Here is a 55,866-nt window from a genome sequence, read left to right on the forward strand (position 1 = left end):
AGTACCAGGGTGCGATCGGTGCCGTGTTCGGTGTCTCGACCGTCATCGGGCCGCTGCTCGGCGGACTGTTCACGGACCACCTGACGTGGCGCTGGGCGTTCTACGTCAACGTACCCATCGCGATCGTCGTCGTGATCGCGGCGGCCCGGACGATCCCGGTGGTGCGGTCGGCGGCGAAGCCGATCATCGACTATCTCGGCATCGCGCTCGTCGCGGTCGGGGCGAGCGCCCTGATCCTGGCGACCAGTTGGGGCGGCAACGAGTACGCGTGGGGCTCGGGCGTCATCATCGGGCTCTTCGTCGGCGGCATCGTCGCGCTCGGCCTTTTCTGCTGGGTGGAGACGCGGGCCAAGGAACCGATGCTGCCGATGCATCTGTTCCGGAACCCGGTGTTCACCGTCTGCTCGATCCTGAGCTTCATCGTCGGCTTCGCGATGCTCGGCGCGATGACTTTCCTGCCGACGTATCTGCAGTACGTGGACGGGGACTCGGCCACCATCTCGGGCGTACGCACCCTGCCGATGGTGATCGGTCTGTTGATCGCGTCCATCTTCTCCGGCAACGTGGTCAGCAAGACCGGCAAGTACCGGATCTTCCCCATCGTGGGCGCCCTGGTGATGGCGCTCGGCCTGTATCTGCTGTCCCTGATGGACAGTTCCACGAGTACGTGGCTCGAGTCCGTGTACATGTTTGTCCTTGGTCTCGGCATTGGTCTATGCATGCAGGTGTTGACGATCGCCGTCCAGAACACCGTCGAGTACGCGGAGTTGGGCACCGCGACCTCCGGTGTCACGTTCTTCCGCACCCTGGGCAGCTCGTTCGGCACCGCCGTGTTCGGCACGATCTACGCCAACAGCCTGGAGCCGAACCTGAAGGAGGGCGTGGCGGAGGCGGCGCGGGCCGGGACCGGGATCTCGCCGCAGGCCCTGGTGAAGGCCGCGCAGAGTCCGCAGGGCGTGCACAACCTGCCGGAGGCGGCGCGCGAGCCGATCGTCAACGGGTACGCGGACTCGCTGCACACGGTGTTCCTGTGCACGGTCCCGGTGGCGCTCATCGGCTTCCTGGTGGCGCTGTTCCTCAAGCAGGTGCAGTTGCGCGACACCGCGCGCGCGGGCTCCTCCGACATGGGTGAGGGATTCGCGCAGCCGTCGACCGGCGACTCGGCGCACGTTCTGGAGCGGGCGGTGGCGAACCTGGTGAAGGAGACGGACCTCAACACCGCGCGGCAGATCCTGGAACGGTCCGAGACCCGCCTCGACGTCGCGGGCGCATGGGCCGTGATGCAGGTGGACTTCTTCACGCGGATGGTCGGGCACGCGAGCCTCGGCATGATCGCGGCGCGCCGCAGGCTGCCCCCGGAGGTGCTGGTGCCGGTGTTCCAGCGGATGGTCGACGAGGGCTATCTGACGCGCACGGGCACGTACTTCTCGCACACCGAGGCGGGGCACCGGGAGTCGGAGGTCATCAACACCGCCTGGGGCAACTGGCTGAGCGAGAAGGTCGAGGCCGACGTCGGCCGCCCCGCGGACGCGGAGCTGCGGGTGGCGGTCGACTCGATCGCGAAGCGGTTGCTGGCCGAGGACATGGCGACCGGTTCGACGAGCGGGTCCGGCTCGGAGCGCACCCTCGTGCCCATGTAGTGGGTGGCTCCGGTCAGTTCAGCAGGAGTTGCAGGCCGCCGAGGACCGTCGCCGCGATGACGAGCTGTTCGAAGAGGCGCTGATTGATCCGGTTCACGCATGCCTTGCCGATCAGTGCCCCCGGCAGGACGAACACGACGAGCGCCGCGTCCAGGAGCAGCGAGCGGCCGTCGATGAGCCCGAGGCCCACGCTGAACGGCACCTTCGCCGAGTTCACGATGAGGAAGAACCACGCGGAGGTGCCCAGGAAGCCGAGCTTCTTGAAGCCCGCCGACAGCAGGTACATGGACATCACGGGGCCGCCCGCGTTGGCGACCATGGTGGTGAAGCCGCCGAGCACCCCGTACGAGCCCGCCTTGACGCGGGCCGTGCGGGTCGGCGTCGACTCGACCTCGGGTGCGGCGGCCTGTTTGCGGCGCCAGACGGTCACGCCCGCCATGACGAGCAGGATCAGGCCGATCGACACGCGTACGGCGCCGTCCCCCGCGAAGCCGAGGAAGACGGTGCCGACGACCACGCCCGCGCCCACGGCGGGGAACAGGCGCCACAGAGTGGGCCAGTGGGCGTGCCGCCGGTAGGTGAGCACGGCGAGGATGTCGCCGCAGATCAGGATGGGGAGCAGCACTCCGGTGGAGGCGCGCGCGGGCAGGATCGCGGCGAAGACCGCGAGGCTGACCGTATTGGCGCCGCTGACGGCGGTCTTGGAGAAGCCGACCACCATGGCCGCGGCGGCCAGAGCGGAGAACTCCCAGGCGGTGATCCCGAATATGTCGTGCATGGCGAGGACAGATGCTAGACGCAACTACCTGTCGGGCGTCAGGGGTGCCACATGGTGATACGCGGTGCACCGCACCGGACCGAGGCCCTCCGGGCGGCGCGAACTCGTCCTTGCGCACCGCCGGTTCGAGGACGAGCCTCCCCCCATGACCCCGCTGGCGGAAACGCTGCCCGAGTCGACCGTGCACGATCTGATCAATCTGCTGGTCAGGCTGGTCGAGACCGCGGGCGCGCTGATCATCTTCATCGGCGCCGTCTGGGCCTTCGCACGGTTCGTCCGGGCGGGTGTGCGCAGACACCGCGAGGTGGCGGAGTTCGGCCGGATCAGGCTCGGCATGGGGCGGTTCCTCGTCCTGGGCCTGGAGTTCCAGCTCGCCGGTGACGTGCTGCGCACGGCGGTCGCCCCGAGCTTCACCGAGATCGGCCAGCTGGCGGCCATCGCGGCCATCAGGACCGCGCTGAACTTCGTCCTCGTGCGCGAGATCCGCCAGGAGCGGGCCGAGATCGAACACGGCGGCACGGCACCTGAGCGCGGATCCGAGGGACTGCCGACGTGAGCGAGTGGACGCAGCGGGCGGCCGTGCTGGTCTCCGTGCTCGGCCTCGCCGCCGCTGTGGCGGCCTGGCGCCTGACGCGCACCGTGCGGCGGGCGCTGGCCGTGCTGCTCGACTTCCTGACCGCCGCAGGGCTGCTCCGGCTCGCCGACCGTCCGGCGTGGGACACCGTCACCGTGGTGGCGGTGGCGGTGGTGCTGCGTACGGTCGTCTGACCCCTGGCCGGGCGGCGGAGCCGGTCCCTCAGCCCGCGTACGTCTCCCGCAGCTCCCGCTTGAGGACCTTCATGCTCGGGCCGAGCGGCAGCTGGTCGGTGAACTCGACGCGGCGCGGGTACTTGTGCTTGCCGAGGTTCTCCTTGGACCACGCGGTGAGTTCGGCGGCGTCCAGCGAGGCGTCGTGCTTGGGGACGACGACCGCGCAGACCTCCTCGCCGTGCACGTCGTCGGGCAGGCCGATGACGGCGACGTGGTCGATGCCGGGGTGGCGCATCAGCACCTCCTCGACCTCGCGCGGGTAGACGTTGAAGCCGCCGCGGATGATGACGTCCTTCTTGCGGTCGACGATGCGCAGGTAGCCCTCCTCGTCCTTGGTGCCGAGGTCGCCGGTGCGGAACCAGCCGTCGACGAGGGCCTGCGCGGTCTGCTCGGGCCGGCCGAGGTAGCCGGAGAAGACGCAGTGGCCGCGCACGACGATCTCGCCGAGCTCACCGGTGGGCAGGAGCTCGATGCGGTCGTCGAGTTCGGGGCGGGCGACCTCGACGTCGACGCCCCAGATGGAGTGGCCGATGGTGCCGGGCCTGGCCCCGTACCAGGGCTGGTTGACGGCGGCGACGGGCGAGGTCTCGCTCAGTCCGTAGCCCTCGTGGACGGGGGCGCCGAAGAGTTCCTGGAAGCGTTCGAGGACCGCGACGGGCAGCGAGGCGCCGCCGGAGACGGCGACGCGCAGGCGCGGCAGTTCGGCGCCCTGCTCCAGGGCCTGCGCGGCCGCCGTGAGCAGGTGGACGTACATGGTGGGCACGCCTTGGAAGACGGTGACGTGCTCGCGGACCATCAGCTCGACGGCCTTGGCGGCGTCGAAGCGCGGCATGAGGACGAGCGTCTTGCCGGCCCGCCACACGGCGTTCATGGAGGCGGTCTGGCCGAAGGCGTGGAAGAGCGGCAGGGCGCCCAGGACGATGTCGCCGGGGCTGTACTCGTTGCAGTCGAAGGCGTCGACGGTCGCGTTCATGACGAGGTTGAGGTGGCTGAGCACGGCACCCTTGGGGACGCCGGTGGTGCCGCTCGTGTAGAAGACGACGGCCGCGTCGTCGGCGTCGCGGGTGGCGTACGTGGTGACGGGGTCTGCTGCGTTGGTGAGCTTCTCCAGCTCGCCGTCGGCGCCGAGGGCGACGGTGCGGATGCCGACGGCGTCCGCGGCGGCCTCGCCGGTCCGGGCCTGCGCCGGGTGGCACAGCAGGAGGCTGGCGCCGCTGTCCTTGAGGACGTGCTCGACCTCGGGCGCCGACAGGAGCAGGTGGACGGGGACGACGGCGGCGCCCGCGGCGACGGCCGCGTAGTAGGCGCGGGGGAACTCGGCGGTGTTGGGCGCCATGAGGGCGATCTTGTCGCCGGGGCGGACGCCGAGGTCGGTGAGGGCGGCGGCCTGCTTGCGGACCTGGAGCCACAACTCGGCGAAGGTGCTGCGCACGTCGCCCGCGACGAGGGCCGTCTTGTCGGGGTGCCGGCGGGCGTTGTCGGCGAGGATCGCGGCGAGCGAGAGGGTGGCCATCGGGTAGCGCTCCGTTCCGTGCTGACGTCTGGTTCGGCGTTGGACCAGGTCGGGAGGGCCCGGCGGCCATAAATTAGCGCCGCTAGTTTTGTCCTCCTGGTGGGACTCTACGCCCGCACCGCCCCGCAGTACATGTGCCCCGGGTCACTTCCGGATCTCAGGGCTCACCCTGATGTCCCGCGAGGTCGACCCGCCTACTGTGGAGGTCCGGCACCGCTCCGCGGACGACGTACGGGGGAGCACGGGGGCAACGGGGGACGCGCGTCGTCCGCCGGAGCGGGTAGCCGGAATCTCTTGACCCGCGCGTGGGGGCGCGCGGGTCCGGGGCGGATCTCAGCCGCGCAGGAAGCGCAGCACCGCCATGACCCTGCGGTGCTCGCCCGGGTCCGACTCCAGGCTCAGCTTGGCGAAGATGTTGCGGACGTGCGTCTCGACCGTCTTGCCGCCGATGACCAGCTTCCGCGCGATGGCCTCGTTGGAGCGCCCCTCGGCCATCAGCGCCAGCACGTCGCGCTCGCGTCCGGTGAGGTCGTCGAGCGGGCCCGGCGGGCGCGCGGCGTCCATGAGGCGGGCCACGACCAGTGGGTCGACCACGGTCTCCCCCGCGGCCACGCGCTTGAGCGCTCCGCTCAGCTCCTCGGCGTCGGCGACGCGCTCCTTGAGGAGGTAGCCGAAGCCCTCGGGCCGCTGGGCCAGCGCCCGTACGCTCTCGGTCGTCTCCACGTATTGGGACAGCAGCAGCACGCCGGTGCCGGGGTGCGCCGCGCGCACGGCCGCCGCCGCGACCACGCCCTCGTCGGTGTACGTGGGCGGCATCCGTATGTCGAGCAGCACGGCGTCCGGCTCGTGCTCGGCGACCAGGGCGAGCAGCGGCGCGGTGTCCGCGCACTCGGCCGCCACCTCGATGCCCTCGTCGGTGAGCAGCCGCACGATGCCCAGCCGAAGGAGTGCCGAGTCCTCGGCGACAATCACCCGCACGGCAGCTCCGCCCTGATTCTCGTTCCGCCCCCCGCGGGGCTGTGGATGTGCAGTACGCCGTCGACGGCGGCGAGCCGGTCGGCGAGGCCGCGCAGGCCGGTGCCGCGCGCCAGGTCGACGCCGCCGACGCCGTCGTCGACGGTCTCCACCACGAGCCGCCCCTCGTGGTGCCTGGCCGAGACGCTGATCGCCCGGGCCTCCGCGTGCTTGGCCGCGTTGCTGAGGGCCTCGCAGACGGTGAAGTACGCGGTGGACTCGACGAGCGGGTCGTAGCGGCGGGGCTCGGCGGCGACGACGACCGGGATGGCGGCCTCCTCGGCCAGCGCGCTCAACGCGGCGGCGAGGCCCTCGCGGGTGAGGACGGCGGGGTGGATGCCGTGGGCGATGCCGCGCAGTTCGTCGATGGCCAGGCGCAGGCTCGACTCGGCCTCGTCGGCGGCCTCGCGCAGCGTCGGGTCCGGGTGGTCGGCGAGGCCGCGCTGCACGCGGCGCACCGACATGAGGGCGAAGACGAGGCGGGTCTGCGCGCCGTCGTGCAGATCGCGCTCCAGGCGGCCGCGCTCGGCGTCGGCGGCCTGCACGATGCGGGTGGCGACGTCCTTCGCGCGCGTGCGCAGCCAGACGTTCTCCAGGGCCAGGCGCAGCGCGGCCGCCACGGAGGCGAGGAGTTCGGGGTCCTCGGAGAGAGCCGGGTCGTGGTGGAGCAGGGCGAGCGGGCGGCCGTCGGCGGCGGCGACCGGGGTGCGCCCGGCGCCCTCCGCGCCGACCTCGCCGCCGGAGCCGTCGACGTAGCGCCCGCGCGCCTCGTCCCACAGGCCGAGCCGCAGCGTCGGGTCGCCGAGGACACGCACCAGCGCCTCGCGCAGCCGCGTCGGGTCGGAGTCGGTGCCGATGTCGATCACGAGCCCGCTGACCTCGGCGCGCTGCAGGCGCATCCGCAGCAGTCCGGCGAGGAAGGCGAAGGGGACGGCGACCTGGGCGAGATCGGACATCAGGTAGACGGCCTGCTCGGCGAGCGAGCCGACGCCGCCGAACCACGGCACCACGTAGAACAGCATGTCCCACATGAGGAACACCGTGGCGATGCCGATGCCGATCCAGGCGGGCAGCAGGGCGCGCCTGCGGGCGGCCGACGCGTGCCGCCAGCGCTGCACGATCGCGACGGCGGCGACGATCGAGATCAACCAGCCCGCCGCGTGGTAGGCGGCGTCGAACGGGCCGAAGAGGCCGTCCCAGGCGGACACATGCAGCAGGTTGGGCCCGCATGCGCGGCAGTCCAGGTACGTCGCCCCGGTCTCGGTCGCCGGGTCGAACAGGAGCGTGCGCACGAACCCGCCGACGGCGACGAGCCCATAGGTGAGCTGGACGAGGCGGCGGGTGAGGACCGTGGTGAGGCGGCCTTCGGGGAACGACAGGATGAGGTGCAGGAGGACCGCCATGTTCAGCGCCTCCCACCAGGCGCCGAACGCGAACAGGGCGGGCACCGCGGTGCCCTGGAGGTTGCCGAGGAACCAGGTGATGCCCTCGAGCACCATGAGGCGGCCGGTGTTGTTGGCGGGCCTGCGCCGCCAGGCGAGGAGGCCGGCGACCGCGTACGCCCAGCCCACCGCGAGGTCCCGTACGAGGTCCCCCGCGGACGCGCCGCTGCGCGCGTACGCCCATGCTCCGACGCCGCCCGATACTGCGGCGAGGGCCGCGGCCCCGGTCAGGCGCAGCCGAACGGCCCGCTCATCCTGACTGTCCACGGCCACACGTTAAGGCATCCGGGGGCCGGCCGGGAAAATCTTCCGGGGCGTGCGGAGCCTCTCGGGGCCACCGGGGGCTCTTGGGGCTTCCGGGGCCGTCGACCACCACGTCCAGCGGCCCACCCGGACAGCTGAGTCGGCATGATGCGCAGCCACTTTTCGCGCACGTCCGGCGGGCGTGACGGGTTGCGTGAGGACCGGAGCGGGGCGACACCCCGTGTTGCGATGATGACTGATGAGACAGTCAGAGGCTCAACGGCAATGAATTCCAGGATATCGAGGGGAGTGGTGTTGAGTTCTTCTCAACACATGGTTAGGGTCTTGCCCCGTGGAATCCAGCAACGAGGCAACCCCAGCCGACACCGCCGCCCGCGTCCGTGAGGTCATCACGGCGGCCGGTGTCAGCCAGCGCGAGTTCGCGCGCCGCATCGTCATGGACCCGTCGAAGCTCTCCCGCTCCCTGAGCGGCACCCGCCGGTTCACGGTGGCCGAGCTGGCGCGGATCGCCGACGAGGGGCACGTCGACGCGGGCTGGCTGCTCGGCGCGCGGCCCCCCGCCGCCGAGGTCGAGACCGTGGCGCCCGCGCCCGTCGAGGGCGGGCGGCCGCTGCAGATCGTCCAGGAGACGGTCCGGCTGGTCGCCGAGCACGGGTTCCACGCGGTACGCGTCTCCGACATCGCCCGCGCCTGCACCACCAGCACGGCCGCGATCCACTACCACTTCCCTGGTCGCGCGGACCTCCTGGAGGCCTCGGTGCGCTGGTGCATGGACGAGGACACCGCGCGCCGCGCCGCCCACCTCGCGGAGGCGGACGACGCGGAGGCGGAGCTGCGCCAGCTCATCGAGCTGCAGACGCCGCGCACCGCACAGCAGCGGCGCCAGTGGAAGGTGTGGCTCGACCTGTGGGCCGAGGCGGCGCGCTCCACGACGGTGGGGCGCCTGTACACCGAGTACTACCGGCAGTGGCGGGAGACCGTCGCCGACGTGGTGCGTCGCGGGGTCGACCAGGGCGTGTTCCGGTCGTCCGTCGACCCGGGGGCCGCGGCGTTCGCGCTGACCGCGCTCATCGACGGGCTCGCCACACAGGTGCTTTCCGTCGGGCCGGAGTCGGTCGACTCGGCTGCCGATGCGATGCACTCCGCGCTGCTTTCCTACGTGGACACCGCCATTACGGCCCATTAGCCGCACCGTGGTTGACGCCGCGGGGCGCTGCCCCGGGCCCCGCTGCTCAAGCGCCGCAGGGGCTTGATCGGCGCACCCGCCCGATGGCCCATCCGCCTGTTCTGCCCACCCGTTTCAGATATTGGGAGGTCCCCCATGCCCAACGACAACGTGATCATCACTGCCGCTCTCACCGGTGCCGGCGACACCGTGCGCAAGAGCCCGCACGTGCCCGTCACCCCGGAGCAGATCGCCAAGAACGCCGTGGAGGCGGCCGACGCGGGTGCCGCCGTCGTGCACATCCACGTACGGGACCCCGAGACCGGTGCCCCCTCGCGCGACACGAAGCTGTACCGCGAGGTCGTCGAGCGGATCAAGGAGACCGGCGTCGACGTCGTCATCAACCTGACCGCCGGCATGGGCGGCGACCTGGTCATCGACCCGGACGACCCGACGACGCACCTGCCCGGCACCGACCTCGTCAGCGGCCTGGACCGCCTCCCGCACGTCGAGGACCTGCTGCCCGACATCTGCACGCTCGACTGCGGTTCGCTGAACTTCGGCGACGGCTCGAACCTGTACGTGTCGACGCCCGACATGCTGCGCCAGGGCGCCAAGCGGATCCAGGAGCTGGGCGTGCGGCCCGAGCTCGAGATCTTCGACACCGGCCAGCTGTGGTTCGCCAAGCAGCTCCTCGCCGAGGGCCTGCTCGACGACCCGACCGTGTTCCAGCTGTGCATGGGCATCCCGTGGGGCGCCCCGGCCGACCCGGGCGTGCTGCAGTCGATGGTCAACATGCTGCCGGAGGGCGCCCAGTTCGCCAGCTTCGCGCTCGGCCGCATGCAGATGCCGTGGGTCGCCCAGTCGATCCTGCTCGGCGGCCACGCCCGCGTCGGCCTGGAGGACAACCTCTACCTCGGCAAGGGCAACAAGGCGACCAACGCCCAGCTCGTCGAGCGCGCCGTGACCATCACCGAGTCCATCGGCTCGCGCGTCGCGACCCCGGACGAGGCCCGCGCCATGCTCGGCCTCAAGCCGCGCGGCTGAACCCCCACACACACGCAACCACCCCGCACCCGCATCACCGGAAGGCAACACCACCCTCATGACCTCCCCCCTCACCGCTCCCGAGGACGTCCGCCGGGTCGCCTGCGTCGGAGCCGGCGTCATCGGCGGCGGCTGGGTCGCCCACTTCCTGGCCCGCGGCTACGACGTGACGGCCTGGGACCCGGCCCCCGACGCCGAGCAGAAGCTGCGCCGCCTGGTCGACGCCGCCTGGCCCGCGCTCACCGAGATGGGCCTCGCCGACGGCGCCTCGCGCGACCGGCTCACCGTCGCCCCGACCCTCGAAGAGGCCGTCGCCGAAGCCGAGTTCGTGCAGGAGAGCGCCCCCGAGGACCTCGACCTCAAGCGCGACCTGCTGTCCCGCCTGGACGCGGCGGCCCCGGCCGGCGTCGTCATCGCCTCGTCCACGTCCGGCTACCCCATGACGGACATGCAGACCACCGCCGCCACCCCGGCGCGCCTGGTCGTCGGCCACCCGTTCAACCCGCCGTACCTGATCCCGCTCGTCGAGGTCGTCGGCGGTGAGAAGACCGACGCGGACGCCACCGACTGGGCCTCCCGCTTCTACAAGGTCGCCGGCAAGTCCGTCATCACCATGGACCGCGAGGTGCCCGGCTTCATCGCCAACCGTCTCCAGGAGGCCCTGTGGCGCGAGGCGCTGCACATGGTCGCCAACGGCGAGGCCACGGTGAAGGAGATCGACGACTCGATCACCGAGGGCCCCGGCCTGCGCTGGGCGTTCATGGGCCCGATGCTGACCTTCGCGCTCGCGGGCGGCGAGGGCGGCATGGCGCACATGCTCGACCACTTCGGCCCCTCCCTGAAGTCGCCGTGGACCCGCCTCGAAGCCCCGGAGCTGGACAAGCAGCTGTACGACTCCGTGGTCGCGGGCTGCGACGTCGCCGCGGACGGCCGTTCCATCGCCGACCTCGTCGCCGAGCGCGACCAGGGCGTCATCGATGTGCTGCGCGCCACAGGCAGGTTGAACAAGAACGGCAGCGGGAAGGCGGACCCGCGATGAGTACCGCAACCACCGCACTGCCCCTGCTGCACCGCACGGTGCGCCCCGAGTGGATCGACTACAACGGCCACATGAGCGAGGCGTTCTACGTCCTCGCCTTCGGTCACGCCACCGACGCCATGATGATCGAGACGGGCCTGGACTCGACGTATCGGGAGACCAGCCACTGCTCGCTCTACACGGTCGAGTCGCACATCCGCTACCTGCGTGACGTCCCCGACGGCGCCCACCTCGCCATCCGTACGCGGATATTGGGTGCGGCCTCCAAGAAGGCGCGCTTCACGCACGAGATGTACGTGGTCGACGACGAGGCGGGTGAGCCCGAACCGGACGCGGCGCCCGTGGCGACCACCGAACTGCTCGCGATCCACGTTGATCAAGAGGCGGGGAAGGCGGCCGAGTTCCCGGCCGCGGTCCGCGACCGCTTCACCGAACTGACGGAGCCCGCGCCCGAGTGGGCGGGCCGGTCGATCGCCGTCGTCTGACGGCCGGCCGCTTCCCGTGCAGGGGCCCCGGACCACACGTCCGGGGCCCCTGCACGTACGTCACTTGTAACGCGGCACCCACCGGACGGTTCGGCACATACACTCCGGCTTGTGGCGAGCACCGGCATACGCGATGCCCAGTTGAACCGGCTGTGGGGAGCCGTTTGCGCCTTCGTCGCGCTCTTCCTCCTCCTGTGGGCACTGTCCTGGCTCAATGCGAGCGTGCTCCATGAGGACCTGCAGAATCACTGCGCAGACCTGAGCACGGCCCGCTTCCCCTTCGAGAAGTCGTGCACACACGAGGACGGGACCGTCGAGGGAGCGAACAGCGTGCTCTTCGAAGGGCTCTTCTTCGGCACGACGGCTGGCGGAGCAGCGTCCCTGGGGGCTGCGTTGGTGATCGAAGCCGCGCGCAGGAAGGGCTCGTAACCCGCACTTCCCCGGACGGCTCTAGCGGTTGCCGCGTGCAGAACCCGCGGCGGTGCGACGCCTGTTGCCCTCTCTGCGGTCCTGCAGGCCCACGGCAACGGTGAGCGCCGCCCCGCCCACGATCGGCGCCAGCAGCCCGACGAAGAACCACCACGGAACCTCGGACGTGGTGCTCGTGCGCCACTGCACGAGGTTGCCGACGACGAAGGACAGGCCGATCCCGATGTTGGTCACGAGCAGCGCCACGGCCATCCGGCGGGCTCCGGTGCGGGTCGCGGGGCGCTGGCTTCCGGTGATCGCGAAACGGGGTTCGCCGTCGGGCAGTTCAGTGGTCGGCGTGGCGCGCAGCAGCAGCGCGGCGGTGACGGACAACAGCACGGTCGCACCCGCGTAGACGAACACAAGCACGAACGCGGCCCCTACGGACTTGTCCGTCCAGGCGTCCACACCACTGCCGCCGATGTGCTGCGGAATACGGTCGGGCAGGCGCGGATACGCGGCGACGCCCCAGGCCACCATCCCGGCCAGCAGCAGCACGCTGGGCGCGAGCCAGGCCCAGGGGAAGCGTGGCGGGGTGTACGAGGCTTCCGGCATGCGGCCATTGTGGCGGACCACGGACCGCATGATCCTTCCCGTCCCCGGCAACGATTTACGGCCGCCGACTGCCGGGAGCAGACCTGCGCCTACAGGTGTCCCGGCTCCCCGTCGACGATGAAGCGCGCCAGGGAACGGCGAGAAGGATTTCGGGCCGCCCGCACCGTTTTCCTAGAAGGGGCGGTCCCCCGCGATGGCGACGCGCTCGGCGACGCGGCGGGCGTCGCCGTAGTCGGCCACCGCGTAGTGCTGGGTGGCACGGTTGTCCCAGAACGCGATGTCGCCCGGCTGCCAGCGGAAGCGCACCTGGAACTCCGGCACGTGCGCCTGCTGGTACAGCAGGCGCAGCAGCCGGTCGCTCTCGGCCTGCTCCATGCCGAGGATCCGGGTGGTGAAGGAGGTGTTCACAAAGAGCATGCGGCGCCCGGTCTCGGGGTGGCGGCGCACGACCGGGTGGGTGACCGGCGGGAACAACTCCTGCCACTGGGCGAGCCGTTCGGGACCGTAGAAGCGGCGGAAGCCGGGCAGGAAGTCGTGCTCGGCCTCGGCGCCCTCGATGCGCGCCTTCACCTCGTCGGAGAGGTTGTCGTACGCGGCCGCCATGTCGGCCCACATGGTGTCGCCGCCGAACGGCGGGACCTCGCGCAGCTGCAGTACGGCGCCGAGGGCGGGGCGTTCGCGGAAGGTGACGTCGGTGTGCCAGACGTTCTCGTAGCTGGGGACGCCGCCCGCGCCCTTGTCGAAGCGGACGACGTCCTCGCTGTCGCCGCGCTCCAGCAGCGGGTTGGTCTCCAACTCGCCCCAGTTGCGGGCGAATTCGCGCTGCCGCTCGCTGCTGAGATTCTGGCCGCGGAAGAAGAGGACCTTCCATTCGAGCAGCGCCCGGTTCAGCTCCTCGCGCAGCTCCGGGGAGAGCGGCCTGCTCAGGTCGATGCCGCCGATCTCGGCGCCGATGGTGGCGCCCTGCGGGGTGAGGTCGAACAGCTCGTAGGGGCGGTCCTGCCAGCCTTCGGGGGTGCGGCGCAGGACGCGGCGCCCCTCGTAGAGGCCGTCGGCGGGGATGTGGGCGGGGCGCAGGGGCTGGGCAGGCGGGAATTCGGTCACAGTCATGAGGGCTCTCCACAGGCACACGGTGACAAGGGAACGCGAGGAATGCGCGGGTGATCCGTACGTGCGAAGCCGACGGCCCAAGCGTGTGAGGCGGGGCCTCTGCGGGGCTTCGGGACGAAAGGACTTACTGGACGTACGGGGAAAGGCGACGAGGGACTTCGAAAGGTCCGCTACAAGCCGCTGCGCGCGCATCCACATCGGTCCGGCGCGGCGGCCGATCCGAATGCGTGGGCGCGATAGGTGAACATGCCCCTCATCCTGGGCCCTGACGTATAGCCAGGTCAAGCCCGGTGCGCCGCCCTTTCCGTGACGGGAGGGCGGCGCATCGTGGGTGAGCGTGCGACGTCAGGCGGTGGGCGCCGGGAACGTCGGGTACTCGACGCCGGAGACGTGCTGGACGACACGGATCACCTGGCACGAGTAGCCGAACTCGTTGTCGTACCAGAGGTAGAGGATCGCGTTGTCGCCGTCGACCTTGGTCGCGCCCGCGTCGACGATCGAGGCGTGCCGGGAGCCGAGGAAGTCGCTGGAGACCGCGTCGGGCGAGTCCGTGAAGTCGATCTGGCGGCGCAGCGGCGAGTTCAGCGAGACGTCGCGCAGGTGGTCGAGGACCTCGTCGCGGTCGGTCTCGCGGCCGAGCCGCAGGCTCAGGATCGCGATCGAGACGTCCGGGACGGGGACGCGGATCGAGGAGCCGGTGATGGGCGCCTTGAGGTCCGGGAGGGCCTTCGCGACGGCGGAGGCGGCGCCGGTCTCGGTGATGACCATGTTGAGCGGCGCGGAGCGGCCTCGGCGGTCGGCCTTGTGGTAGTTGTCCAGCAGGTTCTGGTCGTTCGTGAACGAGTGGACGGTCTCCACGTGACCGCGCACCACGCCGTACTCGTCGGCCATCGCCTTGAGCGGCGGCACGATCGCGTTCGTGGTGCAGGAGGCGCAGGACAGGATCTGCTCGTCCGGCTTGATCGTGTCGTGGTTGACGCCGTGCACGATGTTCGGGACGTCGCCCTTGCCGGGCGCGGTGAGGACGACCTTGTCGATACCGGGACGCAGGTGCTCGGAGAGGCCCGCGCGGTCGCGCCACTTGCCGGTGTTGTCGATCAGGATGGCGTCCTTGATGCCGTACGCCGTGTAGTCGATCTCGGACGGGTCGTTGGCGTAGATCACCTTGATCGCGTTGCCGTTGGCGTTGATCGTGCTGTTCGCCTCGTCAACGGTGATCGTGCCCTGGAACTGGCCGTGGATCGAGTCGCGGCGCAGCAGCGAGGCGCGCTTGACGATGTCTTCGGCGGCCCGCTCACCGCCGCCGCGGACGACGATGGCGCGCAGCCGCAGCCCGTTGCCGGAGCCGGCCTTCTCGATGAGCAGGCGGGCGACGAGACGGCCGATGCGGCCGAAGCCGTACAGGACGACGTCCCGGCCCTCGCCGCGCTCCAGCTTCAGCGCGCCGGTGGCACCGGCGACGGCCTCGGCGGTGAACTCCTCGACGCTCAGACCCCGGTCGTCGGTCTTGTACGTCATGGCGAGGATGCCGAGGTCGATCTGGGAGGGCCCGAGGTCGAGTCCGGCGAGGGCCTTCAGGAAGGGCATCGTCTCGGTGACCGAGAGCTCCTCGCCGGCGATCTGGCGGGCGAATCGGTGGGCCTTGAGCAGGCTGACCACCGACTTGTTCACCAAGGAGCGGCTGTGCAGCAGGACGTTCACGTCCCGCTCGCGGTGCAGCTTCCCGATGATCGGGATCATTGCCTCCGCGGTTTCCTCGCGGTGCTTCCAGTTGGTGAACGAGTCGTCGTTGACAGTCACGTGCGTCTCTTTCGAGCTAGGCGGCGCTCATATGCTAACCCGCCCGTTCGGCTGATCGATCAGGGGGCCGATCCCGAGGTCCGCGAAGCGCTCGCCGATGCGGCGGTGGGCGGTGGCGTCGGGGTGCAGCGAGTCCGGCAGCGGGAGCTCCTCGTGGTCCGCCTCGCCGTACAGTTCGCGGCCGTCGAGGTAGTGCAGGTGCGGGTCGTCGGCCGCGCGCTCGGCGACGATGCGGGCCAGCTCGGCGCGGATGGATTCGAGGGTGAGCTTGCCCTGCGCCGCCTCCGCCGGGTCGCCCATGGCCACGAAGCGCAGCTGCCCGCTCGCGAGCGTGCTGAAGTCGGGGGCGCCGGGCCCCGGCGTCTTCTCGTGGATCGGGCACAGGATCGGCGAGACGACGAGGAGCGGGGTGGTCGGGTGGCCCTCGCGGATGGTGTCGAGGAAGCCGTGCACGGCGGGGGTGAAGGCCCGCATGCGCATCAGGTCGGCATTGACGAGGTTGATCCCCATCTTGACGCTGATCATGTCGGCCGGGGTGTCGCGCAGGGTGCGCGCGGTGAACGGGTCGAGCAGGGCGCCGCCGCCGAACCCCAGGTTGATCAGGTCGACGCCGGCGCGGGACGCGGCGAGCGCGGGCCAGGTCGTCGTGGGGCTCGCGGCGTCGGAGCCGTGACTGATGGAGCTGCCGTGGTGCAGCCACACCTTGCGGCCGGAGGCACCGAGGGGCGGCGCGGGCTCCACGGGGGCGTCGGCACGCAGGGCGACGAGCTCGGTGGTCTCGGTGTGCGGCAGCCAGATCTCGACGGTCTTGAGGCCCTCCGGGAGGCCGTCGAACCGGACCGTGCCGGGCTGCCCGGTCGCGTACTCGAAGGTGCCCTTGGTCATGTCGATGGTCAGGGTGTCGCCACCCGTCACGCTCCCCTGCGCGGTGAGCGCGCCGTCCACGAGCAGGTCGTAGAGGCCGTCGGGGCGCGCCGGCACGCCCACGTAGTCGCGCTTGGTCGGCACCGTGTCGAGTTCGACGACGGTGGCGGCGGTGCGGAAGGCGAGGCGGACGCCGGAGGGCTGCGACTCGGCCATGGACAGCTGGCCGTCCGTGTTCTGGGCGCGGGCCCGGGCCGGGAGGCGGTGCGGGAGGAGGCCGCGTTCGGTGCGCTCAATGTCGATCGCGCCGTGGACGAGCTCGTCCGTTATCGGTGTGGCGGTCAACTCTTGACCGGAGTCCGGGACATTCGGGGTGTTCGAGGTGTCGTTCGTGCTGTTCACTGTGGCGTCAATCTGTTGATTGGGGGGGGATGGACCACGGACGACCCGGCGGCTCACGCCTGCGCGGGCCAGTTCCGCAGCAGCGCGTCGAGCGCGTCCAGGCTCCGCGCCCAGCTCACGTCCGAGGCGGGGGCGCTGTGACTGAATCCGCCGGCCAGTTCGAGGCTGACGTAGCCGTGGAAGACGCTGCCCAGGAGCCGGACGGCGTGGGTCTGGTCGGGTTCGGTGAGGTCGTAGCCGCGCAGCACGGCCCGCGTCATCTGCGCGTGCCGCACGCCCGCGCTGGCCGCTGCCGCCTCGGGGTCGAGCCGGTACTGGCCGGCGGCGTAGCGGCCGGGATGCTCGCGGGCGTAGTCGCGGTAGACGTTGGCGAGGGCCGTGAGCGCGTCCTTGCCGGACCGCCCCGCGAGGGCGTCGGCGGCCCGGTCGGCCATCTCCTGGAGGGCGATCAGCGCGATCCGCGTCTTCAGGTCGTGCGAGTTCTTGACGTGCGAGTACAGGCTCGCGACCTTGACGTCGAACCGGCGGGCGAGGGCGGAGACGGTCACCTGCTCGAATCCGACCTCGTCCGCGAGCTCGGCTCCTGCCCTGGCCAGCCGCTCCGTGGTCAGTCCGGCACGCGCCACGACCTCACGCCCTCTCTCGACCCCCGCCGCCGTCATCGTTACCGAAAACCATTCTGCATCTGCCTAATAACTTTAGGCAAATACACGTCGGCCTTCGGTGACGCGTGTCATCCGCCGACGAGCGCCCGCAGCGTCACGTAGAACAGCGACGGGCCGAGGAGGCAGCCGACGCCCGTGTAGAAGGTCGCGGTCATCGCCCCGTACGGGACGAGCCGCTTGTCGGTGGCGGCCAGGCCTCCGGCCACACCGGACGTGGTGCCGAGCAGACCACCGAAGGCCATCGCCGACTTGGCGTTGTTCAGGCCGATCAGGCGGGCGGCCAGCGGCGTCCCCACCATCACCACCACGGACTTGACCAGGCCCGCGGCGACCGACAGCGCGATCACGTCCGAGCTCGCGCCCACCGCGGTGCCCGTGACGGGGCCCACGATGTACGTGGCCGCTCCCGCGCCGATGGTCGCGAGGGAGGCCGCGTCCGTGTAGCCGAACGCCGCGGCGACGAGTGCCCCCGCGACGAAGGAGACGACGACGCCCAGCAGGATCGACAGGGCGCCGGCGGGGCCAGCCCGCTTGATCTCCTTCAGGTCGACGCCGTACGCGGTCGCGACGATCGCGAGGTCGCGGAGCATGGCCCCGCCCATCAGGCTCATTCCGGACAGCGCGGTGATGTCGGCGAGCCCGGCCTCTCCCCCGGTCGCCGAGCCGCCCCAGTAGGCGAGCGCGAGGCCGAGCACGATGGCGATGGCGGAGCCCTGGAGGCGCCCGCGCGTGAGCTTCTTGGACAGCCACGCCGAGACCAGCATCAGGGTGCCGACGAGGGTGAAGGCGACTATGAGCCCGTTGTCCTTGCAGACGGAGACGAACGTATCCACGTCAGGCCCCCTGCTTCTCGGTGGCGGTCTCCGCCGCGGCGGGAGCGTCGTCCGGCTCGGGGAGCGGCTCCCCCGGCCCGCCGATCCGCGCGACCGCGGGCACCAGGGCGAAGCCCGCGAGCAGTGCGAGCAGTCCGGCCAGCAGGGCCATCGGGCCGCCGGTGACGGCCTTGTACACGTTCTGCGTCGACGCCATCGCGATGACGATCGGGATGTACATCGCGCTCCAGAAGAGCACGCCCTGTTCGCTCGCCTCGGGGAACTTCCCCTTCTGGCGCAGCCAGTGGGTCGCGAACACAAGCATGATCATGGCGAAGCCGACGCCGCCGACATTGGCGTCGACGCCGAGCGCCTCGCCCAGGTATTCACCGACGAGCGTGCCCGTGAGCATGCACACCGCCAGCGCTGCCACTCCATAAAGAACCATCGTCTACTCCACATTGAGAGACCGGGAATCAAGCAAGCAAGAACGTGCGGGGGGTGGTGGGAAAAACGGAGAGCGCCGAGAGGGGAGGTCGGGTCAGGCGGAGGCGAACAGGTCCACGTACGTCTTGCGGAGTTCGGCCTTCTGGACCTTGCCCATGACGTTGCGGGGCAGCGCCTCCACGACGCGTACGGCGCGCGGGTGCTTGAAGCGGGCCAGGTCGCCCGCGATGGAGTCGATGAGCTCCCGCTCCTGCGGCCGCTCGCCCGGCGCGGGGACGACGACGGCGACGACCGTCTCGCCGAAGTCCGGGTGCGGGACGCCGATCACGGCGGACTCCAGGACCGTGGGGTGGGCGTCGAGGAGCGTCTCGATCTCCTTGGGGTAGACGTTGTAGCCGCCGGAGATGATCAGATCCTTGCCGCGGCCGGAGATGCAGAGGTAGCCGTCCGTGTCGATGAGGCCGAGGTCGCCGGTGATGAAGAAGCCGTCCTCGCGGAACTCGGCGGCGGTCTTCTCGGGCATCTGCCAGTAGCCGGCGAAGACGTTCGGGCCGCGGACCTCGACGCTGCCGACCTCGCCGTCGGGCAGCGGCTTGCCGGTCTCGGCGTCCACCACGCGGATCTCGGTGCCGGGCAGCGCCTTGCCGACGGTGCCGGGCTTGCGGGGCCCGCCCTCGTACGGGTTGGTGGTGTTCATGCCGGTCTCGGTCATGCCGTAGCGCTCCAGGATGGCGTGGCCCGTGCGGGCCTCGAACGCCTCGTGGTCGCTGGCGAGCAGCGGCGCGGAGCCGGAGACGAACAGGCGCATGGCGGCGCAGCTCTCCGGGGTGACCTTCTCGTGCTTGAGCAGGCGCGTGTAGAAGGTGGGCACGCCCATGAGCACGGTGGCGCGCGGCAGCAGCTCCGCGATCGCGTCGGCGTCGAACTTCGGCAGGTAGAACATGGAGGCGCCCGAGACGAGCACCATGTTGGCGGCGACGAACAGGCCGTGGACGTGGAAGATCGGCAGGGCGTGGATCAGCCGGTCCTCGGACGTGAACTGCCAACTGTCCAGGAGAGCTTCACAGTTGGACGCGAGGTTCTCGTGCGTGAGGATCGCGCCCTTGGAGCGGCCGGTGGTGCCGGAGGTGTAGAGGATGGCCGCCGGGTCGCCCGCCGCGGCCTCGTGGACGTCGTCGTGGTGGGCGTCGCCCTCCAGGAGGCTGCCGTCGCCCGCGGTGCCGAGGGTCTCGACGACGAGGTCCGCGCCCTCGCGGTGGGCGTGGTCGGCGTGGCGCTGCGGCGGGCAGACCAGGACGCGCGGCTCGGCGTCGCCGATGAAGTAGTCGATCTCGGCGCCGGTGTACGCGGTGTTGAGTGGCAGGAACACGCCGCCAATCTGCAGCGTGGCCAGGTAGAGGGCGATGGCCTCGACCGACTTGTCGACCTGCATGGCGACGCGGTCGCCGGGCTTCACGCCGTCGGCGACGAGGCGTGCGGCGATGCGCCGCACGAGGTCTCCGGTCTCGCGGTAGGTCACGGACCGCCCGTCGGGCAGCTCGAAGAGCGCCTTGTCCGGCCGGAGTTCCGTCTGCTCGACGAAGGATCGGTGGATGGTGCGGAAGGGCGCCGCCGGGGTGCTCTCGCGCGCGCTCGTCGGGGTGGTCATCGGGATGCTTCCTTTCTTGGGGGTGGTGCCGCCCGCGAGCGGGCCGCCGACCGCGAGGGGTCCGCCGACCGCGACGGAGCCGCGGCGCACGAAGTCCTCGTGGCGGCGCTCCAGTTCGTCCGGTTCGTAGGCGTAGTTGATCATCGCGCCGTAGGACTGGCGCCAGGCCTCGGCCGAGCCGTTGGCGGGCCAGTCGAGCTGCCAGGCGGCGGCCCCGTTGCCGAGGTGGAAACGGGCGACGGGGTCGAGGGGGCGACCGTCGGGGCGTCGTTCGACGGTGATGTAGCGGGCGAGGGCGGGGAGCAGCCGGGGGCGGATCCGCTCGACGTCTGCGGCGGTGGGGAGCTCGGCCAGGCCGTTCAACTCCTCTGCCAGTGCGTGCAATTCGGGTTCCTCGCCGCTGGCCGCCCGCTTCTCCAGCCAGGCACGGAAGCCGGGGATGGGCGAGAGCGTCGCGAACCGGGTCAGGTGCGGGAGCTGTTCACCGACCTGCTCGATGACCTGCTTGATGAGGAAGCTGCCGAAGGAGACTCCGGCGAGGCCGTCGAGCGCGTTGTTGATGGAGTAGAGCGCCGCCGTGTCCGCGCGCGCGGGGCTGAGCGCGGGGCCGGGGTCGAGCAGCGGGGCGATGCTGTCGGGAAGGCCTTGAACGAGGGCGACCTCTACGAAGATCAGGGGTACGTCGCCGGTGGCGGGGTGGAAGAAGGCGTAGACGCGGCGGTCCTCGGGCTCGATGCGGCGGCGCAGTTCGGCCGCGGAGGCCATCGGGTGCACCCGTTCGCCGCGCAGCAGGTGGCGGTGCAGCTCGGGCGGCGAGTCCGCGGTGACCTCCTGCATGCGCAGGAAGCCGCGGTTGAACCAGGACGTCAGCAGGTGGTGGAAGTCGTGGTCGAGCGGCCGCAGTTCGGGGTGGGCGGGCAGCAGGCGGCGCAGGTCGGCGCGCATGTGGACGAGGGCGAGGGTGGCGTCGGGCGCGTGGTTCATGCGACGCAGGAGCTGCTGGCGGGCCGGTTCGACGACGTCGAAGAGGCCGACGAGCTCCGCCTCGCCCTGGGAGCCGGCGGCGCGGGCCTCCTCCCAGCGGCGGTACGCGGCGCGGACCTGCTCGGCGTCGGCGTCGTACGTCTTGGTGATGTGGGCGAAGAAGGCGAGCCTGCCGGCGTCGTCGAGGGCGTCGTAGGCGGCGAGGGCGCGGGCCGCGACGGCCCGCATGGAAGCCTCTCCGACGTCGCTCATCAGGACTTCGCAGGCGACGAGCAGCTGGTCGAGCGGGGTGTCGGCGGCGGGGCGGTCGGCGTCGCCCCCGGCGCGCTCGGCGAGCTTTCCGAGGGCCCGGTACAGGTCGGTCAGCAGCCAGCCGTCGTGGTGGTCGTGCGGTTCGGCACGGTCGTCGCGCGGTTCCATCTGCGCCCCTCCCACGTCCGGCCCCGACGCTGAATATGCATCGTGAGCCATGATGTATATAACAGTGGCACCGTAGATCAGGGAATCGACCGGCGCCACCCCCTGGAGGGGGCGGATAATCTGAGCTTTCGGAGGTGGAGATGGCCCGGATCCCGGAGGCCAGGCGCGTGCGTGACGCCCTGGAGAACGCGGTGGTGGACGGCCGGTACCGGCCGGGCGAGCGGCTCGACCCGGCGGAGCTGGAGCGCGAGTTCGGCTGCTCGCGCACGCCGGTGCGGGAGGCGCTTCAGGCGCTGGAGCGCTCGGGGCTCGTCCAGATCCGCCCCAAGCAGGGCACGTACGTGACCGAGCTGAGCGTGTCCGAGCTGGCCGAGCGGTTCGAGGTGATGGCGGAGCTGGAGGGGATGGCGGCGCGGCTCTCGGCGCGCCGCATCGAGCGGGAGGCGCTCGCGGAGCTGGAGGACGCGCTGCGCGAGTGCGAGCAGCATGCGCGCGCGGGCGACGCCGACCCCTACTACTACGCCAACGCCCGCTTCCACTCGATCGTCTACGACTCGTGCGGCAACGAGTACCTGCGCCAGCAGGCGCACGCCCTGAAGCGGGCCCTCCAACCGTACCGGCGGCTGCAATTGCGGGTGCCGGACCGGATGCGCCGCTCCCTCGCCGAGCACCGCGCGATCGCCGACGCCATCGCCGCGGGCGCGGCCGACACGGCGGAGGACGCGGCGCGCGAGCACGTCCTGGTACAGGTCAAGGAGTTCAGCCAGTTGGTGCGGACGTGGCGCCACCTGACGGAGCCGGCGGGGCAGGGCACGGGCTGAGCCGTCAGCGGTCGCGCTCCTCATGACGCCACAGGACATCGGCGACGCGGATCAGCCCGACTGCTCCGGCGATGACGCCCGCGACGGGGACAGGCAGCGCGGACAGAAGGACCGCGAACACGACGGCACCGAGAATGCCCGCGGTGAACAGGGCGTAGCCGGTCTCGACCGTGGTCTCGTCCCGCTCGGCCTGGCTCCGGCGTCTCGTTGTCATGTCCGGATATTGGCAGTCGGGGCGGCCCGGACGGGCGGCTTCCGTCGAGGCGGACCTCGGGGTGGGCCTCAGGGTGGGCCTCGGGGTGGGCAATCCCCAGCTCACAGCAGCGCGCGGGCCCGCTCCGCCAGGCCGTCCGCGCCGCAGGTTTCCGCCAGGGTGAGGGCGCGGCGGGCCTGGCCGGGGTCGGCTGTTGTTTCGGCCAGGTCGAGTCGGGCGGCCGCTTCCTCGTACGCCGCCGGGGAGCCGGCGAGTTCCCGTACCGCCTCCCGGAGCAGGGCGCCCGCCCGCTCCGGCGGGGCCGACGCCGCGGCGCGGCGCAGGGACTCCCCCACGGCGCTGCGGGTGCCGAGGACGGCGGCCCGGTGGCGCGCGTCGGCGATCAGGACGGCGGCGCGGGCCGGGTCCTCGTCGGCGATCAGGTCCGCGAGGTCGTACGGCCAGGGCGCCCACTGCACGTTGTGGCGCCCGCGCCGGGTCATCGACGCCGCCGTGCCCTCCAGCTCGGCCCTGGCCTCCTTGGTACGGCCGAGCGCGCGCAGCAGGCGGCCGCGCACCGAGCGGGCGTCGGGGAGGATCAGCGCGTCCGGGTAGGGGGCGCAGAAGCCGTGGTCCTCGGCGAGCTGGTGGGCACGGTCGACGTGGCCGCGGGCGAGCAGCGTGTCGATCAGCAGGCAGAGCGCGTCCCACCGGACGGTGGCCCGTTCGCCGACGCGTTCGGCCAGCCGCAGCCCTTCGCGCAGATACGCCTCGGCCTCCACCAGACTGCCGCGCCTGCGCTCGACCGCTCCGCACAGGATGTGTGCGAACGCCAGGTGGGCGCCGCTCCAGCCGCCGAGTTCGAAGGTGCGCAGCGCGTCGGTGAAGAGGACTTCCGCGTCGTGCAGCCGGTCGACGTAGGCGAGGCTGATGCCGAGCAGGGCGGGTATCTCGAAGCCCCACTCGGTGTCGGTCCAGCCGAGGCCCGGCGCGAGGCGGCCGTCCACGAGGGCGCGGTCGCACAGGTCGGCGATGCGCTCGGCGCTCTCGCCGCGCAGCATCGCGTCGAAGGCACGCAGGGTCAGCAGGGAGCGTTCGGCGTTGTCGGCGCCGGGCAACGCGTCGGCGAGCGACGCGAGTTGTTCGGAGCGCGCGGGCCCGCCGTCCTCCTCGGCGAGGAAGGACTCGTACATGAACCGGGCCGCGAGCAGCCGTACTTGCTGGGTGCCGGGCGGGGTGCGGGCGGCGCTGTCGGCGACGCAGCGCGCGGCGTCCCGCATCCGGTTGCCGTGGGCGAGCGCCTGGGCCAGGCGCAGGGTGGCGTCGATGCGCAACTGCTCGGTGAGACCGGGCAGTCGGAGCGCGGCGCGCAGGTGCTGGACGGTGGTGGCGGGCGAGGAGAGCAGGCAGGCGCAGCCGAGTTCGTACAGCACCTTGGCGCGGTCGACGGCGGACGGGGGTTCGCGCAGGGCCCGCTCCAGGCAGCGGCGGGCGGCCTGCGGGGCGCCGACGGCGAGGTGTTCGGCGGCGGCCGCGCGCAGCAGCCGGACCGTCTCGATGTCGTTGTCGGGGTGGGTCTCCAGGAGGTGCCGGGAGATCGCGGCGGGGCCGTGGCCGCGCCGGGTGAGCGTCCAGGCGGCCTGGCCGTGCAGGGCGGTACGGGTGGCGGGCGGGATGCTGCGGTGGACGGCGGTGGCGACGAGGGGGTGCTGGAAGTCGAGGGGTGCGGAGGGGTCGAGGACGCCACCACCCGAGGCACGCCCGCGCCGATCGTGCCGGTTCCCGGCCGGTGCCAGGATGCGGGCCTCGCGCAGCTTCTGCACGCACCTGGCGGCCCGCTCCGGCGGCAGGCCCGCGAGGCCGACCGCCGCGGCGAACGTGATGTCGGTGCCGAGGACGGCGGCGGCCCACGCCAACCGGTGGCAGTCCGGGTCGAGTTCGTGGAGCCGGGCCACGATGCCGCCGCCGCGCGCCGTGGTGCCGAGCGCGCGCAGCAGCGGGGCGGAGTCCCGCGTCGGGGCGACGCCGCGGGCGCTGCACTTGGCGAGCAGCTCCACGGCCTCGTACGGGTTGCCGGTGGTGACCGCCCACACCTCGCGGCAGAACACGTCGTCGGCGAGGTCGCCGAGCACGCACCGCACCAGGTCGCCGGTGGCCTCCGGGGTGAGGGACTGGAGGGTGACGTGCAGCCGGGCGGCGCGGGCGAGCGCGGCGAGGTCGTCGGCGGCCTCGCGCGAGGTGTCGGCGAGCTCCTCGGGGCGGTGCGCGACGACGAGCAGGACCGACAGGTCGGCGAGGCGGGGCGCGAGGGAGGCGAGCCAGGTGAGGCTCTCGCCGTCGGCCCAGTGGGCGTCGTCGGCGAGCAGGACGAGGGGCTTCGGGCCGCCCCGCGCGGCGAGCCGTTCGCGGGCCAGTTCGGCGAGAAGGGCGTCGAGTGCGTCGCGGACGCCCTGCGGGTCGGTGGGGCGGGCGCCGGGCGGGGTCAGCCCGAGGGCGGGGCCCGCGACGTCGAGGGCCGGGCCGAGTGCGGCCCGCGACGTGGCCGGGCCGAGTGCGGCGAGCTCGGGGCCGAGCAGGTGCCGCACCAGGTGGAACGGTTGATGGGTGGTGGCCTCGCCGGACCGCGCGGCGTGCACGGTGCAGCGGCTGCGGGCGGCGTCCGCGATGCGGGCGAGCAGCACGGTCTTGCCGACGCCCGCCTCGCCGCGGTAGACGACGACACCTCCGGTGCGGCGCGTCCCGCACAGCGCGTCCAACGCCCGTAAGGCCGCGGCGATTTCGAGGTCGCGCTCAAGGAGGCGGGGTCCTGACGATGTGGCGTCCATGCCGGTCCCTGGGGTGCGTCGCCGGACGGGGAGGCCGCGGTACGTGCCCGGAGAAACGACCCGCGGAATGTGCCCACGGCACGCATGGGCGTTTTGCGAAGGGTTAGAGGCTAGTACCGCAGCCGTGCGGCGCGGGAGGCGTTCGGCGGAGTTTCCCCTGGCTCCGTTACTCGGTTGGGCTCCGGACCCGTTCCGTCGCAGGATGGGGCGCGTGACGGAGACGACGGACACGGCGGGCATGAAGGCGTTCCACGACGCGGTCACCGAGTGGGCCGCCGGTGGTTCCGGCGAGCCGGCGCGGGAGTTGGCCGGGCGGCTGCGGGTGCGCGGCGCGGTGCTGCTCGAAGGGCTCAGCGACGTCGCAGCCGTCGAGGCGCTCGCGGAGCGGCGCGGTACGGACTTCGCGCGCCGGGGCGTGAGCGTCGTGTGCATGGGCGGAGCCATGAACGTGGGGCGCTATGCCCGGCTGCTCGGGGCGCCGGGGCTCGGTCTGCGGCTGACCGGGCTGTGCGACGAGCGCGAGCGGCGGTTCTACGACCGCGCGCTCGCAGGGGTCGGCGAGGAGCCCGAGGGCGTCTTCGTGTGTGTCGCGGACCTGGAGGACGAGTTCATTCGCGCGCTCGGTGTGGACCGCGTCGAGCAGCTCGTCCGGGACGCGGGCGAGTGGCACGCCTGGCAGACCTTCGCCCGCCAGCCCGTCCAGCGGGACTGGACCCAGCACCGCCGTCTGCGCCGCTTCATGGGCACCAAGGCGGGCCGCAAGATCCGCTACGGCCGGCTCCTGACGGAGGCGGCCTGCGACGCGGGGACCGTGCCCGCGCCGCTCGACGGACTCTTCGCCCACCTGTAGCCGGAGCGCGCCACCGCCGTACGGCGGCGCATGCTGACGGCCCGTGTCGTGCCGCCGCCCGGGCGGCTGCGCCGAGCGATCACCGGGTGGTGTGCGGACGTTATCTTGACCGCATGCAGTCCTACACAATCGGCCAGGCCGCACGGCTGCTCGGCGTCAGCCCCGACACCGCGCGGCGGTGGGCGGACGCCGGGCGGATCGTCACGCACCGCGACGCGAGTGGGCACCGGGTGGTCCAGGGCACGGATCTCGCCGCGTTCTCCGTGGAGTTGGCCGCGGGCGACGACGCCGACGACCACCCCTCGTACACCTCGGTCCGCAACGCCTTTCCCGGCATCGTCACGGCGGTGAAGCTCGGTGACGTCGCCGCCCAGGTGGAGATCCAGGCCGGTCCGCACCGGCTGGTGTCGCTGCTGACGCGGGAGGCGGTGGAGGAGCTGGGGCTCGAGGTCGGCATGGAGGCCACCGCACGCGTGAAGTCGACGAATGTGCACATCGACCGGGCGTGAGCGACTCCCCGCGCACACGTAGGAACGCACATGCGCACCCGCACTGTCCATCCATCGGGATCATGCGAACCCACAGGGGACTTAGCCCTGGCAGATGCGGCAGTATGGTCGCCGTAAGCGTTCCAGGACACGTAGGGGAGCTGAACCGTGACAACCCGTTCCGCGCGCAGGACCACGACCCCGCGCAGGACCTCGACCCGCCGCATGCTGCAGGCGACCGGCGTCGGGGCGGCGGCGCTCCTTGCGCTGAGCGCCTGCGGCTCGTCCGACTCCGGGTCCGGCTCGTCCGACGCGGACTCCTCCAGCTCGTCGTCCGGCGGCAAGAAGCTGTCCGGCACGGTGAACGTGTTCGCCGCCGCCTCCCTCAAGGAGAGCTTCGAGAAGCTGGGCGCCCAGTTCGAGAAGGAGCACCCCGGCACCAAGGTCACCTTCAACTTCGGCGGCAGTGACAGCCTCGCCGCGGGCATCACCGGCGGCGCCCCCGCCGATGTGTTCGCGGCGGCCAGCCCGAAGACGATGAAGACGGTGACCGACGCCGGCGACGCCGACGGCAAGCCCAGCACCTTCGTCCGCAACCAGCTGGAGATCGCCACCCTCCCCGGCAACCCGCACAAGGTGTCGTCCCTGAAGGACCTCACCAAGCCCGGTCAGAAGGTCGTGCTGTGCGCGAAGGAGGTGCCGTGCGGCGCCGCCGCGCAGACCGCCCTCGGCGCGAGCAAGCTGAAGCTCACCCCCGTCTCGTACGAGCAGGACGTCAAGAGCGCCCTGACGAAGGTGGAGCTGAAGGAGGCCGACGCGGCGGTCGTCTACAAGACGGATGTGCACGCGGCCGGTGACAAGGTGGAAGGCGTGGAGTTCCCCGAGTCCAAGGACGCCATCAACGACTACCCGATCGCCCCGCTGAAGAAGGCGCCCAACGCCGCGGGCGCCAAGGCGTTCATCGAGCTGGTCAAGTCCGCCGACGGGCAGAAGGCGCTGACCGAGGCCGGGTTCCTGAAGCCGTGACCCTGGTCGACGACACCGTGGAGGGCGGTCCGCGGCGCCGCCGCGGGCGCATCCCGCCGCTGCCGCTCCTCGTGCCCGCGCTCGTGGGCCTGGCGTTCCTCGTGGTGCCGCTGGTCGCGCTGCTGGTACGGGCTCCGTGGGCGCAGTTGCCCGAGCAGCTGACCAGCCCCGAGGTGTGGCAGGCGCTGCGCCTGTCGCTGGTGTGCGCCACGTTGGCGACGCTGGTGAGTCTCGTGCTCGGGGTGCCGCTCGCGTGGCTGCTGGCGCGCACGCGGTTCCCGGGGCGGGGTCTCGTACGGGCCCTGGTGACGCTGCCGCTGGTGCTGCCGCCCGTGGTGGGCGGTGTCGCGCTGCTCACGGCGCTCGGCAGGAACGGTGTCGTCGGGCAGTACCTCGACTCGTGGTTCGGGATCACGCTGCCGTTCACCACGACGGGGGTCGTGATCGCCGAGGCGTTCGTCGCGATGCCCTTCCTCGTGATCAGTGTCGAGGGCACGTTGCGGGCCGCCGACCCGCGCTTCGAGGAGGCCGCGACGACGCTCGGCGCCTCCCGGTTCACGGCCTTCCGGCGGGTCACGCTGCCGCTGATCGCGCCCGGTATCGCGGCGGGCGCGGTCCTCGCGTGGGCGCGGGCGCTCGGCGAGTTCGGCGCGACGATCACCTTCGCCGGCAACTTCCCCGGCCGCACCCAGACCATGCCGCTCGCCGTCTACCTCGCCATGCAGAGCGACCCGGCCGCGGCGATCTCCCTCAGCCTGGTGCTGCTCGCCGTGTCCATCACGGTCCTGGCAGGCCTGCGCGACCGCTGGATGACCGCCTCATGACCGACCTTGAGAAGACGGTGCCATACGAGGACGTGGCGGAGGCCGCGGGCCTCGACGCGCGGCTCGTCGTCGACCGCGGCAGCTTCCGGCTCGACGTCGCGCTCGCCGCGCACCCCGGCGACGTCGTCGCCCTGCTCGGGCCGAACGGGGCAGGGAAGACCACCGCGCTGCGCGCCCTCGCGGGCCTGACACCGCTCGACGGCGGACACCTCCGGCTGGACGGCGCCGCCCTCGACGGCACGCCGCCCGAGTCGCGCCCGGTGGGCGTGGTGTTCCAGGACTACCTCCTCTTTCCGCACCTGACCGCCCTCGACAATGTGGCGTTCGGGCCGCGCTGCCAGGGCGTCGCCAAGGCCGAGGCGCGTACGCAGGCGCAGGGGTGGCTGGAGCGGATGGGGCTCGCGGAGCACGCGGGCGCGAAGCCGCGCCGGCTCTCCGGCGGCCAGGCCCAGCGCGTCGCGCTCGCCCGCGCGCTCGCCACGCGGCCGCGGCTGCTCCTTCTCGACGAGCCGCTCGCCGCGCTCGACGCCCGCACCCGCCTCGACGTGCGGGCGCAACTCCGCCGCCACCTCGCCGAGTTCGAGGCGGTGGCGGTACTCGTCACGCACGACCCGCTGGACGCGATGGTGCTCGCCGACCGGCTCGTCGTCATCGAGCACGGCCACGTCGTCCAGGAGGGCGCGCCGTCGGACGTGGCCCGTCACCCGCGCACGGACTACATCGCCCAGCTCGTCGGCCTCAACCTGTACCGGGGGCGCGCCGAGGGGCACACGGTCCACGTGGACGACGACGGCCCCGCGATCACGACGACGGAGGACCTGAACGGTCCGGTGTTCGTGGCGTTCCCGCCGAGCGCGGTGACGCTGCACCGGGAGCGGCCCAGCGGGTCGAGCGCGCGGAACCTGTGGCGCTGCGAGGTGACCGGGATGGAGACGCACGGGGACCAGATCCGGGCGGCTCTGTCCGGCGGGCTTCCGCTCGCCGCGGATCTCACGACGGTGGCGGCGGCGGAGCTGGGGCTGCACCCCGGGGCGGAGGTCTGGGCCACGGTCAAGGCGACGCAGACCCATGCGTATCCGGCGTAGCCACTCCAGCCCGCCTTTCGGACGAGAGCCCACGGGGTCCGGGGCAGGGCCCCGCAACCCGAGCCACGGGCCACCACACGAGACCGACCGACCAAAATGTGAGACACACTCCACCGGCCCCCCGGCGGAGCCTAAAGTGGCGCACATGTTCGGACCCGCTCGTCACCTGGCTCTCGCGCTTTTCGCGGCCACGACGTGGAGTGTCGACGACGCGCTCTGTCGTCGCTGACGTTCTTCCGCGCCCGAGGGCGCGGCCCCACTCCCTGTCCGAGCGTTCCCACTCCACCTGCCGGAGATCTGCCGTGACCACCGCTCCCCCCGCCGGGGCGCCGCCGCGCGCCGCCCTGCTCACTCCTTCCCCCACCTCGTCGCCCGCCCCGGTGGCCGAGACCGCACCGCCCATCCGGTGGGGGCCGCTCGTCGGCGCCGGGGTCGTCGGCGCCGTGCTCGCCGCCTACGTGTTCGCGGCGCACGGCGCCAAACCGGGTGTCCTGCTGCTGCTCGGCCTCGGGCTCGGCTTCGCCCTGTTCCACTCGCGGTTCGGGTTCACCTCCGCCTGGCGGCAGCTCGTCGCCGTCGGCAACGGCACTGGGCTGCGGGCGCACACCCTGCTGCTCGGCAGCACCGCGACGCTCTTCGCGCTGATCATCGGCACCGGCAGCGGTCTGTTCGGTTCGGTGCCCGCGCCCAGCGCGGGGCCGATCGGCTTCGGGCTCATCATCGGGTCGTTCCTGTTCGCCATCGGGATGCAGCTCGGTGGCGCCTGCGCCTCCGGGACCCTGTTCGCGGTCGGCTCGGGGCAGACCTCGATCGTGCTGACCCTGTTCGGGTTCATCGTCGGTTCCACCCTCGCCGCCTGGCAGTTCGGGCTCTGGAGCGACCTGCCCGCGTTCGACCCGTACCTGCTCTCCGACCACGTCGGCTGGTTCGGCTCCTGGGCGATCACGATCGTCGCGCTCGCCGCGATCTGGTTCGTCGCGCGCGCCGTGCAGGCCCGCCGCAATCCGCCGCCGGTCGGCACCCCGCCGTCGGCGAAGGGCGCGCTGCTCCGCACGGTCCGCGGCTCGTGGCCGCTGGCGGCGGGCGCCGTGGTGCTCGCGGTGCTCGGCGCGGGCGTGCTGCTCGTGTCCGGTGGCGCGTGGGGCGTGACGAGCGCGTTCTCGCTGTGGGGCTCGAAGGTGGTGGGCGCGCTCGGCGGCTCCCCCGAGACCTGGGCGTTCTGGCAGCAGCCGAACAACGCCGCGCAGTTGTCGGGCCCGGTGCTCGCCGACAAGAACAGCCTCACCGACATCGGCATCATGGTCGGCGCGGCGGTCGCGGCCGCGGCGGGCGGCGTGTGGAAGCTGCACCGCGGCATCCCGGCCCGTACGGCGGTCGCCTCGGTCGTCGGCGGCATCCTGATGGGGATCGGCGCCCGCCTCGCGGGCGGCTGCAACATCGGCGCGTACCTCGCGGGCATCGTCTCCGGTTCGCTGCACGGCTGGATCTGGGGCGCCGTCGCCATCATCGGCACGTGGGCTGGGCTGCGGCTTCGCCCGCTGTTCGGGCTCGGCAATCCGAAGCCGACGGACAGCGTCTGCTGATCCCGTAGGACGTAGGACGTAGGACTGCGGACAGGGCGAGGGCCCGGACGGTACGCCGTCCGGGCCCTCGTCGTTGGTCGGGAGGTCAGCGCGCCATCAGCGCGAAGACTCCCCAGCCGAGATGTTCGCGCTGGAAGCGCGTGTAGCGGGCGGGCTCGGTGGTGAGCTCGTCGCGCACCTCGGCGGCCAGCTCGTCGTCGGGGTGTGCGTCGAGCCAGCGGCGGAGGTTGAGCCACTGCGCCGCCTGGTACCGGTCCCAGCTGTCCTGGTCGGCGAGCATCATCTCGACGACGTCGTACCCGAGCTCCCCGAACCGCTCGACCAGTTCCGGCAGGAGCAGGAAGTCGTCCTTGCTCGTGGCGTGGCAGGCCTTGGCGGTCTCCTCGTCCGGCACCTCGCGGCGCCAGTACGGCTCGCCGATCAGCATCAGGCCGCCGGGCCGCAGGCTCCGGGCGAGGAGGTCGACGCTGCCGGCCAGGCCGTTCCCGATCCAGGTCGCGCCGACGCACGCGGCGACATCGACCGGCTCGTCCGAGACGTACCCGGCCGCGTCGTCGTGCACGAAGGCGACCCGGTCGGCGACGCCGAGTTCGGCGGCGCGGGCGCGGGCCTCCCCGGTGAACACGGTGCTGATGTCCACCCCGGTCCCGGTGATGTGGTGGTCACGGGCCCAGGTGCACAGCATCTCGCCCGAACCGCTGGCGAGGTCGAGCACACGGGTACCGGGCGCCAGGTGCAGCGCCCGCCCCAGGGCGGCGAGCTTGCCCGCGGTGAACGGGTTGTGGATGCGGTGGCTACTTTCGCGGATGGTGAAGATGCGTGGCAGATCCACGAGGGGTGTTCCTTACGTTCGATGAGGTCATGTCCTTTGCGGGGGACGGCCGACCGGAGTCGACCGCCGTGGCACGGACCGTCATCAAGCACACCTCGTTCGGATCGTCTGGAACGTACGGCTCGCGAACACGGAAGACGGATCGCGAGCCCGGCCAACCTAGGTGGTCGGGCTCCGCGAGTCCACCGGTTTATTCGCCCGTCGCCTCGCCGAGCAGCCCCTCAAGCGCGAGCACCGCGTGCTCCCGGTGCCCGTCGAGGAGGCTCACCGCGTCGTCGGTACGGCCGTCGCGGAGCGCGGCGAGCACCGCCCGGTGTTCGCCGACGACGTGCTCGCGGCTCTTCCCGTCCGCGTAGTAGAGGGAGCGGTAGGCGTCGGTGGCGTCCCACAGCGTCGCGATGAGGCGCACCAGGCGGTGCATGCCGGACGCCTCGAAGAGGACGAAGTGGAACCGGCGGTTGGCGGCCGCCATCGCCGCGACGTCCGCGGCGGCGGCCTGCGCCTCCACGTCCGCCTGCGCCTCCTCCAGGGCGTCGAGGACGGCGCCGCCCGCGCGCATCGCCTCGCGTACGGCCTCGGCCTCCAGGATCTCCCGGATCCGGTACACCTCGCGCAGCTCGGCGAGGGACAGCTCGGCGACGAAGTAGCCGCGGTGCGCGTGGTGGACGACCAAGGACTGGCCCTCCAGGGTCTTCAGCGCCTCGCGCAGCGGCACGCGGCTCACCCCGAGCTGCTCGGCGAGGGCGTCCTGCCGGATCGGCATGCCCGGCTTGAGCTCCCCGCTGGTGATGGCCCGGCGCAGCTCTTCGAGGACGAACTGCTGCGCCGTGGGGGGCCGCCGCCTCGGTGCGGGGGTGGTCATGGCGGCTCCTCTTCCTCCCTGCCGGGCGTCGGCAGCACGTGGTGAACGGGGCCCATCCTACGGAGCCCCACCGGCACCGCCCGCCTCGTCGGCGGCGGAAAGTCCCAGCTCGGCGAGGATCTGCTCGGTGTGCTCCCCGAGCCGCGGCGGCGCCGTGCGGTACGCGGCGGGGGCGGCGCTGAGCCGGATGGGGTTGGCGACCTGCGCGGCAGGGGCCTCGCGGTGCGGGTCGTCGATGTGGACGCGGGTGTCGAGGCCGAGCCGCTCGGCGAGGGCGAACGCCTCCCCGAGGTCGTTGATGGGGCCGCAGGGCACGCCGACGGCGGTCAGTGTCTCGAACCACTCGTCGGCCCCGCGCTCGCGCAGCCGCTCGGTGAGTTCGGCCAGGAGCTCCTCCCGGTGCGCCACGCGCGCGGTGTTGCTCGCGAAGCGCGGGTCGGCGGCGAGGCCGGGCACCCCCAGTTCGGCACAGAGCGCGCCGAACTGGCGGTCGTTGCCGACGGCGAGCGCCAGCGGCCGGTCCTTGGCGTCGAGGACCTCGTACGGGGCGATGCTCGGGTGCTTGTTGCCCATCGCGCGGGGCACCACTCCCCCGGCGACGTGTGCGGACGCCTGGTTGGTGAGCGCCGAGAGCAGCGAGGTGAGCAGGGAGACCTCGACCTTCTGGCCCTCGCCGGTGCGCTCGCGGTGCCGCAGCGCCGCCATGACGCCGAGCCCCGCGTGCATGCCCGTGATCACGTCGACGAGCGCGACACCGGCCTTGGTGCCCTGCCCTCCGGGCTCCCCGGTGACGCTCATCAGTCCGCCCATGGCCTGCACCAGGAGGTCGTATCCGGGCAGGGCGGCGCCCTCCGCGGTGCCGAACCCGGTGACGGAGCAGTACACGAGGGCGGGGTTGAGCGCGCTCAACTCCTCGTATCCCAGGCCGAGTTTCTCCATCGTGCCGGGCCGGAAGTTCTCGACGAGGACGTCGGCACGCGCGGCGATGGCGCGGGCGGCCTCGCGCCCGGACTCCTCGGTCAGGTCGAGGGCCACGGAGCGCTTGTTGCGGTTGACCCCGAGGAAGTAGGTGGCCTCGCCGTCGGCGAAGGGCGGGCCCCAGGCGCGGGTCTCGTCGCCGGTGCCGGGGCGTTCGATCTTGATGACCTCCGCCCCGAGGTCGGCGAGCAGCATCGTCAGGTACGGGGCCGCGAGGACCCGGCCGAAGTCGGCGACGACCAGCCCGGAAAGGGCTCCCTGGGTGACGGGCCTTGTGGCCGGCATACGGCGCTCCTTGTGGAACCTTGGCAAGCGGTGGGCGTGCGGCTACGATCCGAGGGACGTGAAGAAGTTGGATCCAAAATCCGATATCCGCACCCTAGCGTCACCTCACGCATCTGTCAGCAGTCAGCAGTCAGCACCCTCAGCCGTCAGCAGCCAAGGAGCCCGCGATGCCGTCGTCCTCAACTCCCCTCCACCCCTTCGACCTTGTCGACATCGACGGCATGCTGAGCGACGAGGAGCGCGCCATCCGTGACACCCTGCGCACCATGGGCGAGCGCGAGCTGCGCCCGAAGGTCGCCGAGTGGTTCGAGGAGGGCTCCATCCCGGCCCGCGAGCTCGCCCGCGAACTGGGCGGACTCGGCGTCCTCGGAATGCACCTGGAGGGCTACGGCTGCGCGGGCACCAGCGCCGTCTCGTACGGCCTCGCGTGCATGGAGCTGGAGGCGGTCGACTCGGGTCTGCGCAGCCTCGTCTCCGTGCAGGGCTCGCTCGCGATGTACGCGATCTGGAAGTACGGCTCCGAGGAGCAGAAGCAGCAGTGGCTGCCGGGCATGGCGGCGGGCGAGAAGATCGGCTGTTTCGGTCTCACCGAGCCCGACGCGGGCTCCGACCCCGGCTCGATGCGCACGAACGCCAAGCGGGACGGCGCGGACTGGGTGCTCAACGGCACCAAGATGTGGATCACGAACGGTTCGGTGGCGGACGTCGCCGTCGTGTGGGCGCGCACCGAGGACGGTGTGCGCGGCTTCGTCGTGCCGACCGACACCCCCGGTTTCTCCGCGCCGGAGATCAAGCGCAAGCTCTCGCTGCGCGCCAGCGTCACCAGTGAGCTGGTCCTGGAGGACGTACGTCTGCCCGCCGACGCGATGCTGCCGAACGCCCGCGGCCTGTCCGGCCCGCTCGGCTGCCTCAACGAGGCCCGCTTCGGGATCGTCTTCGGCGCGCTCGGCGCCGCCCGCGACTGCCTGGAGGCGGCGCTCGCCTACGCCGGTGACCGGACGGTCTTCGAGCGCCCCCTGGCCTCGTACCAGCTGACGCAGCAGAAGCTGGCCGACATGGCGCTCGAACTCGACAAGGGCATGCTGCTCGCGCTGCGCCTCGGCCGGCTCAAGGACGAGGGGCGCGGCACGCCGGAGCAGATCAGTGTCGGGAAGCTCAACAACGTGCGCGAGGCCATCCGGATCGCCCGCGAGTGCCGCACGATCCTCGGCGCGAACGGCATCACCCTGGAGTACCCGGTGATGCGGCACGCCAACAACCTGGAGTCGGTGCTCACGTACGAGGGCACCAGCGAGGTCCACTCGCTGGTCATCGGCAAGACCCTCACGGGCCTGCCGGCCTTCCGCTGAGCACCCACCTGATCTCGCCGTCCTGCCACTCGTCGGTGGGCGTAAGACCGCAGGCGGTGGCGACGGCGGCGGACGCGTGGTGCTCCGGGTGGATGTGGGCGACGAGCGTGTCGTCGCCCTGCTCCCCGAGCCGTGCGACGAGCGCGCGTACGGCCTCGGTGGCGATCCCGCGCCGCTGCCACCGGGCGCCGACGACCCACGCGAGCTCCGCGACGCCGCCGCCGACGGTGGCCTGCACGGTGCCCACCAGCCTTTCCTCGCACCGCAGTTGGACCACCCAGTTGAGCCAGGTGACACCGGGCTCGGGCGATCCCGCGACCATCCGCCGGTAGCGCTCCCGCAGCTCCTCGACGGTGTCGGGGGCGCCGCCGATGAAGGTGTGCAGGACCGGGTCGGACAGCACGTCGGCCATCTCCTCGGCGTGCTCCACGCGCAGCGGCAGCAGGACCAGCCGGTCGGTGGTGAGGGTGTCGTCGGACGGAGCGGGCGGAGGCGGCGTCACGCGCGTGCCCCGTCCACCCGGATCAGGGTCTGCTGCCCGTTCGCGACCAGCTTGCGCTGCCCGTCCCGGACTCCGTACACCTCCAGTTGGCACACCGTCAGGGTGCGGCCCGGCTTCAGGACGGTGCCGATGGCTTCGAGGTGGTCACCGACGGCCGGGGCCAGCAGGTTGATCTTGTACTCGACGGTGAGCACCTCGGTGCCCTCGGGGAACAGCGTGTACGCCGCGTAGCCGCCCGCGCTGTCGGCGATCGCGCTGGTGGCGCCCGCGTGGAAGTAGCCGTGCTGCTGGGTGAGTTCGGGCCTGCTCGGCAGCTCGATGCACACCCGTCCCTCGGCGATGTCGGCGAGCCGGGCGCCCAGGTGGGCCATCAGTCCCTGGCGCTCGAAGCTCTCGCGAACGCGGGCCTGTATCCGCTTCCGGTCCGTCTCGTCGTTCACACGCACTCCCTGGACTCCGCCTGCGCCGACACCTATGCCAGCTGTTCCGCCAACAGGAAACCACCGATCGCGATCATCATGACTCCCGAGACACGTGTCACGGCCCGCGCCGCCGTGGGCCGGGTCTTCAGGACCGTGCGCGCCAGCACACCGACCCCCAGGTAGACGACGGCGCAGGCGGTCATGTGGAGGGTGCCGAGCACCCCGGTCTGCACGGCCACGGGCCAGCCCGTCGCCGGGTGGATGAACTGCGGGAACAGCGAGAGGTACAGCAGCAGCGCCTTGGGGTTGAGGCCGCTGATGCCGATGCCCTTGAGCATGACCTGGCGGCGGGAGGCGCCGACGGACTCCTGGTCGGCGGTGAGCACGGCGGGCTGCCGCAGCACGCTGACGCCGAGCCACACCAGGTATCCGGCCCCCGCGACGGTCAGCACCGTGAGCAGGGTGGCCGAACTGGCCACGAGCACCGCGAGACCCGCGACGGCGAGCAGCGTGTAGCCCACGTAGCCGGTGATCAGTCCGGCCACCGCCGGGACGACCGAGCGGTCCCGCAGTCCGGCGGCTATCGCGTAGGCCCAGTCCGCGCCCGGTGTGAACACCAGCAGGAGGTCCACGGCCAGGAATGCCGCCAGGGTGGTCGTGCTCATGTGTATCGATCCTTCTCACGTGCAGTTGTACGCGAGAAAGGCTAGGCAAGATCCGCCCGTAAGTGTTCCCTCCTTTACCCCGGTACCGGCAGATGTGAGGGAGAATCTTCCCCATGGACGCCATGGACCGGAAAATTCTTACCGAGCTGCAAATGGACGGCCGGCTCACCATCACCGAGCTGGCCGCCCGGGTGCGGCTGAGTGTGTCGCCCTGCCACCGCCGGCTGCGCGATCTGGAACGGTCGGGGGCGATCCGCGGCTACCGCGCCGTGGTCGATCCGTCGGCCCTCGGTCTGGACTTCGAGGCGCTCGTGTTCGTGACGCTGGGCTGGGAGGACCGGGACACGGTGGCCTCGTTCGAGGAGGCGGTGGCCGCGGTCCCCCATGTGACGCAGGCGCAGCGCCTGTTCGGCGACCCCGACTATCTGCTGCGGGTCGCCGCCGCCGACCTCTCCGCCTTCCAGCAGCTCTACGACCAGCAGCTCGCACGCCTGCCGGGGGTGCAGCGCCTCAACTCGACGCTCGTGATGAAGAATGTCGTCGCGGACCGCCCGCTGCCGGACTGAGGACGGCGGGTCGACGACGGGGAGACGACGGGGCCACGAGCAGGTAGGGCCCGAGGAGGTGCCGGTGTTCGGACGGGGCAGAGGATGGCTCGCCGTGGCCGTGGCCGCGGTCTGTGCGGTACTCGTCGGACCGGGCAGCACCCCCAGCGGCGCCCTCGTCTCCGAACCGGTCGCGCTGCCCGCCGGCGCCGCCGCGGACATCGTGCCGGGCCGGGTCATGACGTGGAACCTCTGCAACCCCTGCGGCAGCGCACAGAACCCCGGCAGGGCGGCGGACATCGCGACGTACGCGCCTCAGGTCGTCGGCCTGCAAGAGGCGTGCGTGCGGGACGTGGAGGAGATCCGCGGCTACCTCGAGACCTTCTACGGGCTGACGTACCACGTCGAGTACGGCTCGGTGCTGCGCGACTGGGGCCGCTGCGGCGGAGTTCCGTGGCGGCCGGGCGGGTACGGCCAGGCGATCCTCTCGGCGTCCCCGATGACCGACCCGGTCACCGTGGAGTACCCGGACGGCGGTTCGGAGGACCGCGGCTACCTGGCCGTCACGACCGCGGTGGGCGGCCGCCCCGCCCGCGTCTTCAACACCCACCTCGCCCAGTTCAGCCAGGAGTCGGTCCGCACGGAGCAGATCGGCGTGTTCGCCAAGGCGGTCGCCCGGCACGAACGCACCGTCGCACTGGGCGACTTCAACGCCGTACCGGACGCCCCCGAACTGCGCCCGATGTGGTCACTGGCCTCGGACGCGGACCCGCGGTGCCACCCCGCGCCCGACGCGACCTGCGCGACGACCACCGACTGGCACAGCAAGTTCGACTACATCTTCCTGCGCGGCTTCGTCGCGCGCGGCCACGGGGTGAGCCCCACCGAGCACTCGGACCACCACCCGTTCAGGGCGGACCTGGAGCCCGCCGCACGCGGTCACAAGTAACGCGTCACGCCTTCTTGCGCAGCACCTCCCCCATGCTCTCCGCGCGCCAGCGGCGCAGGAGTTCATGGAAGGCGACCGCGCCGTACGGGTAGGCGTTGGGGCCGTTGGGGCGGCCCTTGCCCTCACGGTTGTAGTAGCCGGGGGTGCACTCGGCGTGGAACCACTCGTGGTCGGGGGCGTCCTTGGCGCAGGTCGCGCGCCAGGCGTCGACCGCCTCGGGGGTCGGTTCGAGGACGGCGCCGGCCTCCTCGGCTGCGGCGACGAGGGCCGCGGCATGGGCGGCCTGCTCGTCGAGGATGTGGCTGAAGTTGACGCTGGAGGCGTTCTGCATCGGGCCCAGCTGGATCAGGTTGGGGAAGCCGGCGCTGGTGAAGCCGTGCAGCGTGCGCGGCCCGAACTTGGCCAGCGAATCGAGGAGTTGGAGGCCGTCCCGGCCCGTCACGGGCAGCTTCCCGGACGTGACACCGGAGACACCGACCGAGAAACCGGTCGCGAAGATGAGGCAGTCGATCCCGTACTCGACGCCGCCGACGACCACGCCGCGCGCCGTCATCCGCTCGATGCCGTGGGTGTCCGCGGTGTCGACGAGCGTGACGTTGGCACGGTTGAAGGCGGGCAGGTACAGGTCGGAGAACGTGGGCCGCTTGCAGGCGTAGCGGTACCAGGGCTTGAGGGCCTCGGCGGTGGCGGGGTCGGTGACCTCGGCGTCGACCCGGTCGCGGATCTGGTTCATCGTGGCGTGGTCGGCGGCCTCGTACGCGGCCTCGAAGTCCGCCTCGCCGTCCCGGCGGAAGCTGGGCAGCAGCTTCTCCAGGAGGCCCGCCGACTCGGTCCAGCGGTCGGCGACCAGGTCCCGCTCGGCGTCCTCGCCGGAGACGATCTGCAGGAAGTTCTCGCGGCGCTCGCCCGCCCAGCCGGGCCGCTCCGCGCCGACCTCCTGCGGGGCCATGCGGCGCTGCCCGCGGGTGTCGACGGCGGAGGGGGTGCGCTGGAAGACGTACAACTGGCGGGCGTCCTCAGCGAGTTTGGGGATCGCCTGGACGCCGGTGGCGCCCGTGCCGACGACACCGACGCGCTTGTCGGCGAGGCCGGTCATGCCGCCGTCGGGGCCGCCGCCGGTGTAGCCGTAGTCCCAGCGCGAGGTGTGGAAGGTGTGCCCCTGGAAGTCCTCGATGCCGGGGATGCCGGGCAGCTTGGGCTCGGAGAGGGTGCCGGTGGCGGTGACGACGTAGGTGGCCCGGAAGACATCGCCGCGGTCGGTCGCGACCTGCCACTGCCGAGCGTCCTCGTCCCACGTCAGGGACGTGACCGTGGTGGAGAAGAGCGCGCCGTCGTAGAGATCGAAGTGCTCCGCCATGCGCACCGCGTGGCGGCGGATCTCGTCGCCCGGCGCGTACTTCCACTCGGGTACGTAGCCGGTCTCGTCGAGCATCGGCAGGTAGACGTGCGACTCGATGTCGCAGTGGATGCCGGGGTAGCGGTTCCAGTACCAGGTGCCGCCGAAGTCGCCGCCCTGCTCGACGATCCGCACCTTCGCCACGCCTTGCTGCCGCATCCGCGCGCCCGCCAGGATGCCGCCGAACCCGCCGCCGACGACCGCGACGTCCACGACGTCGCGCAGCGGCTCGCGCTCGGGCACCTCGCCCGCGTACGGGTCGGCGGCGAAGTAGCCGAACTCGGCGGTGGTGGACCGGTACTGGGCCGTCCCCTCGGGGCGGACGCGGCGCTCGCGCTCGGCGCGGTAGCGCTCGCGCAGCTCCGCCGTCTCCTGCGGGGTGGGGGGCGTCGTGGCGCACTGCGGCAGGGTCATGCGGCGGCTTCCTCTCGTGGGGGTCGGCGGCCGGCGGGGCCCCTCGCTGGGACTTCCGGGCGGCCACGGGTACCGTAACCCAACAACCGGACAACACTGTCCGGTAGGGGTCGGGTGCGGCGCCGCACGACCCCGGCACCACGATGCGAAAGGCCCGCGATGTCGAACCTCACCCCCGCCTCCCCGCTGCGCGACTGGTTCGCGAACCCCGCCGCCGGGCAGATCCTGCGCGGCGTGCTGGCCTCGCAGGGACAGAGCGAGGAGGCCCTGGCCCCCGCCCTCGCGCTCCCGCTCGAGCAGCTCGTGGAGCTGTCCGCCGGGAAGTTCCCGGCCGAGCTGGTGGACGCGCTGGTGGCCGCTGCCGAGACCGGCGAGATACCCGAGGGCCTGCCCACCGCCGCCCCGACCGCCGCGCCGGCCACGGCCCCGGACCCCGGCATCGAGATCGGCGCGCCCGAGCCGTGGACCGAGCAGGTCACGTCGGGCCGCTTCGCGGGCCAGACCGTCGTGGTCACCGGCGCCGCCTCCGGCATCGGCCGGGCCGTCGCCTCGCGCGTCGTGCGCGAGGGCGGCCGGGTCGTCGCCGTCGACGTGTCGGGCGAGAAGCTCGCGGGCCTGGCCGAGGAGTTGGGCGAGGCGCTCGTGCCGGTCACCGCGGACATCACCGAGGCCGCGGCCGCCAACACCGTGCTCGCCGCGGCGGGCGACCGCGTGGACGCGCTGGCCAACGTCGCGGGCGTGATGGACGACGACGCCGCCGTGCACGAGGTCGACGACAAGATCTGGGCGCGCGTCATGCGGATCAACGTCGACGGGCCCATGCTCCTGATGCGCGCCGTCGTGCCGGGCATGCTCGCGGCGGGCGGCGGCCGGATCGTGAACATCGTGTCCGAGGCGGCGCTGCGCGGATCGGCGGCCGGCGCCGCGTACACGACGTCGAAGCATGCCCTCGTCGGCCTGACGAAGTCCTCGGCGTACCAGTACGCGGGCACCGGGGTTCAGGTCAACGCGGTCGCGCCGGGCGCCGTCGCGACCGGGATCCAGGTCCCGGCCGGCGCCCCCTACGGCTCGGCGCGCACCGCGCGGATGCGGGTGGCGATCCCCGGTCTGGCGCAGGCCGCGGAGCTGGCCGCGTCCGTCACGTTCCTGCTAAGCAAGGACGCGGTGAACCTCAACGGGGCGATTCTGCCGTCGGACGGGGGCTGGTCCGTGGCCTGAGCCGTCAAGAGCCCGACACGTCCCCCACCGACAGGAAGGTGCACCCCCACATGCCCACCAGAGCACACACCCTCGCCGCCCTCACCGCCCTCGGCCTCCTCGCCCTCACCGGCTGCGGCACCGAGACGGCCACCGGCTCGGACGCACGGCCCGCCGCCGCCCCGGCCTCCAGTGAGGGCCGCACCATCCGGGCCACCCAGCTCTCCCACGTCACAGACCCGCACAAGGCCACCGGCATGACGCTCCTTGAGGGCCCGGTGCTCACCAAGAGCGGCGACCTGTACGTCGTCGACGTCACGGCCCCGGCCGGTGAGCCGAAGCTGCTCTCCGTCGATGTGAAGACCGGCAGGCACAAGGGCGTCTACACCGACAAGACGGGCGCGTACACCTCCGCGCAGATCAGCCCGCACGACGGCCGCGTGTATCTGACCGAGTACCAGTCCGGCGACGTGGTCAGCCTCGAACAGGACGGCTCGGACCGGCGCACGTTCTTCTCCGGCGACGTCGACGGATCCCCGATGAACCCCGACGACATCGCCTTCGACGACGACGGCAATCTCTACGTCAGCGATCTGCACGGCATGAAGACGGGCGAGGCCGAGGGCCGCATCGTGCGCATCGACCGCGACGGCGAGAAGACCACCGTCCTCGCCGACAAGCTCGCGCACCCCAACGGCGTCATGCTCGACCCCGAGCAGAAGGGCCTGTGGATCAGCGAGCTGGCCAAGGACACCGTCTCGTACCTGCTGCTCGACGCGGACAAGACCACGGTGACCACCCAGCACGAGGCCATTCACGTCGACGGCGGCGTGGCGCAGACCGACTCGATCGCCGTGGATGCCGACGGCAATCTGTACCAGGCGCTGCACGGCCGCCCCGCCATGGCGGTGTTCAGCAAGTACGGCGAGCGCCTCGGCACGGTGGAGGTGCCCGCGAAGGAGGCGGAGGGCCTGCAGTCGGCGACCAATGTCGCGATCACGCCGGGCGGCAGGCACGCGTACATGACGGTCAGCGGGCCGAAGGGCGGCTACGTCTACACGTTCGACGCGCTGGCCAAGGGCATCCGCCTGTCGAACGGCGGCTGACGTTCAGTCGTCGTCGAGGTCGACGGAGCGCAGCGGCCCCACCTCGATGCCGAGCAGGCGCCAGGCCGCGAGCGCGAGGTGTTCGCGGCCGGCGAGGGTGGGGCCCGCGACCGCGCCGGAGACCATCGCGATGGCGAGCATCAACTCGTCGGCGGAGAACCGCTGCCCGGTGCGGCGACCGTCGAGCACGGCGCGCACCCGCGCGGACAGCTCACGGCCCTGCGCGTCGTCACCGCGCACCCGCAGCAGGTCGACGAAGGCGGTGGAGCGGGTGATGTGCCAGGTGACGACGCCGAGCACGGACGTGAGGTCGGCGTCGGGCTCGGCGGCGGCCCGCTCGATCTGCCGCACGTTCTCGTCGAGCACGGCGGAGGCGAGCGCCACCCGGTCGGCGAAGTGCCGGTACAGGCTGCCCTGCCCGACCCCGGCGCGGCGGGCGACGGTGGACAGCGGTGCGTTGAGCCCCTGTTCGGCGAAGACCTCGCGGGCGGCCGCGATCAGGGCGGCCCGGTTGCGGGCGGCGGCGCGGGGGCCCTGGTTGGCCGGGCGGGCCCGGGCGGGCTCGGCGGGCTCGAAGGACTCGGCGGACTCGGGGGGCTTGCTCACTTGGGCAGCGTAATGCAGCGCAATGCCGCGCAATACGGACCCCCGCGCCTGCGGCACGGACCCCCAGCAGCAGCTACGAAGAGGAGAAACGCATGGCCAAGCCTGTGGTCGTCGTCATCGGTGTCGGCGGCATGGGGAAGGAGATCGCGCGGCGCGAGGGCCCGGGGGCCCGGCTGGTCGTGGCCGACTTCGACGCGGAACTGCTGGCGTCGGCGGCCGAGGAGCTGACCGGCGACGGCTACGACGTCACGCCGGTGCGCGTCGACGTGTCCGAGCGGGCGTCGGTCGCACACCTCGCGGAGACGGCCGCCGCGCTGGGCCCGGTCACACGGCTCGCGCACACCGCGGGGCTCTCCCCGGTGCAGGCGCCGACCGCGGCCGTGCTGGCCGTGGACCTGCTGGGGGTGGCGCTCGTCCTGGAGGAGTTCGGGAAGGTCGTCGCCGAGGGCGGCGCGGGGGTCGTGGTCGCGTCCATGGCGGGGCACATGGCCACGCTGCCGCCCGAGGTCGAGTCCGCGCTGCGCTCCACGCCCACCGACGAGCTGCTGGACCTGCCGTTCCTGCGCCCCGACGCCCTGTCCGACCCCGGCGCCGCCTACTCCGTCGCCAAGCGCGCCAACCACCTGCGCGTGCAGGCCGCTTCGCTCGCCTGGGGAGCGCGCGGGGCCCGGATCAACTCGGTCAGCCCCGGCGTCGTCTCCACCCGCATGGGCCGGGCCGAGCTGGCCGGTGAGTCCGGCGCCCACATGCGGGCCATGATCGAGGGCTCGGGCACCGGCCGGGCCGGGACCCCGGGCGACATCGCGGAGGCGACGGCGTTCCTGCTCTCCCCCGCGGCGTCCTTCGTGACGGGGACCGATCTTCTGGTGGACGGCGGGGTGGTCGCGTCGGTGCGCTCGGCGGCGCGCGGGGGCGGCGCCGCGTCCTGAGACCGCGCGCCGGGGTGCCGGGGTGCCGTGCGGGCCGCGCGGGCCGCGCGGCCGAGGAGGCACCCTGGACGCGGCGACGGCGCGGCCGCAGGCTCGAAGGACGGACCGCACGCCCGCACGGGCACCGGCCGGGTCCCGACCGCCCGGCCCCGCGGCCCTCTGCGCGAAGGAGAGCCCCATGGCCGACCACCAGGTCCTCGCCCTCGACCCCACCGCGTCCGACCACCACGCCGAACACCGCGCCCTGCGCGAGCGCGGGCCCGCCACCCGCGTCGACATCCTCGGGGTCACGGCCTGGTCCGTCTCCGATCCGACGCTCCTCAAGCAGCTCCTGACGAGCCCTCACGTCTCCAAGAACACCCGCGCCCACTGGCCCGGCTTCGACGACGCGCTCACCACCTGGCCGCTGGCACTGTGGGTGGCCGTCGACAACATGTTCACCGCGTACGGCAGCGACCACCGCCGCCTGCGCCGCATGATCGCCCCCGCGTTCACGGCCCGCCGGGTCGCCGCGCTGCGGGCCGACACCGAGGAGCTCGTCACCGGGTTGCTCGACGCGCTCGACGCGCTGCCCGCCGGCGCGGTGGTCGATCTGCGCGAGCGCCTGGCGTATCCGCTGCCGATCGCCGTGATCAGCCGTCTCATGGGGGTGCCCGAGGAGCAGCGCGAGCAGTTCCGCACGCTGGTGGACGGGGTGTTCGCCACCACGCTCTCCGCCGACGAGGCCGCCAAGAACACGGCGGCACTCTACGCGTTGCTGAACGAGCTGATCGCGTCGAAGCGGTCCAGGCCGCAGGACGACATGACGTCGCTGCTCCTCGCCGCCCGCGACGAGGAGGGCGACGGCGCCGCGCTCTCCGACGGCGAACTGCGCGACACCCTGCTGCTGATGATCAGCGCCGGTTACGAGACCACCGTCAACGTCATCGACCAGGCCGTGACCGCGCTGCTCACCGACCCGGACCAACTGGCCCACGTCCGGGCGGGCCGCTGCACCTGGCAGGACGTCGTCGAGGAGACGCTGCGCCACGAACCGGCGGTCAAGCACCTCCCGCTGCGCTGCGCGCTCCAGGACATCCCGCTGCCGCACGGCGGGACGATCCGCGCCGGGGAGGCGATCCTCGCCTCGTACGCCGCCGCCAACCGCCATCCGGACCTGCACGGCGACGGCGCCGACGCCTTCGACGCCACCCGCCCCTCCAAGGAGCACCTCGCCTTCGGCCACGGGGTGCACTTCTGCCTCGGCGCACCGCTCGCCCGCCTGGAGGTCGAGACCGCTCTGCGCATGCTGTTCGAGCGCTTCCCCGGGCTGCGGCTCGCCGTGCCCGCGGACGAACTCGCCGCGTCCCCGTCGCTCATCAGCAACGGGCACACGGCCCTGCCGGTGCTCCTGAAGCCGGGCACGGCCGCGCCGCGCTGACACCGGGCGAGGCCCCGGTCGGTGCCAAACGGGTGGGGGCCCGCCCGGCGCGCCCCACCCAAGGCACCCCTTTTCACCCGATATGTATCGTGTATGACCGCACTGGTCCTCGCACACTTCGTCGTCGCGCTCTGCGCTGCCCCGCTGATCCGCCGGGCGGGGCCGCGTGGGTTCGCGCTGCTCGCGCTGCCACCCGCCGCCGCACTCGGCTGGGCGCTGTCCCGCTGGGGCGAGGTGAGCGCGGGCACGCCGAGCGAGGAGTCCTGGTGGTGGATCAGGGACTACGACGTCGAGATCGCCTTCCGGCTCGACGCACTGTCCCTCGTCATGGTGTTGCTCGCCGCCGGCATCGGCGCGCTCGTGCTGCTCTACTGCGTGCGCTACTTCGACGGCGGCGCCCGCCAGCTGGGCTCCTTCGCCGGAAACCTGCTGGCGTTCGCGGGCGCGATGCTCGGCCTCGTCCTCGCCGACGACCTCATGACGCTCTACCTCTTCTGGGAACTCACCACCGTCCTGTCGTTCCTGCTCATCGGCTACGACAGCGAGAAACGCGCGAGCCGCCGCTGCGCGCTGCAGGCCCTGACGGTGACCTCGGTCGGCGGGCTCGCCATGTTCGTCGGGTTCCTGATGCTCGGTCACCTGGCGGGCACGTACCGCATCTCGCGCATCCTGGAGTCGCCGCCCGCCGCGAGCGGCACCCTGTCGGCCGCCGTCGTGCTGATCCTGTGCGGGGCGCTCGCCAAGTCGGCGGTGTGGCCGCTGAGCATGTGGCTGCCGAACGCGATGGCGGCGCCCACCCCGGTCAGCGCCTATCTGCACGCCGCCGCGATGGTGAAGGCGGGTGTGTACCTGGTGGCGCGGTTCGCGCCCGCCTTCGCCGACGTCGCACCGTGGCGCCTCCTGCTGCTGACCCTGGGCGCGGTGACGATGCTGCTCGGCGGCTGGCGCGCGCTGCGGCTCAACGACCTGAAGCTGGTGCTCGCCTACGGCACCGTCAGCCAACTGGGCTTCCTGGTGGTGCTCGCGGGCGCCGGTTCGTACGACGCCGCCCTCGCGGCCGTCGCGATGCTCCTCGGGCACGCGCTGTTCAAGGCGCCGCTGTTCCTGGTGACCGGGATCGTCGACCACGCGACGGGCACCCGCGACCTGCGCCGTCTGTCGGGCGTGGGGCGGCGGCTGCCGTGGGTGGCGGGGGTCGCCGTCCTCGCGGGCGCCTCGATGGCGGCCCTGCCGCCGCTGCTCGGGTTCGCGGCCAAGGAGGCGGCGTTCGACGCGCTGCTGCACGGCAGCGTCGGCGAGCGGTGGGTGCTCGCGTGCGTCGTCGTCGGCTCCGCGCTCACCACCGCGTACACCCTGCGCTTTTTGTGGGGCGCGTTCGCGCGCAAGCCGGGCACCGGGGACTCCGCCGTGCACCGCGTGGACGCCGCCTTCCTCGCGCCGCCCGCGCTGCTCGCCGTCGGCTGCCTGGTCCTCGGCCCCGGCATCGGCTGGACGGCGCAGCTCTTCGAGCGGTACGCCGCCCAGTACCCGGTCCCCGAGCACCCCTACCACCTGGCGCTGTGGCACGGGTTCGGGGCCGCGCTCGGCCTGTCGGTGCTCGCGTGGGCGGGCGGCGCCGCGCTGTTCCTGGCGCGCGAGCCGGTGGTACGGGTCGGTCGTCGCCTGGCCTGGCCGAAGGCAGACGAGGTGTTCGGCCGGACCGTGCTCGGCCTCGAACGCTCCGCGCTCCAGATCACGGGCGCCGTGCAGAAGGGCTCCCTGCCCTCGTACGTGGCGACGGTCCTGGGCGTCATGTTCGTCGGCCTGCTCGCGGTCCTCGCCACCGACCGGCCCTGGCACGGCACGCCCGCGCCCCGCCTGTGGGACCACCCGATGCAGGCGGCGGTCGGCGCCCTGGCCTGTGCGTGCGCCCTGATGTGCCTGGTGGTGCAGCGCCGCATGAAGGCGGCGGTGCTCGCGGGCCTGACCGGCTACGGCACAGCGCTCCTGTACGTCGTGCAGGGGGCACCCGACCTGGCGCTCACCCAGTTCGGCGTGGAGACGGTCTCGACGGTCGTGCTCGTCCTCGTCCTGCGGCGTCTGCCGGTCTTCTTCGGCGACTCGCAGCGCACCTGGCGGTGGGGGGTGAGCATGCTGATCGCGCTGGGCAGCAGTGTGGCGGTGGCGTGCGCGGTGTGGCTGGCGATCGGCGCGCGCACGGCGCAGCCCGCGGGCGCCGCGCTGATCGAGGAGACCGCCCACCACGGCCTCAAGGACGTCGTCGCGACGATCCTCGTGGACTTCCGCGCCTGGGACACGATGGGCGAGTCGGCGGTCCTCGCCGTCGCCGTCCTGGGCGTCACGAGCCTGCTGTACGTGCACCGCCGCCAGGGCCGTGCGACCGCCCCGCCGCCCCGGCTGCCCGGTGGGGTCACCGCGTGGTCGCTGGCCACCTCGAAGCTCAAGGTGCCGGCCAAGTACCAGCAGGGCGCGCCCGAGCGCAGCTGGCTGGTGGCCGGTGACACGCTCGCCCCGGAGCACCGCTCGGTCGTCTTCGAGGTGGTCGCCCGGCTCGTCTTCCACCCGATTCTGGTGCTGTCGGTGTACCTGCTGCTGTGCGCGGAGAACCTGCCGGGCGGCGGTTTCGTCGGCGGTCTCGTCGCCGGCATCGCCCTGACGATCCGTTACCTGGCGGGCGGTCGGCACGAGTTGCTGGCGGCGGCGCCGGTCCACCCGGGCTTCTTCACCGGACTCGGCCTGACCCTGTCGACGTCGGTCGCGCTCGTCGGCCTCGCCGACGGCACGGTGCTGCACGGCTGGACCTGGCACGGGCACCTGCCGCTGATCGGCGACTGGCACGCGAGCACCGCCGTCCTCTTCGACCTCGGGGTGTACCTGCTCGTCCTCGGCGTGGTCCTGGACGTCGTACGGGCGCTCGGCTCGAAGATCGACCAGCAGACCGAGTACAGGGCGAGTCTCGCGCTCGCCGGGGAGGCGCAGAAACCGTGACCGTCAGTCTCACCCTGCTCGTCTGCGCGGTCGTGCTGACCACCGCGGGCGGGATCCTCATCCACACCCGCAGCCTGACCCGCGTCCTGGTCGGCATCATCGTGTGCGGCAACGGCATCAACCTCTTCGTCCTCGCCTCCACGGGCACGGCCGGGTTCCCGCCGCTGCTGTATCCGGGCGTCGACCGGGCCCGCGTGACGGACCCGCTGCCGCAGGCGATCATCCTCACCGCCGTCGTGATCACCCTCGCCACCACGGCGTTCGTCCTCGCGATGGCGTACCGCAGCAGCCAGTTGACCGGTTCGGACTTCGTGCCGGACGACGTCGCGGACCGGCGCGTGGTGCTGCGCGCGGAGATCTCCGCCGAGCGGGCCGAGCTGCGCGAGCTCCACCGCGGCGAGGGCCCGAGCGCCTGGCGCGACGAGCGGCGCGAGCAGCGCCGCAGGCTGCGCGCCAACCGCGCCTACCAGGCCCGCGCCCGGGACGCGGACGGCGACCTGTGGGACGACGTCCTGGGTGCGGACCCGCCCACGGCGAGCGCCGCCGACCCGGCCGAGCCCCGACCGGAGGAGACCCGGTGAACTCCCTTGTCCCGCTGCCCGTCGTGCTGCCCCTGGTGGTGTGCGGCCTGACCCTGTTCATCGGGCCGCGGCTGCGCTGGCTGCACCGGCTGATCACGGTCGGGGTGCTCGCGGGCGTCGTCGCCGTCGACGTCGTGCTGCTCGTCGAGGCCGACCGCACGGGCCCGCTCGTGGTGCACCTCGGCGACTTCGGGCCGCCGCTCGGCGTGACCCTGGTCGCCGACCGGCTCGCCGCGCTGATGCTCCTGGTGTCGGGCGCCGTCACCTTCATCGTGCTGATCTACGCGATGAGCCAGGGCATGGCGGACCGCGAGGAGCGGGCGCCGATCGCCGTCTTCCACCCGGCGTACCTGGTGCTGGTCGCCGGAGTGTCGCTCACCTTCCTCGCGGGCGACCTCGTCAACCTCTACGTCGGCTTCGAGATCATGCTGATGGCCAGCTTTGTGCTGCTCACGGTGGGCGCCACGGAACCACGGGTGCGGGCGGGCTCGACGTACGTCGTCGTCTCCCTCGTCTCGTCGCTGGTGTTCCTCATCGGCATCGCCGTGACCTACGCGGCCGTGGGCACCGTGAACTTCGCGCAGATCGCCCAGCGGATGCCGGAGATCCCGCTGGGCGTGCGGACGCTGGCGGAGGTGCTGCTGTTCACGGTGTTCGGGGTGAAGGCGGCGGCGTTCCCGGTCGCCGCGTGGCTGCCCGACTCCTACCCGACGGCCCCGGCGCCGGTGACCGCCGTCTTCGCGGGGCTGCTCACCAAGGTCGGCGTGTACTCGATCATCCGCGCCGACACGCTGTTCTTCCCGGGCAACCGGCTCTCGGCCGTGCTGATGGCGGTGGCGTTCGCCTCGATGATCATCGGGATTCTCGGCGCGGTGGCCCAGACCGACCTCAAGCGCCTGCTGTCGTTCACCCTCGTCAGCCACATCGGCTTCATGCTGTACGGGATCGCGCTCGGCAACCGGGGCGGCATCGGCGGCGCCATCGTATACACCGCCCACCACATCACCGTGCAGACGACGCTGTTCCTGTCGGCGGGACTCCTGGAAAAGCGGTACGGGACCACGGAGTTGACCCGCCTGGGCGGCACCATGCGTTCGGCGCCGCTGCTCGCCGCCCTCTGGTTCGTGCCCGCCATGAACCTCGCGGGCATCCCGCCCCTGTCCGGCTTCCTCGGCAAGCTGGGCCTGATGCGGGCCGGTGCGGCGGTCGGCGGCGCCTGGTCGTACACACTGCTCGCCGCCGCGGCCGTGACCAGCCTGCTGACACTGTACGTGATGGCGAAGGTGTGGAACCTGGTGTTCTGGCGCGCGGCGCCCGCCCAACCCCCGTCCGAGGACGACGTGCTGGAGGAGAGCGACGACACCGACTCGGATCCGGCGGAGAGCGGCGGCGGCACGGCGGTGGCCACCGCCGTGTGCGTGCGCACCACCATGCGCATCCCTCGCGCCATGACGGCGGCGACGGCCGCCGCGGTCCTCCTCGGCCTCTCCTACACCCTGCTGGCCACCCCGCTCACCGGCCTCGCCGACCGCTCGGCCGACGAACTCCTCGCCCGCACGCCCTACGTGGAGGCGGTGCTCGACCAGTGAACTCCTCAAGCCCGCGCGGCCGTTGGCGCCGCATCGACCTGCCGCTGATCGCCTGGCTCACCGTCATCTGGACCCTGCTGTGGTCGGGCCTGACCTGGGGAAACGTCATCAGCGGCGTGGTCGTCGCGGTCGTGCTGTGCCTGGTGTTCCCGCTCCCGGCCGTCGAACTCGACCTGCGTCTGCGCCCGATCGGCATCGTCCGGCTCGCCGGCTACCTCCTGTACGACATGACGTCGTCGACGGTCACCGTCACCTGGCAGACCCTGCGCGGCAGGCCGGGCCCCGCGGCCGTCATCGCGGTCCCGCTGCGCTGCCGCACCGACCTGATGATCGCGGCGACGGCCGTGGCGGTGTCCAGCGTGCCCGGCGGCGCCCTCGTCGAGGTCAACGGCGCCACCCTGTTCCTGCACGTGGCGCACGCCGACGACCCGCGGGCGGTGCACCGGGCCCGCGCCGACGCGCACCGCCTGGAACGACTCGTTGTACGGGCCTTCGGCACGCGCGAGGAGATCGCCCGGGTCACGGCCCCGGCGCCACCCGACGCGCCCGACGCCCCCGAACCACCGGACTCCCCCGGCTCCCCGGAAGGAAGGGCGCCCGACGCATGAAACTGGCCAACGACATCCTGCTCAACGCCGCGCTGGTGCTGATCGTGCTGGCCGGCGCACTGCTCCTGGTACGGATCTGGCGCGGCCCCTCGATGCTGGACCGGGCCGTGTCCGTCGACATCGCGGCGGTGCTCATCATCGCCGCGATCGGGGTCAACGCCGCGATCACCCGGACCAGTTACTACCTGTCGATCATGCTGGTGATCGCCTTCCTCGGCTTCACGAGTTCGGTGGCCATCGCCCGCTTCATCGCGGCGCGCGACCGGCCGGGGGTACGGCCGAGGTCCGGCATCATCTCCCTCAAGAAGGACCAGGGTTCCGGCAAGAGGGCCCAGGGCTCCGCCAAGAGGGACCAAGGCCCCAAGGAGCGCCCGTGAACTGGCACGCCGTCACCGATCTCGCCGGGTCCCTCCTGCTGTTCGCCGGCGCCGCGGTCTGTCTGACCGGAGTCATCGGCATGCTCCGGCTGCCCGACGTACTGACCCGCAGCCACGCCGCGACCAACCCGCAGACGCTCGGCACGCTCTTGCTCGTGGCGGGCGTCGCGCTGCGCCTGCGCTCGGGCGTCGACCTGGGCACGCTCGCCCTGGTCGCCTTCTTCCAGCTCCTGACCAGCGCGGTGGCGGCCCACCTCGTGGCCCGGGCCGCGTACCGCACGGGCCAGGTCGGCGAGGTCGCGCTGCTGCGCGACGATCTGGCCTCGGCACGCCGCGACCCACCGCCGCCGGACCGCCCCTAGGTGTACTGACCCGGGACATTGGTCGAACGGCTGGGTGAGGACCGTTCTGAGCGGGCCATCGCTGATGGATCTATCCGAGGCTTTGGACGAGCTGTTCGATGCGTGCCCGATCAAGCAGCGAGTAGATCTGGGCGATCCGGCCGTGAATGATCACGAAGGCCATGATCGAGACGGGCTTGTGGTGGGTGCGGACGACGACTGCTGCGCTGCCGTTTACCGTGATCGGCTGGAACGTGGCGTCTGGGACGGCGAACGTCGCCGCGCGCCGGGTCACGTTCTCCGGGCCGTGGATGGTGGCGGTTGCGGCAGGGCTCGTGGTGCCGCCATGGGCGTGGAAGGTGATCTCGGGGTGCAACAGGCCAAGGAGCGTGTCGAGGTCACCGTCGCGGGATGCCGCGAAGAATGCCTCGACCACACGGCGTTGCCCGGCAGGGTCGGTATCGATCTCGGCCGGGTCGACGGCGTGCACTCGCCTGCGTGCACGGCTGGCAAGTTTGCGGGTCGCTTCGGTCGACTGGCCGAGCACGTTGGCAATCTCGCTGAACGGCATCCCGAAGGAATCGTGGAGCACGATCGCGAGACGCTCGGGAGGCGACAGACTCTCCAGAACAATATGGAGAGCCAGACTGACCTGTTCGGCGAGAAGTGCCTGATCCTCTGGCCCGAGGGCCTCCTCGGTTCGCACGCGGAGCTCGGGCCCAGTCGCGTCTGTCGGGCTTTCTGGTCGCGCAGCGCGGGCTCGGAGCTTATTCAGGCATGTGCGTGAAACGACCCTGGTCATCCACCCGTCGAGGTTGGTGACGGCGTCAATGTCTGTTGCGCCGGGGCGGCTGAGGCGAACCCAGGCATCTTGGACAGCGTCTTCAGCGTCTGCGCTGTCGCCGAGGATTCGGTAGGCCAACGCGGTCAGCCGCTGGCGGCTCGCCTCGAAGTGTCGGCTGAGCTCTTCAGCTGGGGCCATCGGTCACGTCCTCGTCTTGCGGGGTGTCAGTGCCTATGACACGCGTATGAGCGAGAACGTGACAGGAGCACGATGTGACGACCCCCAGCCAATCAGCGCCGACCCTCGATGCCCGACACCGCCGTATCGCGCTGTTGGCGTTGTGTCTGGCCGGCTTCGTGATCCAGCTCGATGTCACCATCGTCAATGTCGCCCTCCCGACGATCCAACGTGACCTCCAGGCGACCGCGGGCTCACTGGAGTGGATCATCAGCGGTTACGCGCTCGGGCTGGCAGCGCTGATCCCGTTGATGGGCGCCCTCGGCGATAGGATCGGCCACCGGCCCGTCCTGTTGACCGGTCTGGTCGTTTTTGGTCTCTGCTCTGCGGCAGCAGCGCTGGCCCACAGTCCCTCCGCGCTCGTGGGAGCACGCATCGGGCAAGGCGTCGGCGGAGCCGCGATCCTGGCGCTCACGCTCGCTGTGCTGACCGATGTCCACCCGCCGGACCAGCGCGGTCACGCGATCGGCTGGTGGGCGGCGATCGGTGGTATCGGCTTCGGTGCGGGCCCGGTCCTCGGCGGCTTCCTGCTGTCTGTCTTCGACTGGTCAATTATCTTCTGGGTCAACCTCCCGATGATTGTCGTGACGGTCGTCGTGCTCCTGCTGACTGTCCCGCGAGCCGCCGCAAGCTCCGAGCCGCGGCCACTTGATGTTCCTGGTGTTGTACTCGCGTCAGCGGGTCTGGCAGCAGTGACCTTCGCACTGATCACCGCGACCGATGTCCCCTGGAAACCAGCGCAAACCCTGGTGCCACTTGTCGGCGGCGGCCTGATCCTCGCGGCGTTCGTCCAGTGGCAGCGCCGTGCCGACGAGCCTTTGGTGCCGAGAGCTGTGCGCGGCGATTCATCCTTCCTCAGTTCCTGCGCCATCTACTTCCTCAGCTACGTAGCCTTCGGCGGCACGCTCTACTACGTCACCTTGATGTTCCAGAACCTTCTCGGTTGGTCTGCCCTTCATACCGGCCTGTCGTGGCTGCTGATGAACGCCCCGTTCCTCGTCACGGCCCAGATGGCCGGCAAACTCGGTCGACGCTTCACGCCACGCGCAATCGTCACCACGGGCTGCGCGGCCGGAGCGTTCGGGGTCGCGGCGCTGAGCGCGCTGACGCCGACCACCCCGTTCGTCGTTGCGGGAATCGGATACCTGGTCGCTGGAGTCGGTTTCGGGCTGCTGGTTCCCGGGATCACCCACGTGGCCATGCGCGACGTCGCCGGTCCCGTCGCAGGTGCTGCCTCGGCGGTACTGAACTCCTCCCGCCAGCTCGGTACGGCGGGAGGACTCGCGCTCATCGGTGCCATTGGCGCGGCAGCAACCCAACACAGCTGGGGCACGTCGCGATACGGGCGAACACACAGTGCCTCCGACCCCATCGTGACGGGGAGCCTTCACAGAGTCCCGTCGCGCATGCAGGCGGCGGCCCGTGACTCGTTCGAGATCGGGTATCACGTCGCCCTCGGGATCTGTATCGCCAGCCTCCTGATCGCCGTGTGGCTCTCACTGCACGCGTTCAAACAGCAGACAGCGTCCATCGAGGCGGCACGCGCGAAGGAGCCGAGCTTGTGAGCCACGCCAACGCCGCGCCATGACTCCGCGAGGGACTGGCCGGGCGGTCAGGCGGTCAGTGCCGCAAGCTCCGCGTTGGCGCGCTCGGTGACCAGGGCGAGGACGCGGCCGGCGGCGGCCAGGTCCTCGGCGGGCATCCCGCCCCAGATGCGGGCGGAGACGGGGGCGGTCTCCGCGCCGACGGCCGCGAACAGCTCGCGCCCCGCTTCAGTGGGGCGCAGGTGCGCACCGTCGGCGACGAGCAGCTGCTTGCCCAGCAGCTCGTCGAGGGTGGCGCGGATGTCGGCCGGGTCCGCCTTGAGGGACTCCTGGACCTGAGTGAGGAGATCGTCCGGCGTCTGCGGGGTGTCGGAGGTGATGGCGGCGCGGAGGGCGACCTGCTGCTGGAACGTGGCGCCGTGCCGGGCCAGGACGTGCTCCACTACGCCGCGGGCGGCGTAGTGGGCCAGGGCGAGGTCGCGGGCGTTGGCGACGGGTGCGGTGGTGGATGCGGTCGTGGTCATGGTGTTGTCCCCTAATTGCTCTGGTCGTTCGGTACGAATGGAGCGAGAGGTGTGTCGAGCAGGGTCGCCAGCTCGCCGGTGAGTGCACGCGTGCGCGGGGCGTCGAGGCCGCCGAGTGGCTCCAGCAACTGCTGGAGCAGTTCCTGGACCACCGCGATGGCCTGCCGTGTGACGGCCTCGCCCTGCTCGGTGAGGGCGAGCTGTACGGCGCGCGGGTCGCGGGGATCGCGGGTGCGCTCGATCAAGCCGGCCGACTCCAGGGCGCGCGCCAGCTTCGAGACGTACAGCGCCTCCAGGCCGGTGTGGTCGGCGAGTCGGCGCTGACTGGGCCGCTCGCCGGCGCGCTGCATGCCATGCAGGGACGCGACCAGCGAGTACTGCGCGTGGGTGAGACCCAGCGGACCCACCGCGCGATCGACCGCGACGCGCCACTTGTTGGCGAGCCGCCATACCAGGAATCCGGGCGTGGGGCCCGGCGATGAACCCTTGCTCATGCAGCATAGAATACATGGCTACTATGTCCATGGCTACTATTTTCCTCGGATGTGACGGCGCACCCGACTCGGCGCAGCAACGGACCGACGGAACAACTCCAGCGGGACCGCCTCCACCCCGCCACATGATCAAGACTGAAGACAGGTCCTAGGGCTCAATGTCCCGTCAACCTAACGCGACTGGTGCGAGCCGGGTGTGTGTCCGAAGGTGCGGCGGAACACGTCGATGAACGCGCTCGTCGACGACCAGCCGCACTGCCGCGCCACCGTCGTCA

At 71.9% G+C, this 55,866-nt stretch carries 55 protein-coding genes (2 of these 55 cut by a window edge); 29 read left to right on the forward strand and 26 right to left on the reverse strand.

Features of this window, described 5'->3' with window-relative positions; all coding sequences use genetic code 11:
- Positions 1-1,640 carry the 3' portion of an MDR family MFS transporter gene (locus ACY34M_RS25285; protein WP_462720585.1) on the forward strand. 448 nt of this gene lie to the left of the window's left edge, so 1,640 of the gene's 2,088 nt are visible here — the last part of the coding sequence; the start codon falls outside the window, past its left edge; the stop codon is at positions 1,638-1,640.
- Positions 1,641-1,653: 13 nt separating this feature from the next.
- On the opposite strand, the gene ACY34M_RS25290 is transcribed toward ACY34M_RS25285, so the two are convergent.
- The gene (locus tag ACY34M_RS25290; protein WP_462720586.1) at positions 1,654-2,418 is read right to left on the reverse strand and encodes a sulfite exporter TauE/SafE family protein; all 765 of its coding nucleotides are present in this window, start codon (positions 2,416-2,418) and stop codon (positions 1,654-1,656) included.
- A 145-nt stretch (positions 2,419-2,563) separates the two neighbouring features.
- Between ACY34M_RS25290 and ACY34M_RS25295 the strand changes: the two genes are divergently transcribed.
- A complete protein-coding gene (locus tag ACY34M_RS25295; protein WP_462720587.1) occupies positions 2,564-2,974 on the forward strand; it encodes a DUF1622 domain-containing protein in 411 nt (136 codons plus the stop codon).
- Complete coding sequence (locus ACY34M_RS25300; RefSeq protein ID WP_462720588.1) at positions 2,971-3,186, forward strand: hypothetical protein; 216 nt, start codon at positions 2,971-2,973, stop codon at positions 3,184-3,186. The genes ACY34M_RS25295 and ACY34M_RS25300 overlap by 4 nt, the downstream gene beginning before the upstream one ends.
- A gap of 28 nt (positions 3,187-3,214) precedes the next feature.
- On the opposite strand, the gene ACY34M_RS25305 is transcribed toward ACY34M_RS25300, so the two are convergent.
- From ACY34M_RS25305 to ACY34M_RS25315, 3 genes are all read right to left on the reverse strand, one after another.
- Positions 3,215-4,741 carry a long-chain-fatty-acid--CoA ligase gene (locus ACY34M_RS25305; RefSeq protein WP_462720589.1) on the reverse strand — a complete coding sequence of 509 codons (1,527 nt, stop codon included), beginning with the start codon at positions 4,739-4,741 and terminating at the stop codon, positions 3,215-3,217.
- A 333-nt stretch (positions 4,742-5,074) separates the two neighbouring features.
- Entirely contained in the window at positions 5,075-5,713 is a 639-nt protein-coding gene (locus ACY34M_RS25310) for a LuxR C-terminal-related transcriptional regulator (protein WP_462720667.1), read from the reverse strand.
- Entirely contained in the window at positions 5,710-7,464 is a 1,755-nt protein-coding gene (locus ACY34M_RS25315; protein ID WP_462720590.1) for a sensor histidine kinase, read from the reverse strand. The genes ACY34M_RS25310 and ACY34M_RS25315 overlap by 4 nt, the downstream gene beginning before the upstream one ends.
- 328 nt (positions 7,465-7,792) lie before the next feature.
- Here ACY34M_RS25315 and ACY34M_RS25320 point away from each other — a divergent pair, with 328 nt between their 5' ends.
- The 5 genes from ACY34M_RS25320 (at position 7,793) to ACY34M_RS25340 (ending at position 11,626) form a co-directional block, all read left to right on the forward strand.
- On the forward strand, positions 7,793-8,647 hold the full coding sequence (locus ACY34M_RS25320; protein WP_462720591.1) for a TetR family transcriptional regulator C-terminal domain-containing protein: 855 nt from the start codon (positions 7,793-7,795) through the stop codon (positions 8,645-8,647).
- Positions 8,648-8,782: 135 nt separating this feature from the next.
- Complete coding sequence (locus ACY34M_RS25325; RefSeq protein ID WP_462720592.1) at positions 8,783-9,673, forward strand: beta-keto acid cleavage family enzyme; 891 nt, start codon at positions 8,783-8,785, stop codon at positions 9,671-9,673.
- A 58-nt stretch (positions 9,674-9,731) separates the two neighbouring features.
- A complete protein-coding gene (locus ACY34M_RS25330; protein ID WP_462720593.1) occupies positions 9,732-10,712 on the forward strand; it encodes a 3-hydroxyacyl-CoA dehydrogenase NAD-binding domain-containing protein in 981 nt (326 codons plus the stop codon).
- Positions 10,709-11,197 (forward strand): thioesterase family protein, encoded by a 489-nt coding sequence (locus ACY34M_RS25335; RefSeq protein WP_462720594.1) that lies wholly within the window; start codon positions 10,709-10,711, stop codon positions 11,195-11,197. The genes ACY34M_RS25330 and ACY34M_RS25335 overlap by 4 nt, the downstream gene beginning before the upstream one ends.
- A gap of 111 nt (positions 11,198-11,308) precedes the next feature.
- The gene (locus ACY34M_RS25340; RefSeq protein ID WP_462720595.1) at positions 11,309-11,626 is read left to right on the forward strand and encodes a hypothetical protein; all 318 of its coding nucleotides are present in this window, start codon (positions 11,309-11,311) and stop codon (positions 11,624-11,626) included.
- A 21-nt stretch (positions 11,627-11,647) separates the two neighbouring features.
- Here ACY34M_RS25340 and ACY34M_RS25345 read toward each other — a convergent pair whose 3' ends face one another.
- The 8 genes from ACY34M_RS25345 to ACY34M_RS25380 all read right to left on the reverse strand — a co-directional run bounded on the left by ACY34M_RS25345 (position 11,648) and on the right by ACY34M_RS25380 (position 21,372).
- Positions 11,648-12,220, reverse strand: a complete 573-nt coding sequence (locus tag ACY34M_RS25345; RefSeq protein ID WP_462720596.1) for a DUF1648 domain-containing protein — start codon at positions 12,218-12,220, stop codon at positions 11,648-11,650.
- A 171-nt stretch (positions 12,221-12,391) separates the two neighbouring features.
- Positions 12,392-13,330, reverse strand: coding sequence for a TauD/TfdA dioxygenase family protein (locus tag ACY34M_RS25350; RefSeq protein ID WP_462720597.1), 939 nt, complete (start codon positions 13,328-13,330; stop codon positions 12,392-12,394).
- 345 nt (positions 13,331-13,675) lie between these two features.
- Entirely contained in the window at positions 13,676-15,130 is a 1,455-nt protein-coding gene (locus ACY34M_RS25355) for a glyceraldehyde-3-phosphate dehydrogenase (protein WP_462720598.1), read from the reverse strand.
- A 27-nt stretch (positions 15,131-15,157) separates the two neighbouring features.
- Positions 15,158-16,339, reverse strand: a complete 1,182-nt coding sequence (locus ACY34M_RS25360) for a GDSL-type esterase/lipase family protein (protein WP_462720599.1) — start codon at positions 16,337-16,339, stop codon at positions 15,158-15,160.
- 110 nt (positions 16,340-16,449) lie between these two features.
- Complete coding sequence (locus tag ACY34M_RS25365) at positions 16,450-17,022, reverse strand: TetR/AcrR family transcriptional regulator (protein WP_462720600.1); 573 nt, start codon at positions 17,020-17,022, stop codon at positions 16,450-16,452.
- A 107-nt stretch (positions 17,023-17,129) separates the two neighbouring features.
- Entirely contained in the window at positions 17,130-17,894 is a 765-nt protein-coding gene (madM, locus tag ACY34M_RS25370; RefSeq protein ID WP_462720601.1) for a malonate transporter subunit MadM, read from the reverse strand.
- Position 17,895: 1 nt separating this feature from the next.
- Positions 17,896-18,321 (reverse strand): malonate transporter subunit MadL, encoded by a 426-nt coding sequence (madL, locus tag ACY34M_RS25375; protein WP_462720602.1) that lies wholly within the window; start codon positions 18,319-18,321, stop codon positions 17,896-17,898.
- Between the two features lie 93 nt (positions 18,322-18,414).
- Complete coding sequence (locus ACY34M_RS25380) at positions 18,415-21,372, reverse strand: AMP-binding protein (protein WP_462720603.1); 2,958 nt, start codon at positions 21,370-21,372, stop codon at positions 18,415-18,417.
- A 140-nt stretch (positions 21,373-21,512) separates the two neighbouring features.
- Here ACY34M_RS25380 and ACY34M_RS25385 point away from each other — a divergent pair, with 140 nt between their 5' ends.
- The gene (locus ACY34M_RS25385) at positions 21,513-22,193 is read left to right on the forward strand and encodes a GntR family transcriptional regulator (protein ID WP_462720604.1); all 681 of its coding nucleotides are present in this window, start codon (positions 21,513-21,515) and stop codon (positions 22,191-22,193) included.
- Positions 22,194-22,197: 4 nt separating this feature from the next.
- On the opposite strand, the gene ACY34M_RS25390 is transcribed toward ACY34M_RS25385, so the two are convergent.
- Both ACY34M_RS25390 and ACY34M_RS25395 read right to left on the reverse strand, forming a co-directional pair.
- Complete coding sequence (locus tag ACY34M_RS25390; protein ID WP_462720605.1) at positions 22,198-22,407, reverse strand: DUF6332 family protein; 210 nt, start codon at positions 22,405-22,407, stop codon at positions 22,198-22,200.
- Positions 22,408-22,508: 101 nt separating this feature from the next.
- Positions 22,509-25,211 (reverse strand): ATP-binding protein, encoded by a 2,703-nt coding sequence (locus tag ACY34M_RS25395; protein ID WP_462720606.1) that lies wholly within the window; start codon positions 25,209-25,211, stop codon positions 22,509-22,511.
- A 238-nt stretch (positions 25,212-25,449) separates the two neighbouring features.
- Between ACY34M_RS25395 and ACY34M_RS25400 the strand changes: the two genes are divergently transcribed.
- The 6 genes from ACY34M_RS25400 to ACY34M_RS25425 all read left to right on the forward strand — a co-directional run bounded on the left by ACY34M_RS25400 (position 25,450) and on the right by ACY34M_RS25425 (position 31,067).
- A complete protein-coding gene (locus ACY34M_RS25400) occupies positions 25,450-26,061 on the forward strand; it encodes a TOPRIM nucleotidyl transferase/hydrolase domain-containing protein (protein ID WP_462720668.1) in 612 nt (203 codons plus the stop codon).
- Positions 26,062-26,174: 113 nt separating this feature from the next.
- Complete coding sequence (locus tag ACY34M_RS25405) at positions 26,175-26,570, forward strand: TOBE domain-containing protein (protein WP_462720607.1); 396 nt, start codon at positions 26,175-26,177, stop codon at positions 26,568-26,570.
- Between the two features lie 204 nt (positions 26,571-26,774).
- Positions 26,775-27,575, forward strand: a complete 801-nt coding sequence (gene modA / locus ACY34M_RS25410; protein WP_462720669.1) for a molybdate ABC transporter substrate-binding protein — start codon at positions 26,775-26,777, stop codon at positions 27,573-27,575.
- Positions 27,572-28,399 carry a molybdate ABC transporter permease subunit gene (gene modB / locus ACY34M_RS25415; RefSeq protein ID WP_462720608.1) on the forward strand — a complete coding sequence of 276 codons (828 nt, stop codon included), beginning with the start codon at positions 27,572-27,574 and terminating at the stop codon, positions 28,397-28,399. Before modA ends, modB begins: the two co-directional genes overlap by 4 nt.
- The gene (locus ACY34M_RS25420) at positions 28,396-29,484 is read left to right on the forward strand and encodes an ABC transporter ATP-binding protein (protein ID WP_462720609.1); all 1,089 of its coding nucleotides are present in this window, start codon (positions 28,396-28,398) and stop codon (positions 29,482-29,484) included. The genes modB and ACY34M_RS25420 overlap by 4 nt, the downstream gene beginning before the upstream one ends.
- Positions 29,485-29,786: 302 nt before the next feature.
- Positions 29,787-31,067, forward strand: a complete 1,281-nt coding sequence (locus ACY34M_RS25425; RefSeq protein ID WP_462720610.1) for a YeeE/YedE family protein — start codon at positions 29,787-29,789, stop codon at positions 31,065-31,067.
- A gap of 85 nt (positions 31,068-31,152) precedes the next feature.
- On the opposite strand, the gene ACY34M_RS25430 is transcribed toward ACY34M_RS25425, so the two are convergent.
- The 3 genes from ACY34M_RS25430 to ACY34M_RS25440 all read right to left on the reverse strand — a co-directional run bounded on the left by ACY34M_RS25430 (position 31,153) and on the right by ACY34M_RS25440 (position 34,024).
- A complete protein-coding gene (locus tag ACY34M_RS25430) occupies positions 31,153-31,899 on the reverse strand; it encodes an SAM-dependent methyltransferase (protein ID WP_462720611.1) in 747 nt (248 codons plus the stop codon).
- A 190-nt stretch (positions 31,900-32,089) separates the two neighbouring features.
- Entirely contained in the window at positions 32,090-32,761 is a 672-nt protein-coding gene (locus tag ACY34M_RS25435; protein WP_462720612.1) for a GntR family transcriptional regulator, read from the reverse strand.
- 57 nt (positions 32,762-32,818) lie between these two features.
- Positions 32,819-34,024: a CaiB/BaiF CoA transferase family protein gene (locus ACY34M_RS25440; RefSeq protein ID WP_462720613.1), complete on the reverse strand. Its 1,206-nt coding sequence runs from the start codon at positions 34,022-34,024 to the stop codon at positions 32,819-32,821.
- Positions 34,025-34,191: 167 nt separating this feature from the next.
- Between ACY34M_RS25440 and ACY34M_RS25445 the strand changes: the two genes are divergently transcribed.
- A complete protein-coding gene (locus ACY34M_RS25445; protein ID WP_462720614.1) occupies positions 34,192-35,373 on the forward strand; it encodes an acyl-CoA dehydrogenase family protein in 1,182 nt (393 codons plus the stop codon).
- On the opposite strand, the gene ACY34M_RS25450 is transcribed toward ACY34M_RS25445, so the two are convergent.
- The 3 genes from ACY34M_RS25450 to ACY34M_RS25460 form a co-directional block, all read right to left on the reverse strand.
- On the reverse strand, positions 35,348-35,875 hold the full coding sequence (locus tag ACY34M_RS25450; RefSeq protein ID WP_462720615.1) for a GNAT family N-acetyltransferase: 528 nt from the start codon (positions 35,873-35,875) through the stop codon (positions 35,348-35,350). The two genes, ACY34M_RS25445 and ACY34M_RS25450, sit on opposite strands and share 26 nt — an antisense overlap.
- The gene (locus ACY34M_RS25455) at positions 35,872-36,246 is read right to left on the reverse strand and encodes a PaaI family thioesterase (protein ID WP_462720670.1); all 375 of its coding nucleotides are present in this window, start codon (positions 36,244-36,246) and stop codon (positions 35,872-35,874) included. The genes ACY34M_RS25450 and ACY34M_RS25455 overlap by 4 nt, the downstream gene beginning before the upstream one ends.
- A gap of 101 nt (positions 36,247-36,347) precedes the next feature.
- The gene (locus tag ACY34M_RS25460; protein WP_462720616.1) at positions 36,348-36,962 is read right to left on the reverse strand and encodes a LysE family translocator; all 615 of its coding nucleotides are present in this window, start codon (positions 36,960-36,962) and stop codon (positions 36,348-36,350) included.
- A 113-nt stretch (positions 36,963-37,075) separates the two neighbouring features.
- On the opposite strand from ACY34M_RS25460, the gene ACY34M_RS25465 reads away from it, so the two are divergent.
- Both ACY34M_RS25465 and ACY34M_RS25470 read left to right on the forward strand, forming a co-directional pair.
- Entirely contained in the window at positions 37,076-37,528 is a 453-nt protein-coding gene (locus ACY34M_RS25465) for an Lrp/AsnC family transcriptional regulator (RefSeq protein WP_462720617.1), read from the forward strand.
- A 64-nt stretch (positions 37,529-37,592) separates the two neighbouring features.
- Positions 37,593-38,456, forward strand: coding sequence for an endonuclease/exonuclease/phosphatase family protein (locus tag ACY34M_RS25470; protein ID WP_462720618.1), 864 nt, complete (start codon positions 37,593-37,595; stop codon positions 38,454-38,456).
- Positions 38,457-38,460: 4 nt separating this feature from the next.
- Here ACY34M_RS25470 and ACY34M_RS25475 read toward each other — a convergent pair whose 3' ends face one another.
- Positions 38,461-40,266, reverse strand: coding sequence for a flavin-containing monooxygenase (locus tag ACY34M_RS25475; RefSeq protein WP_462720619.1), 1,806 nt, complete (start codon positions 40,264-40,266; stop codon positions 38,461-38,463).
- A gap of 159 nt (positions 40,267-40,425) precedes the next feature.
- Here ACY34M_RS25475 and ACY34M_RS25480 point away from each other — a divergent pair, with 159 nt between their 5' ends.
- Together ACY34M_RS25480 and ACY34M_RS25485 are read left to right on the forward strand one after the other, a co-directional pair.
- Positions 40,426-41,484: an SDR family NAD(P)-dependent oxidoreductase gene (locus ACY34M_RS25480; protein WP_462720620.1), complete on the forward strand. Its 1,059-nt coding sequence runs from the start codon at positions 40,426-40,428 to the stop codon at positions 41,482-41,484.
- A 50-nt stretch (positions 41,485-41,534) separates the two neighbouring features.
- Positions 41,535-42,569, forward strand: a complete 1,035-nt coding sequence (locus ACY34M_RS25485; protein WP_462720621.1) for an SMP-30/gluconolactonase/LRE family protein — start codon at positions 41,535-41,537, stop codon at positions 42,567-42,569.
- Between the two features lie 3 nt (positions 42,570-42,572).
- Here ACY34M_RS25485 and ACY34M_RS25490 read toward each other — a convergent pair whose 3' ends face one another.
- Positions 42,573-43,175 (reverse strand): TetR/AcrR family transcriptional regulator, encoded by a 603-nt coding sequence (locus ACY34M_RS25490; protein ID WP_462720622.1) that lies wholly within the window; start codon positions 43,173-43,175, stop codon positions 42,573-42,575.
- Between the two features lie 92 nt (positions 43,176-43,267).
- On the opposite strand from ACY34M_RS25490, the gene ACY34M_RS25495 reads away from it, so the two are divergent.
- From ACY34M_RS25495 to mnhG, 8 genes are all read left to right on the forward strand, one after another.
- The gene (locus ACY34M_RS25495) at positions 43,268-44,104 is read left to right on the forward strand and encodes an SDR family oxidoreductase (protein ID WP_462720623.1); all 837 of its coding nucleotides are present in this window, start codon (positions 43,268-43,270) and stop codon (positions 44,102-44,104) included.
- A gap of 178 nt (positions 44,105-44,282) precedes the next feature.
- The gene (locus ACY34M_RS25500; protein ID WP_462720624.1) at positions 44,283-45,524 is read left to right on the forward strand and encodes a cytochrome P450 family protein; all 1,242 of its coding nucleotides are present in this window, start codon (positions 44,283-44,285) and stop codon (positions 45,522-45,524) included.
- A 93-nt stretch (positions 45,525-45,617) separates the two neighbouring features.
- A complete protein-coding gene (locus ACY34M_RS25505; protein WP_462720625.1) occupies positions 45,618-48,512 on the forward strand; it encodes a Na+/H+ antiporter subunit A in 2,895 nt (964 codons plus the stop codon).
- Positions 48,509-49,093, forward strand: coding sequence for a Na(+)/H(+) antiporter subunit C (locus ACY34M_RS25510; protein WP_462720626.1), 585 nt, complete (start codon positions 48,509-48,511; stop codon positions 49,091-49,093). Before ACY34M_RS25505 ends, ACY34M_RS25510 begins: the two co-directional genes overlap by 4 nt.
- Positions 49,090-50,682, forward strand: coding sequence for a Na+/H+ antiporter subunit D (locus ACY34M_RS25515; RefSeq protein WP_462720627.1), 1,593 nt, complete (start codon positions 49,090-49,092; stop codon positions 50,680-50,682). Before ACY34M_RS25510 ends, ACY34M_RS25515 begins: the two co-directional genes overlap by 4 nt.
- A complete protein-coding gene (locus ACY34M_RS25520; RefSeq protein WP_462720628.1) occupies positions 50,679-51,290 on the forward strand; it encodes a Na+/H+ antiporter subunit E in 612 nt (203 codons plus the stop codon). The genes ACY34M_RS25515 and ACY34M_RS25520 overlap by 4 nt, the downstream gene beginning before the upstream one ends.
- Positions 51,287-51,667, forward strand: coding sequence for a monovalent cation/H+ antiporter complex subunit F (locus ACY34M_RS25525; RefSeq protein WP_462720629.1), 381 nt, complete (start codon positions 51,287-51,289; stop codon positions 51,665-51,667). Before ACY34M_RS25520 ends, ACY34M_RS25525 begins: the two co-directional genes overlap by 4 nt.
- Positions 51,664-52,029, forward strand: a complete 366-nt coding sequence (gene mnhG / locus ACY34M_RS25530; RefSeq protein ID WP_462720630.1) for a monovalent cation/H(+) antiporter subunit G — start codon at positions 51,664-51,666, stop codon at positions 52,027-52,029. The genes ACY34M_RS25525 and mnhG overlap by 4 nt, the downstream gene beginning before the upstream one ends.
- Positions 52,030-52,099: 70 nt before the next feature.
- Here the strand turns inward: mnhG and ACY34M_RS25535 are convergent, their stop codons facing one another.
- On the reverse strand, positions 52,100-52,990 hold the full coding sequence (locus tag ACY34M_RS25535; RefSeq protein ID WP_462720631.1) for a sigma-70 family RNA polymerase sigma factor: 891 nt from the start codon (positions 52,988-52,990) through the stop codon (positions 52,100-52,102).
- Between the two features lie 74 nt (positions 52,991-53,064).
- On the opposite strand from ACY34M_RS25535, the gene ACY34M_RS25540 reads away from it, so the two are divergent.
- Positions 53,065-54,594, forward strand: a complete 1,530-nt coding sequence (locus ACY34M_RS25540) for an MFS transporter (RefSeq protein ID WP_462720632.1) — start codon at positions 53,065-53,067, stop codon at positions 54,592-54,594.
- A 47-nt stretch (positions 54,595-54,641) separates the two neighbouring features.
- Here ACY34M_RS25540 and ACY34M_RS25545 read toward each other — a convergent pair whose 3' ends face one another.
- The 3 genes from ACY34M_RS25545 to ACY34M_RS25555 form a co-directional block, all read right to left on the reverse strand.
- On the reverse strand, positions 54,642-55,097 hold the full coding sequence (locus tag ACY34M_RS25545; RefSeq protein WP_462720633.1) for a MarR family transcriptional regulator: 456 nt from the start codon (positions 55,095-55,097) through the stop codon (positions 54,642-54,644).
- A gap of 11 nt (positions 55,098-55,108) precedes the next feature.
- Positions 55,109-55,591, reverse strand: a complete 483-nt coding sequence (locus ACY34M_RS25550) for a MarR family winged helix-turn-helix transcriptional regulator (protein ID WP_462720634.1) — start codon at positions 55,589-55,591, stop codon at positions 55,109-55,111.
- A 171-nt stretch (positions 55,592-55,762) separates the two neighbouring features.
- Positions 55,763-55,866 carry the final stretch of an AraC family transcriptional regulator gene (locus ACY34M_RS25555; protein WP_462720635.1) on the reverse strand. 646 nt of this gene lie beyond the right edge of the window, so the window shows 104 of its 750 coding nt (coding positions 647-750); the start codon falls outside the window, past its right edge — the gene reads right to left on this strand; its stop codon occupies positions 55,763-55,765.

The sequence above is a fragment of the Streptomyces sp. EDA2-14 genome (assembly GCF_054963755.1).

Excerpts from the sequence above, each read along its gene's own strand:
- ACY34M_RS25290 (WP_462720586.1), bottom strand. The coding sequence starts at position 2,418 with ATGCACGACATATTCGGGATCACCGCCTGGGAGTTCTCCGCTCTGGCC.
- ACY34M_RS25295 (WP_462720587.1), top strand. The coding sequence starts at position 2,564 with ATGACCCCGCTGGCGGAAACGCTGCCCGAGTCGACCGTGCACGATCTG.
- ACY34M_RS25305 (WP_462720589.1), bottom strand. The coding sequence starts at position 4,741 with ATGGCCACCCTCTCGCTCGCCGCGATCCTCGCCGACAACGCCCGCCGG.
- ACY34M_RS25325 (WP_462720592.1), top strand. The coding sequence starts at position 8,783 with ATGCCCAACGACAACGTGATCATCACTGCCGCTCTCACCGGTGCCGGC.
- ACY34M_RS25330 (WP_462720593.1), top strand. The coding sequence starts at position 9,732 with ATGACCTCCCCCCTCACCGCTCCCGAGGACGTCCGCCGGGTCGCCTGC.
- ACY34M_RS25335 (WP_462720594.1), top strand. The coding sequence starts at position 10,709 with ATGAGTACCGCAACCACCGCACTGCCCCTGCTGCACCGCACGGTGCGC.
- ACY34M_RS25345 (WP_462720596.1), bottom strand. The coding sequence starts at position 12,220 with ATGCCGGAAGCCTCGTACACCCCGCCACGCTTCCCCTGGGCCTGGCTC.
- ACY34M_RS25350 (WP_462720597.1), bottom strand. The coding sequence starts at position 13,330 with ATGACTGTGACCGAATTCCCGCCTGCCCAGCCCCTGCGCCCCGCCCAC.
- madL (WP_462720602.1), bottom strand. The coding sequence starts at position 18,321 with ATGGTTCTTTATGGAGTGGCAGCGCTGGCGGTGTGCATGCTCACGGGC.
- ACY34M_RS25380 (WP_462720603.1), bottom strand. The coding sequence starts at position 21,372 with ATGGAACCGCGCGACGACCGTGCCGAACCGCACGACCACCACGACGGC.
- ACY34M_RS25385 (WP_462720604.1), top strand. The coding sequence starts at position 21,513 with ATGGCCCGGATCCCGGAGGCCAGGCGCGTGCGTGACGCCCTGGAGAAC.
- ACY34M_RS25390 (WP_462720605.1), bottom strand. The coding sequence starts at position 22,407 with ATGACAACGAGACGCCGGAGCCAGGCCGAGCGGGACGAGACCACGGTC.
- ACY34M_RS25395 (WP_462720606.1), bottom strand. The coding sequence starts at position 25,211 with ATGGACGCCACATCGTCAGGACCCCGCCTCCTTGAGCGCGACCTCGAA.
- ACY34M_RS25400 (WP_462720668.1), top strand. The coding sequence starts at position 25,450 with ATGAAGGCGTTCCACGACGCGGTCACCGAGTGGGCCGCCGGTGGTTCC.
- ACY34M_RS25405 (WP_462720607.1), top strand. The coding sequence starts at position 26,175 with ATGCAGTCCTACACAATCGGCCAGGCCGCACGGCTGCTCGGCGTCAGC.
- modA (WP_462720669.1), top strand. The coding sequence starts at position 26,775 with ATGCTGCAGGCGACCGGCGTCGGGGCGGCGGCGCTCCTTGCGCTGAGC.
- ACY34M_RS25420 (WP_462720609.1), top strand. The coding sequence starts at position 28,396 with ATGACCGACCTTGAGAAGACGGTGCCATACGAGGACGTGGCGGAGGCC.
- ACY34M_RS25435 (WP_462720612.1), bottom strand. The coding sequence starts at position 32,761 with ATGACCACCCCCGCACCGAGGCGGCGGCCCCCCACGGCGCAGCAGTTC.
- ACY34M_RS25440 (WP_462720613.1), bottom strand. The coding sequence starts at position 34,024 with ATGCCGGCCACAAGGCCCGTCACCCAGGGAGCCCTTTCCGGGCTGGTC.
- ACY34M_RS25445 (WP_462720614.1), top strand. The coding sequence starts at position 34,192 with ATGCCGTCGTCCTCAACTCCCCTCCACCCCTTCGACCTTGTCGACATC.
- ACY34M_RS25455 (WP_462720670.1), bottom strand. The coding sequence starts at position 36,246 with ATGGCCCACCTGGGCGCCCGGCTCGCCGACATCGCCGAGGGACGGGTG.
- ACY34M_RS25460 (WP_462720616.1), bottom strand. The coding sequence starts at position 36,962 with ATGAGCACGACCACCCTGGCGGCATTCCTGGCCGTGGACCTCCTGCTG.
- ACY34M_RS25465 (WP_462720617.1), top strand. The coding sequence starts at position 37,076 with ATGGACGCCATGGACCGGAAAATTCTTACCGAGCTGCAAATGGACGGC.
- ACY34M_RS25475 (WP_462720619.1), bottom strand. The coding sequence starts at position 40,266 with ATGACCCTGCCGCAGTGCGCCACGACGCCCCCCACCCCGCAGGAGACG.
- ACY34M_RS25480 (WP_462720620.1), top strand. The coding sequence starts at position 40,426 with ATGTCGAACCTCACCCCCGCCTCCCCGCTGCGCGACTGGTTCGCGAAC.
- ACY34M_RS25485 (WP_462720621.1), top strand. The coding sequence starts at position 41,535 with ATGCCCACCAGAGCACACACCCTCGCCGCCCTCACCGCCCTCGGCCTC.
- ACY34M_RS25495 (WP_462720623.1), top strand. The coding sequence starts at position 43,268 with ATGGCCAAGCCTGTGGTCGTCGTCATCGGTGTCGGCGGCATGGGGAAG.
- ACY34M_RS25500 (WP_462720624.1), top strand. The coding sequence starts at position 44,283 with ATGGCCGACCACCAGGTCCTCGCCCTCGACCCCACCGCGTCCGACCAC.
- ACY34M_RS25505 (WP_462720625.1), top strand. The coding sequence starts at position 45,618 with ATGACCGCACTGGTCCTCGCACACTTCGTCGTCGCGCTCTGCGCTGCC.
- ACY34M_RS25525 (WP_462720629.1), top strand. The coding sequence starts at position 51,287 with ATGAAACTGGCCAACGACATCCTGCTCAACGCCGCGCTGGTGCTGATC.
- ACY34M_RS25535 (WP_462720631.1), bottom strand. The coding sequence starts at position 52,990 with ATGGCCCCAGCTGAAGAGCTCAGCCGACACTTCGAGGCGAGCCGCCAG.
- ACY34M_RS25545 (WP_462720633.1), bottom strand. The coding sequence starts at position 55,097 with ATGACCACGACCGCATCCACCACCGCACCCGTCGCCAACGCCCGCGAC.
- ACY34M_RS25550 (WP_462720634.1), bottom strand. The coding sequence starts at position 55,591 with ATGAGCAAGGGTTCATCGCCGGGCCCCACGCCCGGATTCCTGGTATGG.